The sequence below is a fragment of the Oceanospirillum beijerinckii DSM 7166 genome, assembly GCF_000422425.1.
Taxonomy (GTDB): Bacteria; Pseudomonadota; Gammaproteobacteria; order Pseudomonadales; family Halomonadaceae; genus Oceanospirillum; species Oceanospirillum beijerinckii.
In genome coordinates, this window is the sequence record NZ_AULT01000037.1 from 1 (window position 1) to 57,671 (window position 57,671).

Here is a 57,671-nt window from a genome sequence, read left to right on the forward strand (position 1 = left end):
GACTGGAAAATACTCCGGTGGCATAAGCATAAATGAGTAGGGATAGTAGTAGAGAGGGATGATAGGCTGCACTACCTCTCCCGCGATATGCTCCCTGGATGGCTTGCAAATCCAGACTATCGACAACCTCTACAATAAAGCGAGCTAAATGATCTTCAGGCAGCCAGTCATCAATAGATGGAGGAAGTAGATAAGGCGTTTGACGATCGATGGTACGAAAGCGACTCATGATATATCCTGCTGGAACCTGAAAAGGGCTATTATCCTAGATCTGGATGAAATGGGCTAATAGTCCGACAGGCTGCTAGGCCTTTATAAACGTCCGGGCCTCTATAAACGTCTAAACACCTACAGCTAGGCCACTTTAAAAGCCGGTAAACCCACGGCTCCCAGTACGGCTTGTGAATAAGGCTGATAGGTGCCTAACTTATCGTTACGTACAAATAACGGGTCCTGGCAGGCTTCAGGATCGTAACCCTGGCGCTGCAGATCCACCTTGCGCAGCTTAAACGTGGTGGTCATATCAGCAGCCGCGCTGACCCGGACAAACTGTGGCGCGGCATAACGGGGCACCCGTTCTTCGGTCAGATCATAAAAAGCCTGAGGATCAAACTCATAGCCGTCCTGCATCACAATCGCCGCCATTCCGGCACGACCTTCATGGTCCGGCACCTGCACACCATAGATATTGATCAGTTCTGCCCCGTGATAATCTTCCAGAGCACTGGCCACTTCCTGGGTGGATACGTTTTCACTTTTCCAGCGGAAAGTATCACCCACACGATCAACAAAGAAGAAATAACCTTCTTCGTCATAACGCAGCAGATCACCGGAACGCCAGAAGGCATCACCCTCCTGAAAAACGTCACGTAGGATCTTCTGTTCTGTTGCTTCTGCCGTGGTATAACCCTCAAAACGGCCACCACCAATCTCAGGATGATTGATAATAAAACCCACAGCTTCACCCACTTCACCGGGCTGACACTGAATACAGAAACCGTTTTCATCACGTAGATGTTCGTCGCCTTCCAGGTCATAACGAATCAGGCGCAGATTGGTTTTATCCCAGTTAGGGATACGACCGCAGGAACCGATACGGTTATCCAGATTGATCAGGTTGGTATTGGCCTCGGTAGAGCCCCAACCCTCATAGATATCCATATCACCAAAACGCTCCAACCAGCGCTTCCAGATCTCAGATGACAGACCTGCTCCCATCATACAGCGTAGCTTGTGACCCGAAGAATCCGACGGCTGATTGAGCAGATAACGACAGATTTCGCCAATATACTGACACACGGTCACATCGTTATTGCGCACATCCCGCCAGAACTCACGCACGCTGAACTTACGGCGCATTACAATTGATGCCCCCGCTTTCAGCGCAGTAGAAGTTAGTGAGGTCGCTGCCGCACCGTGATACAGCGGCAGACAGCAGTAGAAGACATCCTCTGCTTTGGCATCAATGGTTACCGCCATAACATCGCCGGAAGACATCCAACGCATATGGCTATATACCGCCGCTTTTGGCAGACCGGTTGTGCCTGAGGTAAAGATCAGCAAGGTGGGTGTTTCTGCCGTAAGACCAGCTCTGAGCGCCTTATTAGGGTTGTCCTGTGAAGCGTTTGCCAGGGTTTGAGCAAAGCTTTGATCCAGCCCCGCTAAGTGCTCTGCCTGGGCAGGATTTTCATGATCCGGTAACAGCCAAAGTGCCGATGCAGAAGCGGTGTCAGAAACTGAACTGACACTATTAATACCTTCAGTCACTGCAAAGTTATGGGCACACTCTTCGCCAACAATCACCGCCTTGGCATTGGCCGTTTTAATGGCATGAACCAGCGGTACACCATTAACCTGAGTATTGATAAAGGCCACAACGACACCCAGCTTGGTCAGTCCAAACCAGGTAAAGAAAAACTCAGGCCGGTTTTCAATAGCAATCGCACAGGTATCGCCGCGTTCCAGACCACGGGCACGTACCGCATGGGCCACCTGATTGGCCTTGGCATTCACTTCGGCATAGCTGAAGCGTTGCTCACCATAGGTCAGAAAGGTTTGGTCACCATATTGCTCTGCCTGTGCTTCCAGACGATCGGCAATAGAGTATTCGTCCAGTGGTTTAATCAGGGCCGACGCTTGAGCACGACGATCCATTTTAGCTTGAGTCACTGCGCGAGGGACGACCTCAACCACAGGCTGCTCAATAGAGATGTTTGAACTCATGCTCACGCAACTCCTTATTGTTATTAAGTGGCCAAACAAAGCACTGACAGTCAATCTGCTATTCAGCAAACCCGCCAAAAACAGTGCTTTTGTTTAGCGATGTAAAAACCAAGCGAATAGAGAAGACCTAGCGCACCCGAATCTTTGGTGCCGGGGTATCACCGCGCATGGTCTGTAAAAAGGTTTCCATCTCAGCGGGAGGCGCGACCTCTGGTAGCTGTTCAGGATCAGGGCGCTGTAACCAAAACGCTTTCCAGGAAGGAAACAGATCATGGAAGGTGCCTTCATAGGGCTCACGACCCGGCCAGCGCATCTTCATATCACCAATAGGCTGTTTGTTTAGATCTGAGGCATACCAGTAACAAGGCAGACGACGACGGAAAAACCAGCGGCCATCAATGCGCTCATAATCATCCCAATACAGCATCTGCATGGTGACCCACTCGGGGCCTGTCTCATGCTCATTTTTCGAATACACCACACCAATGGCGTGATCGGCATCGACAAACTCAATAATGTGCTGACCGATATGGTGTGAGGTACCGGTAAACTGATCGCGCAGGGTATCGTCGACCCAGGCTTTCAGATGTGCACGACCGCTTTTACCACGCCCGACACGAATATCTGGCGCAAACAGCCCCACATGGGCATCCAGATCACGCATATCCAGAGACAGAGAGTATTTACCCGCCAGCTGACGGATCTCTTCAATGGATTCCAAGCGATCGATACGCGCTTCTAACGCTTTAGACATAACGCCTCCTTAACAGGGCCATGGCTGAAAAAGCCTGATTCAGACCGGTGCGCTTTAGCAAAAAGCAGAGCAATCACAGAAAGACCATGCCGCCATTAACGGCAATGTTCTGACCGGTAATAAAAGAAGCCTCTTCGGAGGCGATAAAAGAAGCGACACGGGCGACTTCATCGGGCTCACACATACGACCCAGAGGAATGGCATTGACCATCTGCTCCATCCAATCCTCAGGAATATCCGCCATCATGGGGGTATTGGTCGGTCCAGGTACCAGGGTATTGACGCGAATACCACTGCTGGCCAGCTCACGGGCGATACTGCGGGTCAAACCGATCACACCAGCCTTGGACGCACAGTAGTGACTGGGGCCTTCACCGGACATTACCGCCGAGCTGGAGACATTGATAATGATGCCGGAGCCGTTTTTCTGCATCAGACGCGCGCCTTCACGACAACACAGGAAGGTGCCGGTCAGGTTGACGCCGATAACGCGATTCCAGTTTTCATCCGGGGTATCCACAAAAGCATCCACCGAACCGATACCGGCGTTATTCACCACGATATCCAGACGGCCAAACTGTCTTTCCACTTCCGCCATGGCATCACGTACCGAACTGCTGTCTGAGACATCACAGGCCAGGCCGATCACGCGAGTACCATCAAGACCGGCACCGCAACTATCCGCTACGGCCTGCGCCGCTTGCTGATTAATATCGACGGCAGCAACCAACGCTCCCTCAGCAACAAAACGCTCAACAATGGCCTTACCCATGCCTTGACCGGCACCCGTGACAAAGACAACGCGGTTTTCATGCTTCATATTGTTTCCTCCAGACGCTCCAGATCAGTACTTTTAATCAGCTCATCCCGCAACTCATCCCGCAACAGCGGACAGAAACGGTTATGTCCAACACCGATCTGGCTTTTATTTTTGTGCCTCCATCTTCTGCCACTGCGCAAGAGCCAACATCGTCCAATAAGACTAAACAGATCTGACCATCCGGTTTTGTCCTGCTACTCACATCGCCTTACTCACACTCACACCCGCACTGGTCTAAATGGACGATGCCTGATAACCAAGGGGATAAGAGGATTCATAGCTAACAACAAAAAACCGATACCAAGCTGACAAGCAGGAGAACAACAATGTCTGAACAGGATCTGCCACTTCCTCTGGGTCATTTCGCCCAGCTGAGCAACGGTCTTAAACTGCACTATCTGGATCAGGGTGAAGGCCCTGTGGTGTTGTGGTTACATGGCAGCGGCCCTGGTGCCAGTGGCTTCAGTAACTTTAAGGGCAACTACCCTAAATTCTGTGAAGCGGGTTATCGCAATATCGTGCTGGATCTGCCGGGCTTTGGTCGCTCCGATAAGCCGGATAATGTGGAATACCGTCTGGAGTTCTTTGTTGAGTGTCTGAATCTATTCCTACAGGAAGTGGGCATTCAATGCTGCACCTTGCTGGGTAACTCCCTGGGTGGGGCTATCGCTCTGGGACAGGCACTCGCTTATCCTGATACGGTAGACAAGCTGATTCTGATGGCGCCGGGCGGTGTCGAAGAGCGTGAAACCTACTTCCAGATGGAAGGGATTCAGCGCATGGTCGAGGTCTATAATCAGGGCCCTATGGGTGTCGAGCAGATGCGAGAGGTGATGAGCCTGCAACTGTTTGATGCCAGTCAGCTGACCGATGAAATTCTGTCGGAACGTGCTGCGGTAGCGGTGACTCAACCGGAAAACCTGTTCAGCACCATGCTGGTACCAAATATGACGGAGCAACTGAAAGAGCTGCAATGTCCGGTACTGGGTTTCTGGGGCACCAATGATGTCTTTAACCCCGTAGAAGGCATGCACAAGTTTATGGATAACGTACCAGAAGTGCGCTTTTTAATGGTCAATCGTTGTGGTCACTGGGTACAGGTGGAACATGAAGATCTGTTTAACCGCACCTGTATCGACTTTTTACACAACGGCTAAATCCTAAGCCCAGAAGCACTGAAAGCTAAAAAGCACAGAATTCTGACTTTTAAGAGCCTGCCCCGGCGTTTAATCCGATGCAAAAATACCAGTTAGGATTATGCCGGGCCAATAACAACAACAGTGAGATACGTGATTATGGCTCAGCACCAACATCTGCTCCAACCAGGCAAAATTGGCAGCCTGGAACTGAAAAACCGCATGATTATGGCTCCTATGGGGTCTAACTTCGCCGAAACTGACGGCCACTGTGGCGAACGTATTCAGGCCTTTTATGAAGAACGCGCTAAAGGCGGCGCTGGTCTGCTCACCATGGGCGTCTGCTCCATAGCCTACCCCAACGGCACCGCAGAACCCTATCAGGTAGGTGTCTCCGACGATAAATTCCTACCCGGTTTAACCAAGTTAGTTGAGCGTGTACATGCCCAGGGCGGCAAGATCGCCATGCAGCTGCAACATGCCGGTAAAACTGCGGTGCGTGATATCGCAGAGGGTCGTGAGCTGTGGGTACCTTCCATGCCCCCTGCCCACAAAAGCGATATGATGAAGTCGCTCACCCAGGAAGAGTTAGGTGCTTTTATCCGCTCTGCAGGTGGCGAAGTTAAAATCCACGTCATGGATAAAACCGATATCGAGCAGATGGTGGTATGGTTTGCCGCCGCTGCAGAGCGCGCCAAGCGAGCCGGTTTTGATGGCATCGAACTGCACGCCGCCCACACCTATATTCTCGCCGGTTTTCTATCGGCTTATTACAACAAGCGTGACGACGAATACGGTGGCTCACTGGAGAACCGTGCCCGCTTGCTGATGGAAGTGATCGCGGCAGTACGCGCCCGTGTGGGCGAGGACTACCCGCTCTGGTTACGTATTGATGCCCAGGAACTGCGCACCCCTGGCGGTATCACACTGGACGATGCCATTGCTGTGGCCAAAATGGCGGAACAAGCGGGACTGGATGCAGTGCATGTCTCCGCGTATGCCAACCCAAGCAGTGGTGCAGCGTTTACCGAAGCACCTCTGGTACAGAAAGCGGCTGGTTTTCTCGATTGGGCCGCTGAGATCAAACAGCATGTCAGCATTCCGGTGACCGCAGTGGGTAAACTGGAACCCGACGTTGCGGATAAAGCCATTGCCGACGGTAAATGTGATTTTGTCGCTATGGGCCGTAAGCTACTGGCGGACCCTGAACTACCGAAAAAGCTGACCGAAGGCCGCCCGGAAGATATCCGTCCCTGCATTTACTGCTATGTGTGTGTCAGCCAGATCTTTGTTAATGATCGCGTTAAGTGTGCAGTGAACCCCTTTACCGGCCACGAATCCGAACTAAAACTGATCGCCACTGACCAAGCCAAACACGTGGTCGTTGTCGGCGGTGGCCCTGGCGGTATGGAAGCGGCCCGTGTAGCTGCGCAACGGGGACACAAAGTGACCCTGTCAGAGAAAGGCAAACGCCTCGGTGGCACCCTGTTCTTTGCCTCCCTAGCCTACCAGGAAAATGGTGCCCTGCTGGATTATCTGACCACGCAACTGGAAAAATCCAACGTTGATGTACGCCTGAATACCCTGGCCACGGTCGAGTTGTTAAAAGAGCTGAAAGCCGATGAAGTGATCCTCGCTACCGGTGCTCTGCGTAACGCGCCAAATATCCCAGGGGCAGATCAGAAACACGTTTGGTCCGGTGATGAACTGCGTCGTCTGATGACCGGCGAAGGCGAAGATATCGCTAAACGCAAGCTTAGCGTCACCCAGCGTATGATGATGAAATCCGGCTCTCTGGTCGGCGTCACCAACAGCACAGATGCCATGCAGCACCTCTCTAAACTCTGGATGCCACTGGGTAAAGAGGTCACCATTGTCGGTGGCGGCCTGGTTGGTCTTGAGCTGGCAGAATTTCTGGTTGAACGGGGCCGTAAGGTGACTGTACTGGAACCCACACGGGATCTGGGTAAAGAGCTGGCTATTGTGCGTCGTTGGCGCGTACTGGACAACCTGGAACAACACGACGTTACCGTTAAACAGCTGGCCACAGTGACCAATATCGACAAAAAAGCGGTTCACTACACCGACAAAGAAGGCAACAGCCACTCTATCGCCAGTGAATCCGTCGTACTGGCACTGGGTGCAGAGACCGATACAAGCTTTGCCGATGCGGTCAGTCAGGCGGGCTTTAAAGTCACGAATATCGGTGATAGCGCCGAAGTGGCTTATATCGAAGGAGCTTTGAAAACGGGCCTGATAGCCGGTCTGGAAGTCTAAACGTCACAATTACGGCACACGTAATGTAAATGATGCGCCTTTTTCGAAAGCAGCTTTACTTAGCCACCTCCTGAAACTATCTATTAGTCACAAATATTCTGAGCTATTCAGAATATTTGTGAGCTCAGCATTGTAAGCAGTTATGAACAGCCTCCAGTAGCAATCATCATCGACCTGGATCACACTGCAACAACGACGTATGGTCATCAGCAAATGTGCCTGTTTCATGGAAAATATAATGACTATTACTACTTAACTCTGCTGATATTTGAGGGACTCACCGGTATGCAAAACAGGTCGATATGCGTAAGTCGACCAATGGTCTGGCTTTGCTGGTTGAACAAGAGATGGTGCTTTCACCCTTCGATCCTGCACTGTTTGCCTTCTGCAATCGATAACGGGATAAAATCAAGATTCTCTGTTGAGAGCGAAACGGCTTTATTCTCTGGTATAAATGCTTGGAAAAGCACCTGTCTCATTTGGCAGGAGTTTCATCACTGATTGACCTGCGTACCCCGGCAGCAACAGACTCCGTAGTATTGATCAGAGTGTTCGCCACATCATAACCGTTCGTTTGCTGAGGCAGGCTCAACTTGTCGCAGGGGCCTTATAGCTCAGGCTTACAATTGATCTGTAACGTTTGCTGCTTTACATGCTCATTCATCAGCCCGGTTAAATGAGAAAACACTCAGGTTAAGCAAGCACTCTGCCGCCAGCATAGGATTATCTGACAACCCAGTCTCAAGTAATCGCCTTGCCGGGTTATCCGGTGCATCTCTGCCTTAATCACATCAACGGTCACTTACCTGAACGCACAGTGCAGACAGATCCTGGGAATATCACGGTTAAAGTGCCTAAGGTACATGATTGTCTTCCCCTCAATCAGGGTGACTCTGCTTTCTTTCAGGCAGTTGGGTTTGCTGGCTTCACCGAGCAAACAAAAAAACCCGCCAAATCGGCGGGTAAAGTGCAGAGCTCTCACCCTTGCGGGATCGAGATAAAAACCAGTAAAAACTGGACAAGACCAAATGTAACAACGATTGCTCTTTTGCAAGAGCCAAACACCTCTGAAACGGCTATCAGGCAAAACCCTAACTAAGCCCGATAACCCATCATGCTTATCCAGAAAGGCATAGCTCAATAAGCACGACTCAGAGGATCCCCCAGATTCCTGGCTGAACCAGGTATTGGAGAGAACCTGATTCAGCGCCAGTTTTGCTACCGGGCGGCTTTAACCACCTGATGGTTTATGCCGTCCGATAGGATCATCCCCCTTACGGTTGATGAGTTTGAACAACAGGAATCTGTTGGAGATTCTTGCCACCTTTCGATGGCGATGAAGGCAGATCCGGGAATACCTTTTCTGCTTTCTCATACCGCACTTGGCGATAACCTTTAATATTATCCAAACGCATCAGCGCCTTACGCTGATCATCCGTTTCGTTAGGCACGGTTTCCAGCAGTTCCCGACGGATACGTTGAGCAATCTGATGCTCTTTTTCATGGACTTTCGCCTGAGAGTTACGGAACCAGCGCTGATGACGCATGGCTTTCAGCATCCACTCTTTTGGCGAGAACTCGAAGGCAAAGCGACGATCCATCAGTTCAAATTCCGGGCGGTTGATATGAACAATGCGGAAATCAGTGCCCAGGTGTTTGTAAGCCTGCTCATCACGGGCCTTCTTCAGCGGCGATACCATCAGGTGCGCCACAAAGACCTCATCTTTAATCCAGTGGGTTTTCACCAGTACACGCAGAGCAATACGCTGGTTGTCACCGGCAGGGTACAGTTGAGCCAGTTTCTCAGCGTCTGCCATAAAGGCATCCAGTGCCTTTTTGCGGTCATAAACCACCAGATCGTGCACATAGTTGGCCAGATGTTCCTCTTCAATGGCTGGGAACAGACCTTTTAACCTGGCTAAACCGGTATCAAAGATATGCGCCAACTCGTCGGCACTCTCTTTCATACCTGCAGAGTCACGTACACTGTCACGGAACAGGTTGAACTGACTGGTTTCCTGCTGTGGCAGGAACTGATTACGGAAGGCTTCAACGCCCATCACCACCACGCGACGACCCAGTTCAAACGCTTTCCAGTTATTGTCGTATTCCGCTTTCGGTACGCTGCGACGGAAGGCATCTTTCATATTGTCTTCGGTAAATGGCAGCATCCCCTTCTGATAAGCGATACCTAACAACACCGCAGAGGCATACACGCCTTTACCCAGTTGACGGTGAGAGACCTCTTTCATTGGGCTTAAGAAAACACGATCACCCAGTTTATCGGTCAGCTGTTTGCGCAGTTTTTCAGAGGTCAGTACTTCATTGTCTTCGCCATAATCCAGCAGAATACTCAGCGGGATCTGGAACTCTTCATCCAGTAGGGCTTCACCAAATGGCGCCAGGAAAGGCAGTGCTGCACTACCGTCCAGCAGATCCGGCGATAACACCAGATCCGCGGTGCCTACCGGAGTAATGGCGCTGGCAGACTTGGCGGTACTAAAGATACTCAGGTGACCGGTCACACGACCATTACGCTGAGCCAGACCTTTTTGGTCCATAAACTTAAAATCGAGACCTTCCAGACCATTCATCTCTTCACCGGCTTCCGCCAGTACACGGGAGATCGTGGTGACACCAGTACCACCCACGCCGGTTACTACCACACGCCAATCATTACCCGCCAGAATGTCATCAAAGGACTTCAGACGTACAGGTTCTGGCAGTGCGGAATCATTGTGTACCACAGCACTGTTATCGGCGGCATTCTGATAACGGGTTGGATGGTAGTTAATCACCTCAACCTTCTCAAAACTTGGACACGCCAGAATCTTGGTGCAGTAACCATCAGAAACACAGATCTGGGGATCAATAAAGGTCTTAGGACCGTAAGCATCTTCTGTTTGTGACAGACCTGGGCAACCGGTCATCTCAACGCAGGCGCGACAATCTTCACAGGCTGAGGTGTTGATCTGGAAGAAGGTCTGTACCGGTTTGGTTTCACCCGCGCCAAAGATCTTACGATCCTGAGACTTCTTACGGGCCGCAAAGGTCAAACCACACTCTTTGTTCGATACGATCACCTTGGTGCCAGACTTCTTCACCATATCTTTCAGTACATTCTGATAGAAATAGCGGTCCGATGGATTCACCTCCATCGCTTCGTCTACACCCATACCGCGTACCAGGTTGAGCATATCCTGCTCTGGGCGCTTACGGCCCTCAACGGATTGACCGGTACTTGGTGACATCTGGTGACCGGTCATCGCCGTGAAATCGTTATCCAGTACGATATAAGTAATATTGTGACCCAACTGCACCGAGTTAGAGATCGCACTCAGACCGGAGTGGAAGAAGGTCGAGTCACCCATCAGTACCACGGACGGGTTCTGAGAGAACAGATCCATACCGGCACCAAAGGCTCCACCCTGGCCCATAGCCGAGATATCGTGCATCTCTTTAAAGGGCTCCAGGAAGGACAGGGAGTAACAGCCTACATCACCGTGGGAGATCAGGTTAATCCCCTCTTCCTCTTTAAATACCTTACGCAGCTCTTTCAGTAGGCTCAGGGTTTCACGGTGCGGACAACCCGGACAGAAGGTCGGTAAACGCATCGGCAGGGCCGTATCCAGCTGGATCAACTCAGGCTGTTTATGCTGACAAGGACGCAGACCCAATAGGCCCATCAGGGTATTCAGCTTGTCACGCATAATTTCATAGGAGATACCACCGTCGGCTGGGAAACCTTCTACAACCTGCTCCCCGTCATGCTCTTTATCAACAACAAAGTCCTTACCATAAACACGCACCTTAACGCCATGTTCCTGACACAGGCTGATCAGTTCGTTTTCCAGGAAGCCACGCTTCTCTTCCACAACAACCAGGGTGTCCAGCTTTTGCAACCAAGGCACCAGCAGATCATCCACCAGCGGGTAAGAACAAGCCACCTTGTACAGAGAGAAATCATCCAGATAGTGCTCTTCCTGCATAATCTGCTTCAGGGTTTCGAACACCACACCGGAGGAGATAAAGCCCACCTTGCTCTCCGCATTACCAAACTGACGATCCAATGCCAGTTCCTTCAGGACTTTCTTCACCTTAGGGAAACGCTCGCGAATCATGCGCACGTCAGCTTTAAAGGAGTTTGGCGGCACCATCACCGATTCAGAAAGGTTAAAGGTGCTGGGGTCAAACTCGGTCAGAACATTTGGCACTTCTGACTCTTCGCCCAATTGAACACGACCACCACCTTCAGCAATAAAAGTGGTCACCAGTACACCAGCGTACAGAGAGGAACGCTGAGACAGTTCCAGAGAGTGCGCAATCCAGTCCTTCAGTTCCTGAGGCGTTGATGGCTCCAGAAATGGCATATGCAGGTGTTTAAACAGATAGCGGGAATCCGCTGCTGTGGAAGTAGACATAGACCAAGGATCATCACCGACAACGACAACCACACCGGAGTGAATGGACTCACCGGTTTCAGGATCGATATAAGGCTGACCAGGGTTAGCAAAATTACCAACAGATAAGGCATCAGAAGCCACATGAAGGCCCATGGACTTCATGCCCACCATCACATTACGGCCCGCTTGCTTGGCACCACCGGCCATCGCGGCAGCATTAGCCTCGGTATTACCCAAGGCGACACGAATGCCCTTCTCTTGCAACTCATTCTTACGGGAGTGCAGAATATTAAAGTAATCCGCCAGTGGAGAGCCCGGGTAACCGGTGTACAGTGAAAAGCCCGCTTCCAGACCACCCTGAATAATCAGTTCATTACCGTTCAGAATTTTGTAACTCATGACCCTGCCTTATCGTTGTTGTCGATGGGCATCGGCAGTTAAACCTGATTAAGACACTGGCTATCACGTTGAAGAGCTTTAGCTACCTTCTTGATAACTTATTACCCATATCTCAATAGCCAGAGCGTTGTAGCGTTTCAGGTTTGGCAGGTGCATCAAGCCAGCACACCTTCCGATACTCATCTTGGTCAAAGGGTAGATCGCATCGCCATGTGATGGCCTACCTTTAATTATTGGCTGCTATTGTCGGAAATATGACTGTTCGCTTGCAGAGCTAGTTTTTACTAATTGGACCAGTACAGTTTTAAAAATTGGCTACTGTACTGCTTGATTTAACAGAAACTGTACTGGTCAAAAGCATTACAGATCCGTTAGCATGGGCTAAAATTTTGTAACACCGTAGTTCAGTCGCGGCTTATACCATTACCGAAAGATTTTGTGATAATAGAGTAAGCAGGATAAGCGAAGCACCATCCGACACTGATCTCAAGACCGGTTGTCGGAAGGCACCTGCGGCCTTTCCGACCTACTGCTGTGGTGGTTAATATCCCATTTATAGCGCTAATAAGGCCCATTATCAGCCCCATGACTTCAACACTTTATCAGCAGATTGCCGATGATCTGGCCCGCCAGATTGATGAAGGCAGCTTCCAGGCCGGTGACAAATTGCCCTCGATCCGCAAGCTCAGCCAGCAGAAGCAGGTCAGTATCGCTACCATTCAAAGCGCCTATGAACTGCTGGAGCGCCAGCAGCTGATTGAATCCCGCCCACAGTCTGGCTTTTATGTGCGTGAAGTTATTAAAACAGATCTGCCTGCCGGTGAGATTCAGGATAATCTGCAGTTGCCAACCCGGGTCAGTATTAAGCGAACCGCGACAGAAGTACTTCAGCGTTGCCAGCAACCGGATATGATCAATCTGGGCACCGCGATTCCCTCGCCTGAGTTTCTACCAGTGAAACAGCTACAGCGTATTATGGGCAGTCTGATTCGAAAACGGATGGATGAGGTGGTAGTTTCGGTCTTTCCACCGGGATTACTGGAGCTGAGGATACAGATCGCCAAGCGTATGGCGGAATCAGGTTGTCGTGTCAGTGCCAGTGAAATAGTGATCACCAACGGATGTCAGGAAGCACTTACCTTATGTCTGCGCGCAGTAGCAGAGCCAGGGGATATTATTGCGATCGAAAGCCCTGCCTTTGTCGGTTTGTTGCAAACGATTGAAGCGCTTGGAATGCGGGCAATGGAGATCCCTACCGATCCGCGCAAAGGTATCAGCCTGGATGCGCTGCAACTGGCACTGGAACAGTGGCCGATCAAAGCTGTAGCCCTGGTTCCCACCAATAATAACCCTCTTGGCTTTACCATGCCCGATGAACATCGTCAGCGTTTACTCACTATGCTGGCGAAAAAAGAGATCCCGGTCATTGAGGATGATCTGTTTGGCGATCTCAACTATTCAGGTAGCCGCCCCAAAGCGATTAAAGCTTATGATGAAAATGGGCAGGTACTGTACTGCTCGTCTGTATCCAAATCGATCGCATCGGGTTTGCGGGTAGGCTGGGTTTCAGCCGGACGTTATCAATCCCAAATTGAGTTTTTAAAATCTTTTAGTAGTGTGGGCACCTCGACACTGAGCCAGATGGCCGTGGCTGAGTTTCTGGCTAATGGCGGCTATGACCGCCATCTGCGTCGTATTCAGTCAGCCTACGCAAAACAAGTACAGAAGATGAGTGAAGCGGTACTGAAATACTTCCCGGCAGGCACCAGTGTCAGCTATCCCCAAGGGGGTTATATTCTGTGGGTGGTTTTACCAACCGGTATCGATACCCTGCAGCTGCATTACAAGGCACTGGATGACAATATCGGCATTATGCCGGGGGAGATGTTCTCCGCACGGGATCAGTATCAGAATTCACTGCGTCTGAACTGCGCCATTCCCTGGAGCGATAAGGTGGAGCAAGCGATTAAAAGCCTGGGACAGTTGGCAGTAAGCGGCTAATAGCTGAGAAAAAAAGGAGTGAGAAACAGTACCAGATTAGTAATCAGGTCATGCCTATAATTATCCCATTGAAGGCGAATAGATAAACAACATGCCCCAAAGGTTATTTGGCCGACGGCTGATTGCGATAGGACAGTTTAATGACATCACAGATCAAACAGTTGGTACTGACTCTGTTAATAGGTTTAAGCCTGATGAGCTCCGTTGCACTGGCCAGCTTGGAAGGTCGATGGAGTAACTCCAGTGGTACGTTCCAGTTTTCTACCGATGGACAAGTCACCGTACACTGGGCTAATGGCAATACGATGTCAGGGCAATGGCAGCTTAACGGCCAACAACTTGTTATCAATACACCTCACGGACCAGTACAGTTTCAAGTGCAGCGCCAGGGTGATCAGCTGATTTTGGCGGACCAACAAGGTTACTATCAATTTCAGCGTTTACCCGATCAATCTCAGCAGAATCGAGACAGAAAGAACAGCTCACCTGCTGTGGTTTCATCTGCTTCGGAAAAAGCTTCAGCCAACAACAGTGTTCAGCCTGATCACTCCAACAACAACCTCAATAACAGCCCCTTAACGGATCAGGAATATATTACCTTTTTGCAAAACTACCCTCAGCAGTCGGCAGATTATATTTATCAGCATATGCAGCGTATGAATAAAAAACAGCGACGAAATTTTGATATCTGGTCGGCTTTGGGAGCAGACCTGTATATTCGTTTATGTAAGGGTGGTTACAGCCAGACTTCTTGGCAGGGGTTAATTCAAGGTCCGGCGGATTGTCAGCGGCTATTGCAATGGGAAGCTCAATCACAACAATCCGGTGGATCTCAACTAGGAGAACTCGCACTTAACGGCTCTTCTCTGGGTAACAGCTCACTAGGCAATAGCTCTCTGAATAGCTTTTCCCTTAATAACCTCACAATAGAGGGTACGTTGCTTAGCAGCTCACCACAACATGTTGAATCTCAACGCTTACAAGTGATCAATATGATGAAGTGCTCTACAGGACAAACAGATCGACGTACCTGCCTGGCTTATACTCAAACACTTCAAAACTATCGAATCGACACCAACCAAAACACTGAAGCCATGAACTTAGGTCCTGAACAGCCAACCTGTACAGATCGCTACAACCGGAGTAATGTCTATATCGGTTGCTGGTAGACAATTGTTGCCCAGGGCTCAGCCTCTATCATACCTGTTATATCAGTGGTCACTTGTCTGCCCTATGATATTTGCCCTAAACAGTAAAAAGTCATTAGAATCAACGTATCTACAATCAAGTACCCCGCTCAACAGACAGCAGTGATCGGCTATGACTTCTGATACTAACCATACCAGTAAAGGCGACTTATTAAGCCGCTCCGAGCATGAAAAGCGCATCTTGGAACGCGATGCCGCCAAGCTGTTTATGCGTCGCTTTGAACAGGAGTTTGGTGAGCCCATGCGCCATATCTGGCACAACGAACCGGCTAAGCCTGATATCTCCTGCTATTTTCAGAATGAACGCCTGGATCTTGAGGTTGCACATCTCTACGCGACAGCAGAGGAAGCTCGTCATACCCGTAACGGCGACAAGGAAAGTGATGAGCGTTTATGGGATTACCTGGCGGAACTGGTGACTCTTGATCCCTGCCAACAACTCAAAACCGCATTGTTTCGTCTACTGAACAGCAAATCCCAAAAGCACTATGACTCTGAACGCGTCTGGCTGATCATACGTAATGTCAGCCCCATCTGGGACAGACCGCAAATTGTGGCTACTCTGAAAAATTTCGATATGGCTGAGCATCCCTTTGAACAGATCTGGATTCTGCCCGATTTTGAAGGGCAGGATAATCTGATTCAGGTGGTTTAATGAGTAACTTCAGCGGCTTCAATATCAATGCCTCATGCTCACTATAAAGCGCTTGAATACCACCACTTCAAAAGTACCAGATTCATAATCACTGCATTAAGCCTCTTTACTAAGGACAGCAAATATGTCTTCGAAAATCACTTCTGATCAGTCATGGGCTCAATCATCGTTGACTGAAACCATTCAAACGCCTGGTGCCGTTATACCTCTAGGCGTTTTTGTTGGACAGGTAGAAGAGAAATACGGTCTCCAAACCGCAATCGACAAAAAGCCAGTGAGAGAACGTATTTTTCTGTCAGAAACCGGGCTGGTTGGCGATGAATGTGCTGATGGAAAGCATCATGGGGGTCCTGAAAGGGCTCTGCATCAATACCCTGTTGAGCATTACGCGTATTGGTTGGAGAAGTACGGTCAAGCAGTGAATGAGCATAACCAGGATCACCACTCAGAATCCGATTCTCGTTATTGGGCTGCACCAGGTATGGGCGAAAATATCAGTAGCCAAGGTATGTTGGAAAATAATGTCTGTATCGGTGATCAATATCAATGGGGCAGTGCCATTATTGAGGTCAGCCAGCCTCGGTCACCCTGCTTTAAGCTCAATCGTCGCTGGCAGGTGGAAAACTTCTCGGTAGATATGCAGGGCATAAGCCGCTGCGGTTGGCTCTATCGTGTCATCCAAACCGGATTTATCAACCCGGAAGACAGCCTGACACTGACTCACCGCCCGGATAATGCCATGACCATTGAGCAGGTATGCGCGATCTTTTTTGGCGATCCTCTAAATCCACAGGGCCTGAAGCAACTTCAAGAGCTTAGCGCCTTATCTAATAGCTGGCGTGATAAAGTCGAACAGCGCTTAGCACTTGGACGCGTAGAGAGCTGGAGCTTCCGCCTGTTAGGCCATGCATAGATTCAGGAGAGGAAGGAGGAAATAGGAAGGGAGCCGTACTTACGCCCCCATTCAATAGCAAAGAACCCAGACAGCTCCTTGCTAATACGGCGTTGATCACAGAATAAAAACAGATTAGAAAGAAAGCGCTATAAAGTTAAGAGTAAGACAAGCTAAAACAACGTAACATGCCTCAGATACTTTCCGCCAGCTGTGCCTGTTTATTCTGCACAGACGCACTATCGCTACAAATCTCGCATGCTGTTACTTGAGGACCCGGTTGATACTGCTCATAGATTCTGGACAGTTCATCATGCCAACTGTGCAAAAAACCCTGACCACCATCACGGGGATTAAGCTGGCGTAAACTACAGTAGCATTCATGACTCAACTGCTTGCCCGCCAGATCCGTTTCCAAAAGCAGGCTCAAATCATTTTGATGTTGTAAACACACTTGGTATTCATCGTCGTTCTGCTTCCAATTTAAACGGGTCAACATACGATCATCCAGGGTATATTTTTGCAGCACCGGCGTTACATCCATACCGGCTTGCTTCAATGTGTTTTCCAGCGCTTTTAAATCAGGGAAAATTGTTTCGTTAAATAGTTTTTCAACAACATCTTTTTTCGAGCCTGAGGTGTCCCAGAGCATCTTTTGCCAAGTAAACATAATAGATATTTTCCCTTATATATCAGTCGACTAGACTTATATACATTGACTGCAAGTTTAACAACACCTACTAATATTACACTTTAAGTCTATATTTATGACAGAGAAATTTAGTCGCATTATGTAAACGAGAAAAATAAAAGAAATATCTCCGAAAGACAGCATCCGATTACAAAAGTCGCCAGCGTTAAACCCGCTTGATAGAGCTTAAGCAAGCGACTTTTTTCTTTAAGCTTTGGCGACGTGCATCAATCTCATGCTGAAGAGTTTGTAAGGTATCGAATAGCTCAGAAAGTCTGTCCAGTCCTGCTACAGGAGCAGAGCGAGAGCGATGAGAATTCATAAATACTCCAGGCGTATAATTAATTTTGTCGTTATACGCCCGGCTTAATGCACCGGATCATAAACAACGGCAGCTTAGACTAAAAAATGCCGCCGTTGTTAAGCTTTATCATAAGTATCTATAACATAAATAGCTCTACCCTCTTCGGCCCCACGACCAAAGAAGGCAAGGGTATAAATATCGAAAACCTTCTGTGCCGATATTTACAGCGCAGGAAAGAGGTGAGTCTTCATTATTCAAAAATGGTTATTACGGTGTTTCTCATCCACCATTTTGTCTAACAAGTCCATCACCTGATCACTGGCCTGCTCAGTTCGTTCGACAGCGGACAGAATTTCAGCGCGTAGATCAGCGCTATGCAACCAATCCTGTCCAGCCAGATCCACAGCGAAGTGAGCATTCTGGTGTACTTCGCCATGAGGCCGCTCCAACTGCTTATAGCTTTGCAGATGGTTAAACTGCTCATAACCGATGCCTTCATCGTACCACTTACCTAAGCGGCAATTATGATGGTCCACACTCACAGCCTGCACTTCCGCCTGATGCTGTTCCAGATCCTGAATACTGAGATAAGTACGCTGTTTGTAAACGATATGATCCACTTTAGCCAATACGGTAAAGTTTTTATCACTGGCATGAGCCAGACGTTTATGAGTGTCCCCCGCCGATGCCGCCAGCTTATCAAATGTCTGATGGAAGCCATCAATATCACGATTCAAGGCTGCCGCTTCACTGCCCGCGCGCTCTGATGCACTGCGCATCTGTACCGAACGCTGGGAAAAGGTTTCAATAATACGACTGATATTGTCTGCCGCTTCTTTCGAGCGCCCAGCCAAAGTGCGCACCTCGTCAGCAACAACAGCAAAACCTCTGCCATGCTCACCGGCCCGGGCTGCTTCAATGGACGCATTCAGCGCCAGCAGATTGGTCTGCTCAGAGATATCAGAGATCAGCGCCAAAGCCTCAACGACACGTTTACCATCACTATCCAGCAGCTCAACCAGCTCCTGAATATCACCCAATACCCGGGTAATATTATTCAACTGAGTCAACATACTGTCGATCACAGAGCCACTCTTCTCAACATCCGTACGATTATCTTCCGCCGTTTCCAGCGCAACACGAATCTCTTCGATCACACCGGCTAAATCACTCTGAATAGTACTCAGGTTTGGCACCAGGCGATTGACGTTGATTTTATTAAGTTGAGACATCAGCTCATTTTTTGAGCTCATATGATTCACTTCACGAATCGCATCCAAACCCTTATTCAACTGTTGCAGCGAGTTTTGCGGTAAACCGGATACCCCTGTGGTAATGGCATAGCGGTGCTTTTTACCCTCAATCACATCCTGAAAAGCGCTGTCCGCTTCAATATAGAAACTCTGCATCTGATCCAGCAGTTCGTTCACTTCCCAAGCCACCTGTCCCACCTCACCCAAACCCGCAACATCATTCACCCTATGGTGTAACGCTCCCATTTTGGAACGCTTAACCGTCCGGTGAATACGGTGCAGTACATTAAAGGATTTCTGGGTCAGTTGATGTTGGAAGATCACAAGCGCCAGTACCAACACCGGATAGATCAAGACCCATACCGGCATGTCGTAGACAAAATAGCCCAGGGTCGCGACCAGAGTCGATAAACTCATATGGGCAGCCTGGGCGATCTTTATCTGTGAACGAATAAAAGGCCAGAAGGAGCTTTCCTGAGAAGTTTGCTTGGCGTAGGTGGATTCATAGCGCTGACGGCTACTCTCCGCAGAGGGCTGCGCTTTAAAGTGCGCCTCCAATAAATATTCGCTATAGCTACTATGACCTGCCTGATGTAGCAGGTCTTCAAGGCATTCCAGGCCCGCTTCGTAGCTTTTCCTCTCAGCACTTAATACCTGTGCGTAGATCGGCTCAATCAATTGCACCATCTCCTGAGGTGCAGGATAGTGCACAGAGTAATAACCGATCTTATTACCCGAAGGATCGATATTCGGATAAATTGCAGTAAACAGCCAGACAGAATCCCTATTCGCCGCCCGATTCTTAACCAGGACAAAGGCTTCGTCGCCCCGTTGAATCCGGTCCCATACCCTTTTCCAGACACAGCTGGGCATATCATCGTGACGCACGACATTGTGATTCTGCCCAATAAGCTGGCTTTCAAAGTAACCGGATACCTTCATAAATACCCGGTTTACATAGGTAATTTTACCCTGAAGATCCGTCATGGAGACCATGGTTTCACCCGCTTCAGGGGTCAGAATTTTTTTACTTGCCACAACCGACATGGGCCACTCCAGTGAATATATAAATCCACTTGCAGGAAGGGTAATGCAGTTATGTGACGAATCGATAAAAACCACTTAAAAAGCAATGATTTACCCTTTTACTTGATTAGGGTATTACAATACAGATATTTCTAAAAGAGGGTTTATCTAAATCAAGACAAAGGGATATACCTTATCTGATATCATTTGCTTTTCAGGCAAGATAATCTTCTGTTTCCTCCGCTCTATCACCAGAGAAAACAGATTTTGGTACTTTGATCAAATACGATCACCAAAGAACCTGTTGCCAGCCCCTTTCCTGAGCTAGGCACACCAGTTTGTCGTCTGCATTGACCGCTACGGGATTACATACCTGTTCCAATAAAGGTAGATCATTGTGTAAATCGGTGTAAAACCAGGAACCAGACATCTGCTCAGATTCCTGCTGTAGCCACTGCTCCAGACGAGTCACCTTACCTTCACGATAACTGGGTACACCTTTTACCGTACCGACAATGCGTTCATCCTCCAGATGGATATCGATACCGATGGCATCATCAATTCCCACCTCTTTGGCGATTGGCGTGACCAGAAAAGTCGTAGAAGCCGAGATCACCAGACAGCGATCACCCTCGGCCCGATGCTCAGCGATATTGCTGCGCGCATCAGCACGAACCACTGGACGTATCTTCTGATCGATATAACGCTCAATATGAGGCTGAAGCTCTTCCAGAGTCATGCCAACATTAGGTTTTAACTGCATCGCCACATATTCATTGATATCCAGATTACCCTGACGATATTGCTCCATTAAGCGTTGTTCCTGCGCAAACATCTCCTGAGCATCGGCCATGCCCTGCTCAACCAGATATTCAATCCATAATGTTGAAGCATCCGCGTTCAACAAGGTTTCATCCATGTCATAAATTACTAAAGCCATAAGGACCCCATGATATTTCAGTGTTCTAAACCTAAATTCAGAAAAGGGCTGACCAGCGCCCCTGAAAACCAGGGGCGAAAGGCTCAATACATTGGTGTTTTTCGGTGTTTTCCATGCCTTAACGAAACGCTAAAGCGCAGGTCTGCCTGGCCAGCTTAAAGACGGTTTATCTCGCTGAGATTTACCTTGCCAAGATCGCTCTTGCTAAGATCTGCCTAGCAAAGACAACGCACCGTCAGACGACTAAAGTCAGCTACTCATTGCTTTGAAAGATCGGCTGCGCATGCCATGGGGTTTCTACCCCCAAAATGGCTGCCGCCGTGGGTGCCACCTGATGGTTATAGGCAGTGGGTAAAATCTGTTTGGGTACATCCGGGCCGCTGAAAATACAGAAGCGGAAGTCTTCACGACGTCCCGGACGCATTCCGTGGTTAGATAGATATTTGGATGCGCCGTAGTAACCTTCCGGCGCATCGGCAGGTGCAGCTTCAAAGCTGATATCCGAACCTTTGGGGGTAATAAAGGTGATTACGTCATCGCGCAGTTTTTCTGGCAGATGGTTGTTATCCCACAGCTGGATACCAAACTCGGTCAGTGCCAGAGTCACCTCATGGGCGTGCTGTTTATCCCGTGGTTTCACCATCAGCACGGCACCTTCGCTGGACCAAACCACATCATCACCCAGAATTCGATCCACATATAAGGCATCCGGCATAGGCGCATGGCCGTGATCACTCATAATGGCAAAGTTGTATTCATCCAGCTTGCCTGCCGCTTCCAAACGGGTGATCAAGCTACCAATCTGAGCATCAGCCACACGCATAGACCACTCGGTTAATGAATGATCCGCACCGTATTTATGCAGGAAGTAATCGGTAATCGCGATCTCTAACAGAATCAGATCCGGTGCCTGCTCCGATGTTGCCAGACCAGCAGCGATATCCAACAGTTGGTGATCCGCCAACATACCCAGTTGCAGTTTAAATGCTGGCTTTTGATTCGGTGTGACCGGCGGTTTAGCCAGCCCTTGTTTATACAAGGCTTCGATACGGCCCTCAGAATCAAACGTCTTACCACAATGCTGCCACTGCAGATCAGCGGGGATAGGCTCGGCATCTTTACCACGCATCAGCATCTCATCCGCCCACCAAGGGCCAACATAGATGGTGCAATCTTCAGGGCGTACCATGCCGTAACCGATACAAGCGACATCTTTACCCTGCTGCTTTGCCAACTGAGGTAAGGTCTCTGCTTTAACATCGTAGGGGTTGGCCCAGCGGAACGCTTCACCATCCAAAATAAAGTTACCATATACCTCGTGCTCAGCCGGTGCTGCCGCTGTAATAATCGAGGTACGCCCAGGGCATGAAGTGCCACACATCTCTGGGCTTACCCCTTGAACCTGGGTGCCGTTCTTTGCTAAACGGTTCAATGTAGGTAGCAGGTGACGAGTCTTCTCGAAGTAATCCGCCGAGATACCATCAACCATAATCAGGATTAGTTTGCCCATTTGAGTAATAGCTCTTCTAAACTATGCCGCAATAACTGTACTTCGGCCTTAAAAATTTGAGAGCGCTAAACAGTCAGTTTTTCTTCAAATACTGACACTGCCATTACTGTCGCTCCTATCAACACCCTTGATATAGAACTTGCTGTGATCTGAGTGCGAGGGCCATATTAGAGAGGCTTTGTTGCACCAAGATGAAATAAAAATGCAACAGTTCCGAGAATTTCACGGGCACACCATAGATTTTCTAAGACATGAGAGTTAACTGGATAGTGCAAAGTTCTCGATAGTAGAAGCATAAGTTTGACGCCTCTCAAGCTAGAGCTGATATCCGCTGGCTTTACAACAGTTCACACCCGTACAGCATAACAACCGCTTTATCATACTGGCTGATGGCATCAAGGTACCAAAAGAAGGCCGTAAAATGCCTGCTGTCAAAAAGCTTCACCAGGAATCGGGTAATAACTTTAAGCCCGGCTAGATCTTGGGCCACTCTTTTCAAGCACTTAGGTTATTGGTCTCATCCACAGCGGGCAAGTTCTCTTGTGTACCTTTGTGCAGTAGGGATTCATGAAGGGGTTATCACGACAAATCGAGATAAAAGAACGCTGCTCAATAAATTGGCAGTCATGTTCACAAGCACCACTCAGGACATGGGCGTTCCAGTCATTTTAGTTGCGGATACTTACTATGTCAGCCAGAAATCATTCTGCCGCTACTGAAAAAACGGACACCATCTTATCAGCAGAGTAAGAAGCATTGTACCACCCCAGCGGAAAGCAGGGTGTCATAAGAGGGGAGGCCAAAAATCTATGGTCGAAAAATCCACCTTGAAAACGTCTGGCTTCTTGAAAAGTACTTTGAACCAGCATTGAGCCCTATTTATGAGGAGCACGATGTTAAGGTCTGTTACTTTTCCACGGTATGATGTAGCGCCCTGTAGGCAGAAAAGGGCTTTCCAACAAAGAAGATTTAGGCTGTATATGTGTGGTTCATTGAAACCGGAACTGCGTACTGTTTAGTAAATCCGATATCAAGTTTATTCAGCAATGCTCAAAAATATTGCTTAATATTTACTTGGAACAAAAGATGCAGATTTTACAGTTACAACTAAGCGGGATATTTAGACAGGGAGAAACAAAAGAGATTGAGCACAGCATATATGCTGTGCTCAAAATCAAATCAGATTACAACGATATCTTCAGCCTGTGGGCCTTTCTGACCTTGTGTAACCTTAAACTCAACCTTATCGCCTTCTTTCAGCGTCTTGAAGCCGTCACCAACGATTGCTCTGAAGTGAGCAAATACGTCAGGGCCACCTTGTTGCTCAATAAAGCCAAAACCTTTATCTTCATTGAACCACTTTACAATACCAGTCGTTTTAGACATGTTTTAATTCCCAAAAATAATTTAGACCGTATAAACGGATTAAGTGACTAAGATTTACTGAAAAAATATTATGGGATTACAGAACGAGACTAGCATAGCGGTATCGTGAAGCAGGCATAATTTTTTTGGCTGGAATCTAAGCCGTCATTTAAGAATACATAGCTTTTCAATAAAGAGCAACAAATAAAAATAATTTGTCACTATTCAGCTGTCTGATCAAAAATATCGGGGCGCGCGCACAAAGTAGCAGCATTAAAGCATCACACTCACTGATACAGATTGCTTACGGCACGCTGAGAGATAGCTGCGTTAGACTTTTAGAGGGGCCCATCCATCTTGCTCCCAGGCTCTTTCCAGTTCTCTTAGATGAATAAGCTTTAACACCGGGCCCACACTGAACTGAAGATATGACCCCTTATTTCCCCAATCGCTGACGAAATTTGACCCGTTCCGTACTGTGACAGGGTGTTGTTTGAAAGTGTGTTTCACCACAAAACACCTGGTAGTAAGGGTTCATTTGCCACTGCTCAACAATGGCTTCATCACTCAGGTCATCAAACGAATCGGTTTAGCTTTACGTCCGATGGTGCTGAGATAAAACTCCAGTTCCAGCGCCTGCTGGTCAATAGCACGACTTAAGGCGAGTAAAGGGTGAGCATCATTAAGCTGATTGACGATATCAAAAAAGCTGAATAGGGCAGAATCAGAAGGGCTTTTAGTCAGCATATCGGAGCTATTTTCGACCAGAAACTGAAAACACTGCTTACCGCTTCTGGCCGAAATAATCTATGCTAAAATAGCTAATTTTCTTTAAAAACAGTCTGTTAAGGTTTTTTCAGGACTGACTACCTATACACTCAAAAAAATCTTAACCAAAATAAACATGTAGCTAAATCGGTGTTAATATTAAAAGTAGTCATTAAACTCTTTGGATATAAGGCCTACGGCAAAATATGAGTGATAATCAAGTGCTTTCTGCTGAACTGGAGTTTCAAATTCGTCAGTTGGTAGATGCCAGTATCTCTGAGTTCAGAACAGAACTGATAGCATATATTGACGAGAAGTGTGCTGCTCAACATCCTGCTGAGGAAGAAGAGATAGAGCCATTAACGCTTAATATGGTAATGCTTCAGGTTGCGGCTATTTTCGAGAAATTTGCTCATTACGATGAGATCTATCGCACTTACGGTATCGAGGCTGATGCCTTCCAGGATGAATGTAATGAAAGCATTGACCTGATGAAGTTCAAACTGGAGCAATTTGAAATTCAGTTGAAAGAATTTCAGAACCGCCTGCTGATTGAAGAGAGTGGCGGTGATTCTGCTATCCAGGTGAATGGTGAACTTAGAAAAGATTTTGAGGCTCTTTCCAAGGAGGTTCAGGAGACTTTAAATCAGTTTGATCAATACTTTGATCAGCAGGTGAAAAGCACAGAGGGTATCCCTGAAGAAATTGAGGATATTAAGCGGCAGCTTGCCTCTAAACAGTCTAAGGCAGAAGCTTTAATTGATGCACAAGAAAACAAAAAGCAGTTAATGGTAAAGCTGAAGTTGGCAGTAGATCAGTTGAACAACCAGTTACCTAAGGTTATTGCTAAGCAAATAGCAAAAGGTTAATACGATACCCAGTTTTCTTTCTCCATGTAACAAGATTTTTACTACCTACCAGCGGGGCAATATTTACTGCGTAGGTAGCTATTATCGTAGCAACTGGACAGCGTGAAGTTCTCGATAGTGGATCTCGGCAATCATCTTCCCTAAACCCCACATCAAGGCTGAAGTGCAAACCGTTCTCCATGCCTCAATACCTTTGTATAATACCACTCAGTTGCTCCAGTAATTTAGGGATAGTCTCTCATTACACTTATGAACAGCCAAACCTTTATGGGGTTATTGTCGTGTGAAAGTGTCCACAGTATTGACTCATGTGACCAGCCTCTTTTCTTCCTGAAACTGTCCGAACTATTGACTTAATAATCCCATGCAATTCCGGTATGGGCCGATGGGAAAACGGCATTGGTCAGATATTTTTTTCGCCTTTAGTCTATGCAGCATTAAATCACTGCTAGCAACTTCTTAATCGACATCTCATAGACAGAACCAACTGGAAGCATCATGACGACTGCAACGGCAAGCAAAAACAATAAGAAAACCAAACCTGCAACTGACAAAACTGAAGAGAAGAAATTATCTCCGGTACTGACAACGGCATCAGCAACTCGTACTGAGAAAGATCTTCTGGGCACGGCTCAAGTGCCCGCGAACGCTTACTATGGCATTCAGACTCAGCGTGCGATGGCGAATTTCAATCTGTCAGGTATTCAACTGCGCCACTTCCCCAACCTGATCAAAGCGCTGGCTATGGTCAAAATGGCGGCGGCACAAGCTAACTATCAGCTGAAGCAGTTAGAAAAGGCCCGTTACGAGGCGATCTGTTTTGCTTGTCAGGAGATTATCGACGGCAAATACCACGATCAGTTTGTAGTCGATATGATCCAGGGTGGTGCGGGTACGTCCACCAATATGAACGCCAATGAAGTGATCACTAACATTGGCCTGGAATATATGGGTCATAACAAGGGTGAGTACCAACATCTGCACCCGAACAATGATGTGAATATGGCTCAGTCCACCAATGATGCTTACCCGACCGCGGTGCGTTTAAGTATTCTGTTGGATCATGGCAAGGTGGTGAGTAGCCTGCGTGCACTGAAAAAAGCCTTTAAGATGAAGTCGGTTGAGTTTGCCGATGTGATCAAGATGGGGCGTACTCAGCTGCAGGATGCGGTGCCTATGACACTGGGTCAGGAGTTCCGCAGCTATGCCTCTACCCTGTCCGAGGATATTGACCGTATTGCTGATCTGTCTGATCTGTTTCTGGAGATCAATCTGGGTGGTACGGCGATTGGCACGGGCATCAATACCGATCCTCAGTATGCGCACCTGGCGGTAGAGTGTCTGGCTGATATCAGCAACTTTAGCTTCCGCCCTGCGTCTGACTTAGTTGAGGCCAGCTCCGATATGGGTGCTTTTGTACTCTTCTCCGGTATGCTGAAGCGTCTGGCGGTGAAGCTATCTAAGATCTGTAACGATCTGCGCCTGCTGTCCAGCGGTCCACGTACTGGCTTGAATGAGATCAATCTGCCACCGCAGCAGCCGGGCTCTTCTATTATGCCGGGCAAGGTAAACCCGGTAATTCCTGAGGCGGTTAATCAGGTGGCTTTCCAGATTATCGGTAACGATATGGCGATCACTATGGCCGCTGAAGCCGGTCAGCTGCAGCTGAATGTGATGGAACCGCTGATCGCTTATAACGTGCTGGAGTCTATGCGCCTGCTCTCTCAGGCAATGGAGATGCTGCGCACTCGCTGTATCGAGGGTATCACAGCCAATGTTGAGCACTGCCGCGATCAGGTGAATAACAGTATCGGCATTATCACTGCGCTGAACCCTTACATCGGTTACGACAATGCGACGCGTATTGCCAAGCAAGCCCTGGAAGAGAACTGTTCTGTGCTAGATTTGGTTCGCGCCGAAGGTTTGCTGGATGAGAAAACATTGGAGGAGATTTTACGCCCGGAAAGCATGGTTGCACCAAGCCGCCTGCGTCGCTAAAACCGCCAGCACAGCTTTAGGTTAAGCACTAAAAAGAACCCTCGGAGTAAGGCATTAACAGCATGCCGAGGGTTCTTTTTGTTTCAGGCTGTATTTCCTATAAGTCGATATTTATACCATTCCCGATAAGTTTCTTGATATCAGAGTAGACTGGATAAGCGAAGCCAACACCTTGGCTCTCAAACAGGTCTTGCTCTTTAAGCATCAGCTCTTGGCGATACCAATGCCGGTAGATAGACGATAAAAAGCAGCACTACAGCAACGGGAACCACCGCCTTTTCAATAAAGCCGATGCGCTTGCCTTTATAGTCTGGCGTGGCTCTTTCGGTAAAAAAGGGAATCACCTTACCACCGATAATCAGCATCACCAGGATAACCAGATTCAGTGCACCATAGATGCCCAGATGGGCCATACCCGGTGTAAAAGCACCGCGCAGCTGCATAATCCAAAGCAGCATCAGGACAACGGCAAATAAGCTGCCTAATAGAAAAAAACGGCCTAAAGCCGATGGAGAATAACGCTTGGTAGGAAAAACGAAACTGTGAAAAATAAGTGGACATAGCGCCTCCTTGTAGAGCGCAAACCTAAACCCCAGAGTTTCAAATCCTTATCGGCGTGTAACCGTATTGTATGCTGACTACCGGACTGACAAGGGAACAACTTGGCTTGATACACTGCGGTTTAGTTGCTTAGCGACGCTATTGTACCGAACTTATTCAGCTTGCACCCTTGATAAGCATCAAAATATGAATTTTATTTTCACATTTAAACAACATATTGTTTTTATTGATAATTTATCAATGATGACTGATAAAGATACAGCAATCAACGTACGGAAAAATCTTCTACTGACAAGCAATCCGCCTGTTCAACAATGACCGCATCAACACGGGACAGCGGCGAGCCTTTCCACAACCATTCCATCAGGCTGTCCACCTGACCACTTTCACCCTGTGCATGAACCTGAACAGAGCCATCCTCCATATTCATCGCCCACCCCAGCAAGCCCAGTTTCTGCGCTTGCTGCTGGGTATTTTTTCGAAACCAAACCCCTTGAACCCGACCACTTACCCGAGCGGATTTCGCTACCACATTCATAACTACAACTTCCCCGGATTATTATTCAATCACTGATGGTATTGAATCAGAAATAACTTAATATTTTCCATGACATTCATAGTCACGTTTTATCAACCAACTCATCCTGCTCAAACAAGCAGCTGGCTGGCTGCTGAAATATCTCCCGCCCGATCTGTTCGTACTGCTGTAGCGCTTCAACTGCCGCAGGCCAGAGCACTCCAGAATCATGAGAATCACTTGCGCCAGAATGCTCAACCGAAGGAATCTGCCATGGCAGGATAGCAAAGAGCTGCCACTGCGACAGACCGGACAAATCTCTCGCTAAATGCCAGCCTTTTTTCTCACTACGGATAATCAGGCCACAAACCTGTAATGTATTTAACACCGATTTCTGTTGCGAAAAGCTTAATGGCGACAGGATCACTTTAATATCATCATCAGACACGACCTTTGCCCTGCGCCAGCCTTGATACAAGGTGTTTAACAGATTAAGGGCCACTGTAAACTCTAACTTATTATTACGACTCCAATGGCGCTGATACCGGCCCAGGGCCATCACCAGAGTTGCCCCGAGTAACACCAGGTTCCAGCTGATAAAAATCCAAAAAAGAAATAATGGCACCGCGGCAAAGGCACCATAAACGACCTCGTAAGAGGGAGAGTGACTGATAAATTGTGAGAAAATCAACTTAGCCATCTCAAAACAGAACGCAGTAAAAAAACCTCCAACCAAGGCATGCTGCCACCTTACTTTACAGTTAGGTACAAACAAATACAGCATCATAAAAGCCAGCGACGATGTGCCTATCGGCAGGCTCTGCAATACCAATGTATGAATACCCAAAGTATCCGTCGCACTGAGAAACAGTTTATGGGACAGCACATAAGAGCTGAAACCAAAACCGGCACCGATCAAAATAGGTCCGAGAGTCAGTACCGCCCAGTACAGAAGAAAGCTATTTACCCCCTTTCGGGCACCTTCGACAGACCAGATCTGGTTGAAGGCTTTTTCAATGGCAGACATCATCAACACAGAGGTCACCATCAGGAACAGCCCCCCCACGGCGGTTAATCGCCGGGCCTGCTGGGCAAAATCCTTAAGATAGCCCTGCATCACCTGACCGCTTTCCGGCAGAAAGTTACTAAATACTGATTCCTGAAAAGCCTGTCCCGCCTCCTGCACACTGGGCAGTGCCGACAAAATACCATAGGTAACCGTCATTAATGGCACTATGGCAAAGAGGGTGGTATAGGTCAGTGAGGCTGCTGTTTTCTGGCTGTCATTCTTAATAAATCTTTTGATGACAAAAACAATCAGACCAGGACAATAGTTTTTTACTTGTGCAATGCCGTTTCCAATTGGCACCATATACACATCTCCTGTTTTCCTATAGCGCTCAGATGGTTAGAATAGCACTTATTATACGTTGATCTGAATCAAAGGATAACCGATGACGACTGTCACTCTGCACCATAACCCACGTTGCTCTAAATCCCGCGCCACTCTGGCACTGCTGGAAGAGAAAGGTATTGAACCACAAATTCGTCTTTATCTGGACGAGCCTTTGAGCGAGCAAGAAATTCGCTCTCTGCTGAGCAAGCTGAATGTTAGCCCAATCGATATGATGCGCACCAAAGAAGCCGAGTTTAAAGAGCAGGGGCTGAGCAAAGACAGTGCTGACGAAACACTGATCGCAGCGATGGTAACAACACCTAAGCTGATTGAGCGTCCAATTGCCGAAACTGACAGCGCAGCTGCCATTGGTCGACCACCAGAGAATGTACTGGAAATTCTGGCATGAGTCAGCCTTACATCCTGATTCTTTATTACTCTCGCCATGGTGCTACCCGCACCATGGCGGAGCAGATTGCTGCGGGTGTCGAGTCCGTTGCAGGTATTGAAGCCCGTCTGCGTACAGTGCCAAATCTCTCTTACGAGACGGAAGCGGTCGCTGATGAAATTCCTGAGAGCGGCGATCTGTACTGCAGCAGTGATGATCTGCGCTACTGCTCTGGTTTGATGTTAGGTAGTCCAACCCGCTTTGGCACTATGGCATCACCACTGAAATACTTTTTGGAATCCACCAGTACCCTCTGGATGAATGGAGCCTTGATCGATAAACCTGCAGGTGTGTTTACCTCCACATCCAGTTTACATGGCGGTCAGGAAGCCACTTTACTCTCTATGATGTTACCGTTATTACACCAGGGTATGGTGTTGACTGGCGTGCCTTATAGTGAAACTGAACTGCTCAACACTGAGTCTGGTGGTACACCTTATGGTGCCAGCCATCTGGCTGGTAAAGACAGCCAACGTCCTGTCGATAAAAGTGAGCTGCAAATCTGCTATGCTCAGGGACAACGTATTGCCACCCTGGCAACCACACTGCTGAAAGGCCAAGCGCAGTAATGAAAAAAATGACACAACGGCTTGAAGCCGGAAAAGATATCAATCTACTGGCAGAAAAAAGCCGCCGCTGGGTTCTGTTTAGCTTTATCGCTACCCTACTGTTGATGGCAGCCAACCCGCTGCTGTTTCCTACAGAGGGTGCTCGTCTTTGGGTGATTATGTCGGTACAGATTATGCCGCTGATGCTGTTTGTACCTGGCATCTGGACCCGTCGCCCACGCTCTCACGCCTGGCTGTGTTTCGTTAGCCTGCTTTATTTTATGCGCGGTACGACAGAAGCCTTTATCCCGGGGCGCGAAGCCTTCGGTATCGCTCTGGGTATATTAGCACTGGTACTGTTTAGTTCATGTATGATGTTCTCACGCTGGGAAAGTATGAGAGTTAAAGCGGAGCAGGAAAAACTAAATCCTCAGCCTGTCGCGCCTAAAGCCCCAGAAGGGGAAGAAAAGGAAGCCTAATGCCAAAAAAAACCGCCGGTCTGTTTATTCTGTTATTGAGCTTGGTTGGCCTGTCAGGTTGCAACCTGATCTCACGTCCGGTCTCGCCCGATGTTTCTCTATTCGAGCAGATAAAAGCGGCTGCAGAAAAAGGGGATGTACAGGCTCAATACAATCTGGCTCTGGCTTACGATGAAGGCCGAGGTACTTTGTCTGACCATCAGCAAGCCGCTATCTGGTATCAGAAAGCAGCAGAACAAGGCCATAGCGTAGCCATCTATCATCTGGGTCAGATGTATGACTATGGTGAGGGTGTCGAGCTGAATAGCCAACTAGCGGAAGACTGGTATGTTAAAGCGATAAAGCCCGGAGATGTCGTTGCCAGCTATTATTCCGGTTATATCTATCAGGATCGCCAGAGCGCCAAAAAAAGTAGTCAGGGCTATCCACAGAATATCTTCTGGTACTTAGACGAAGCCAATAGTGGTAATACTACGGCCCAATATAACCTGGGCCTGGCCTACTATTTTGGCGTGGGTATCAACCAGGATAAAAGCCGGGCGGCTTACTGGTATCAGAAGTCCGCAGAGCAGGGGAACCCCTTTGCGCAATACAACCTAGGCCTGATCTATGCCAGTGGCGAAGGCGTAGAGCAAAGCGAAGCTCAAGCCCTGCACTGGTACACCCTATCAGCTCAGCAAGGCTATGTACTGGCACAATATAACCTGGCAACGGTTTACGATAACGGCCAAGGAGTCGAACAAGACCATAGCAAGGCTGTATTCTGGTATAAGAAAGCAGCTCGCCAGGGTGATGTGATGGCTCAGTTTAATCTAGCTGTTGCCAATTACCTGGGCGAAGGCACAGAACAGAACTACGAGCAGGCCGCTTATTGGTATCATCAGGCTGCCGAACAGGGCTACCCGCTGGCCCAATATAATCTAGGTGTACTTTATAGTCAGGGTAGAGGTGTGCATCAGGATCATGGCTTAGCCACCTACTGGTACCAACAGGCAGCGGAAGGCGGCTTAGATAAAGCCCAGCTGGCACTCGCCATTGCCTATTATCAGGGCAAGGGCGTGAAAAAGAATAACAAGCAAACCCTATACTGGTTAGAAAAAGCGGCTCAACAGGGCAATGAACAAGCGATTCAACTGCTGAATCAGCAAAATTCATCAGGTAAAAAATAACCCTGAACAGCAATAACTCAATCTGCCATGAAAGAACAGAAGAGGAGTACAGGAAATATCCTAAGATACCCTTCTGTTCTGATACCTACCGCTCTGGATAGCGGTAGATATGCCAGCCTCCACAGAGATTCAGGTCAGCAAAGATCAATCCTTATTGGATGCCATGCTGGATGTGGGAATCGAACATCCACACAGCTGCAAAACAGGGGCCTGTCGTAGCTGTGCGATCAAGGTTGTTGAGGGTGACGTGGATCATAAAGACCAGTGTTTATCGCCGTCAGAGCGAAAGACTCAGCTTTGCCCCTGCGTATCCCGCAGTCATAGCGATCTGCTGCTCTTAGACCTTTAGAAACGGGATCGTTGAACAGAATGATTTCTCTTTAACACAGAGAGTCTTGAAACCAGACGTGCTTTAAGCCGGATCAGTGACCCCAACTAACTCAGTGACTGTTTTGATGACTTTCTCAGGTGGCACAACGCCATGCTTGCTGACGACAGCACCGCGAGAGGTGCCTTGTGCCACCACACGCTCACCGACTATAAAGGTATGGGTCATACTAAAAAACTTCTCATCCCAATCAACAATTTCCATTTTTACTTCATACTTCTGGAAAGGTTTAAGTGGCTTTTTGTAGGTCATGGTGTGTTCGGCAATTACCGGCTGCCACTTCTTTTTCACCATGGTTTTGGCCAACCCGGTACGAATAAACATATCCACTCGGGACAGATCACAAATGGTCAGGTAACGACCATTATTCATATGGATATTCAGATCCAGATCATTAGGTAATACCCGCATGGTCAGGCTATTGTTGGGTCGAATAATCGGTAATCTGGGCTTAAAAAATGATGCGATCAACAGATACAACATCCTGAAAATTAAACTCATAGCGCAACTCTATTTTCTCGTGGTTTGTGGTTTGTGGTTTGTGGTTTGTGGTTTGCAATCTTTCTTTTTCAGGCCAAATATTTTCAAAGACAGCTATAAAGAACAGACTTGCTACAGCTTGGCAGCCCCATCTGTGCTAAAAGCACCCTGCCAGCGCTAGCTCAATCTAATCGGCTGGAAGCAGGCAGGCAAGATATTGAATTAATTGAACAACCAGATATGAATAAAACGCTGAGCACGCTGAAGAGATTCGGTGATATCTTTTACCAACTCCGTTTTTTGCTCACGGGTGGCGCCTTTGGTAATTTACACATTAACGTATGGCATATAACATCCTAAATTTATTAGCTTTTATCTCAGTTTGTAGAAAGCAAAAATGAAAGACAGTGATTTAATTAATCTGCGCTTGATAATCTCCCAACACTTGTTTTAAACAAGGTAGCAAAGTATCAAAACGAGCAGGCAATTCTCTATGCCCCTTAGTCACTAAATACAGGGGGTCCTGCACCACTTTTTGCACTTGAAAGCTCTCTAATTGATCCTTAAAAGCAAAGCTTGCCACAGCACTTTGCGGCAAAACAGTAAAGCCTAGCCCCTTAGATACGGAAAGTAGAATTTGGCTCAGCTGATTAACGTATCCTGAGATTGGAAATCTCATCGACAGATACGTTTCAAACATAGATTCACCACTTTGAGCCATATAAAGCGCCAGGTAATGCTTAGCATCGGGGTGAGCAATAAGCCCTAGCTTTTTAAGCCTGGCGAGAGCGGTGTCTGGAGGATTCAGTAACTAAAGTCTTACCCCTAAGGCAAAAACTCTGCTATCAGTGAGGCTAACTGATAAAGCGCCACACTCAATAGCACTCCACCTGCGATCCGACTAATCCACAATAACGTTTGCGCGCCCAGTTTATGCCGAATACAGGACACTCCGGCAGCCAGCATTAACCACCAGCAGGCAGAGCCGATAAAAACACCTAACACCATTACAGCTGCAGCGCTATGGCTTTGCCCTGTCAGCTCTGCTGAGCCACTAATAGCCGCAAATACCGCAACAAACGATAAAATAGTGACAGGACTGGACAGAGTTAACGCAAACATAGAAGCAAAGGCTTTTATACCATCGCCACCCTTGATGGAATCAGCCCCGTCACTGGCAATAATCGAACCCAATTCATCACCTGCCGGTTGACTCAAGATCATCTTAAAACCTAACCAGGCCAGAAAACTGGCTCCAAACAGGGTTAATGGCGTGGTGGCTTCAATAAACAACTGCGTCACTGCGGTTAAGCCAAAGGCGCCTATCGCACCATAAACCGCATCAGCACTGGCCGCCCCTAATCCGCTGATAAAACCCAAACGGGGTCCAGATACCAGAGTACGCTGAATGCATAATAAGCCGATAGGGCCAACCGGAGCTGCAATGGACAACCCTACCAAGGCCGCCTTCAAGAAAAGAAAAAGCTCTATACTGAACATGATCCCTTTACCTTTATTCAATGTTGATCCGTTTTCAGCACCACTAGCGGCCTAAAAACCACATAATACAGATGTAAAAAAGAGAGCAATAGTGTGGCAAAGTGGATGAAAACGCTGAATGGATAAGTTACGGAATAAAACCTAAGATACCTTTATCTTTTAAGCTATTTCGCTTTTGGGTTTATTTTATGAAAGTCGATCGTCTTTCCTGGAAAATTTTGACTGCGGTTCAACAAGATGGTCGCATGTCACTGAAGTCATTAGCAGCTGAGGTAGGTCTATCTCTGCCAGCCGTATCGGAACGCCTGAAACGACTTGAAGAAGCCGGGATTATCTCAGGCTATCGTGCCATCGTTGATGCGAACGCTTTGGGTTACGGCATTATGGCCATTATCGGTATGACTACATTAAAACCTGATAAAAAGCAGCTGATTGATAATCTGGAGAGAATGCCAGAGGTACTGGAGTGCCTGCACGTGACCGGGCAAGACTCTTATCTTATTCGGGTTCTAACCCGGGATATTCAGCATTTGGAAGAGTTTGTCGGCTCAATCAACCAGTTTGGCGAGACCCGTACTTCAATTGTGATGTCACACCCAATCCAGATGAGAGCCATTGAATCTCTCAATAAGGGATAAAAAAGTACGTCCTTCCAACCAAGTGTTAACAATGAACAAACTGCAACAGAAGGGCTGACTGCTGATGAGCTGCTGAGTATCGTAAGTGATCGATATAACTTAACTCATACCCCTTAAGGGCTATAGCGATGACATTATACAACTGATAATTTAATCAACCACAGCCACCTTAATAACGGCTCCCGGAAAACAATACGCGCAACAGCGCACTTCTCACACGGCAACCTGATCTGTCCTCATAGTAACAGCGACTAAAGTTCTACTATGAACTAAGTAAACATTGGCAGAAATAGATTTTCCCATCAGACAAAGGTCTTACAGTTAGTCCTCTGGTCAATAACCATAAAAGCCTCTTATCCCAAGGCAGTATTTTGCTGTTATTGATGCCAGTGCGATATGCAGATCCCGGATATTTAACACCTAACCTGGTTAAAAGCTCAGATATGGTGATAAATGCCAGGCATGGAAACCCTGTTTTTTCAGTCATCCCCGATAAACAGTGTGAAAGTGCCTGTTATGGATTCCGGGTCTTTGCGGGCAATACATAATTAAAAAAACCCGGAGCTAAACATGACCTTCCACCTTTCTCTCAAGCACAAGCTAATCCTGATAGTGCTGGTATGCATTATCGGCTTTGGCCTGATGGGGCTGTACAGCATCAGCCAACTGAATAACATGAGCCAGGCATCCACTCAGCAGGGACATATCAATAATGCTGCCAATACCGTAAACCAGCTACAGATCAAACTGCTCAGCCTGGAAAAGCTGCGTGAAAACAACAGCAGCCAATCACAAGCCCAGGCAGCACTCAGTAATTTACAGAGCCAACAGCTGCAAACGCTCGTACGGGTCACCCAACAGCAGCAGAACTCAACAGCAAAACAGCTGCTACAGCAGATTCAAAAGCCCCTGCCCGCTTACCTGGAACAACTCTCACAAGCTCTGGATTTATCCAATCAATTGGGCTCCGACAATAGCGGTGCGCTGCAACAACTGAACGCCAGCGCAGCTCACTTAACTGAAAAGCTGGCAATTATGAATGGTTTTGCCAGCCGTTTTAAAGAGATTCAAACCGCTGAAAAAGAGTTTCTGATCAACCCGGATCAGGTCCATAACGATAAGCTACTGAGCTTACTAGTACAGTTACGGGAGCGCATGCGTGAACTGAGCTTTGAAGACTTTTTCACCGATGATCTGGCTCAATACGAACAAAGCTTGCAGCAAGTACTAAGGCTCAAGCTGCAGCAGGCCAACGTAAATCAGACGTTGAATAAACACCGTGAACAGTTAGCTCAACTGATCGAGCAAGCTAATCAGATACTGAACCAACAGCTGGCCCAACAAGCTCAAACAGCAGTTGAACAAGCCCAAAGCCGGGCTAAACAAGCCATTATCATGGGCAGTATTCTGCTGGCGCTAATCGCCAGCGCCATTGTCGCTTCCGTATCTCTGTCTATTGCCCGTAATATCAAGCAGACCCTGGCCGTCTTGAATCAGATCGCCCAGGGTAATCTGACACAACGTATGACCCTATCAGGCAACGACAGGGATGAGTTTTACCAGCTGGGTCAGGCCACTAATCATATGGCCGATGGCATCAAACAGCTGGTCCAGCATATTCAGACCAGTGTCTCCAGTCTTAAATCGATGTCAGATCAGATGGGCCAGGTACAGCAGAATATCCAACACAGTAGCGAACGCATTAGTGATCAAAGCAGCTCCATGGTAACAGCCACGGAACAGATCAGTGTTACGGCGGAGCAAGTTTCCCAGAGCACACAACAGGTGAGTTCAGCCACAGAAACCGCCTTCCAAACCGCTAAACAGGGCGCATCGGTTATCTCCCAAGCTTTGGAGTCACTGCGAAGTGTTGCCAAAGCCGTAGCCAGCTCCAGCCAATCCGTTGAACAACTGGGTCAGGCTTCCGGCGAAATTGATAGTGTTATTGAACTCATCGAAGGGGTTGCGGAACAGACCAATCTGTTAGCACTGAATGCAGCAATCGAAGCGGCACGGGCAGGAGAAGCCGGTCGCGGTTTTGCCGTTGTCGCAGATGAAGTACGGGCCTTAGCGGAGCAAACGGTCAAAGCTACCGGCAGCATCACCGAAAAGATTGATCTGATTCAGCAGGGTACGCAAAAAGTGATTCAGGTGATGGTTGAGAATCAGGCTCAGGTGGAACAGGGTCGTGCCTTAGGGGAACAGGCAGAGCAGGCTATTCGCCATATTGAACAGCAGACCTCTGATGCCGCAGAGCAAACCAAAACCATTGAGCTTGCGATTCAGGAAGTCGCTCTGACCACAGGACAGATGGCACAAAATATGGACGGCATCGCCGGAGAGATCAATAACAACCATAGGTCTAACCGAGAGATTGGCCAACATACTCAGGCTATTTATGAAAAAGCACAGGAATTGGAAGGATTGATTAGTCGCTTTAGTGTTTAAGCTATCTTCATTCTTGATGATGGGTCAATATCCTCTCCGGCCACTGGCCAGAGAGGATCTGATGATTGCCGGAAGGTGCCTTGCGGCTTTATCCGGCTTACAACAGCTTACCTGGTTTGGTATTAAACTCACAGGTACATTGCGGGAGGTTCGAATTTGGTGGTATCGCCAATACTATCAATCCCGAACGACCAATCCCGATAGGATGATCGTTGTTAAATCAAAAAAGCTATTGGTAATGGTATTAACTTTTAAGTGTTAACCATTAAACCATGGTTGGATCAGGTTCCATGCCCATCAGAGAGCGGCCCAGAATCTGCTTACATACGTCGTAGTCGGTGTAAGCGTGTGCTGCTGTCATGTTCACATCACGCCACAGACGCTGAATTTCGTTGTCGTGAATCCAGCTGGTACCACCGGATACTTCAAACAGGCGGTTAACGGCTTCGACACACATTTTCACGGCATAAGCCTGGTTAGTACGCCAGAATGCCAGCTCATCGTCAGTTGGGTAACGTTTCTGCTCACCGAATGCTTTGTGCTCGTCCCAGGTTTTTTCCAGGAAGGCCCGTGCCGCGTGAACCTGATGGGTAGACTCCGCCAGACGCATCAGTGGTGGAATCTCTTTGCCACTGTTGGCCAGAGTGTAGGCTCGGGTACGGTTCTTGGTCATCTCTTTGTAAACCACCAACATACGCTCAGCGATACCCAGCGCCATCGCTGCGAAGCCACAGGCGAAGTATGGACGGTATGGGGTGTAGTAGATTTTGCTATCTGGATACAGACCGAAACCTTTGGATGCACCTGTCATCATCGCTTTCGCTTTCTCGATGCGGTGCTCAGGAATAAAGGTATCTGGCTTGATGCGCAGGGTCTTAGTACCAGAAGGCTTCATTGCTGCTGAGTACCAATCATCAATGATGTCATAATCAGAGCTAGGTACTACACCGAAGCAGTAATCTTTTTCGCCGGTCTCAGGGTTATCACGCAGGAAGCCCAGAATCGCCCATTCAGCGTGGTCACAGCCAGAGCTCCACTTCATATCGCCATTGAACAGAACGCCGCCTTCTGTTTCGGTCGCTTTACCGAACGGCGCAATACTACTACTGGCTACTGCATCAGGGTTCTCGCCCCAGAACTCGTCCTGAGCTTCTTTGGAAAACATCGCCATCTGGTGATTGTGGGTGATCAGCAGGCTGAATGCCCAAGCGGTACCACCGCACGCGCCAGCCAGTGCCGCAATACAGTCAGTCACTTCAGGCAGAGAAGCTTCCATACCACCGTAAGCTTTAGGTTGCAGAGCACGGTGCAGCTTGATGGATTTCAGCAGACGGATGTTTTCGTCGGGTACTTTGCGCTCTTGCTCAGCTTGCACTGCGTTAGCTGCGATCGTTGGCAGGACTTCTTGCAATTTATCAAGTAACGGATTTGGACGGTTCATCTGTTCTTCACCTTTGTCTAACTGTTTTTTTTGTAATAACTGTTTCTTGCAGGGGAAGTGCTATCACAAGGCCTGTTGTTGCCTGGTTGATTGTCTCTGCCTGCTCTGTGAAATCATTATCTAGTCAGTTAGGGTCGTTGAGAATGGATCTTTCACAGGCTTTATTGTACTTTTCATAGAAATTGATTAGCTAAATATATCTGTTTAATCATAGAGATTGGACTTCGTATTTCTATTAACCAGTTGATATTAAAGAAATAAATATTTATCGATCAGCTTGCACTGCTTTTGGGCTTGTCTTTTTCTTGCGAAATTGTACAAAGGCGACAAAATAATGTGCAATAGTTTCACTTTGTTAAAAGTGCGCCTTATCTTGATAACAGTGGGAGTGATGAATGGATGAAATAGTGGGAGTGATGAATGGATGAAATAGTACCTATGGCGGTTGTGCCCCAAGGCGATGATATTCCGAATATCAATATTGGTCAGTCCTATGATCAGCACTATACGGATGCTGAGATCCATTATGAGAATCTGGAAAAGCTGGCAGCGTTTTTTGGTCGCAACATGCCGGTACACTATCATGATCGCTTTTATCAACTGCATGTGATCTTAAACGGTACAGTGCGTGTGCACTTGGATGAGCAGAGTTATACGGTGAAAGGGCCGATGTTCTTCCTGACACCGCCTGCGGTACCTCACGCTTTTGTGACCGATAATGCCGCTAAGGGCCATGTGTTGACCATTAAACAGCAGCAGGTGTGGGAGCTGTTGGGTGGTATGGAGAAAAGCCTCTGGAGCAGTAATAGTGCCATCAGAACACCTTTATGTGTGGCTCTATCGCCCGGTGAAGATGCCACCGCTGCCAGAATGTTGCATCTATTGGATCTGATTGGCGAAGAATTTGATCAGCAAGAGCAGCAGCGTGGCCGTGCATTACAGGCATTGCTACAACTCATTTTGATTGATGTTTCCCGTTTAGCAGATCAGGGCCAGCCCCAGCAGAATACCCGCAAAGAAGATGTGCGGATTTTCCATACTTTTAACAGCTTAATTGAGCAGCACTACAAAGAGCATCTGACACTGGATCAGTATGCTGAGCAGATCGGTGTTACAGAAGCACGGTTAAATGAGATTTGCCGCAGATTGGCGGGCTTGCCCTCTAAGCGCTTGATTATGGATAGAATTATGCAAGAGGCGCGAAGACTGTTAATGTTCACCACCTCGCCTGTAACTGAGATCAGTTATCAGTTGGGTTTTAAAGATCCGGCCTATTTTGCACGCTTTTTTCGCCGACATGCGGGAATGACGGCAAGTCAGTATAGACAGTCGCAAATACAGGAATAAAATAGGCCGTAAATTTAAGGTGTTTTATCCCTTTCAAATCAATAAATTATCAGCATGAAAAGATAGACTCTATTTCTTTCTTGCTATGAAAAGTACAATTGAAGCGATGGAAAAGGTATTTTTCGTTGTTCAGTCACTCCTTATACTGCTGCCAAAGTGCTATTCTTTTTGGTAATAAGAAGGGACATGAAAAGTGAAATAAGCACTAAGCATCGAAATAAAAGCATCTCAGTCAGTAATCTGGCCGCTCTTGGCCTCTACTGAGAATATCGACCTGCTTTTGTTTGGGTGTGTATACACTGAATTAGAGAGACTCTGGTTTCCTAAAATAATAACGACATACAAGTAGATAAAGGTGAAGAAATGGCTGACACAGGTTTTGATGCAAAAGATTTCCGTCGAGCACTATCTCAGTTCCCGACCGGCGTAACCGTAATTACCACTCTGGATGCAGAAGGCAATCCAGTGGGTGTAACCGCCAGCAGCTTTAACTCGGTTTCTATCGAGCCTGCACTGGTTCTGTGGAGCATCGACAAGGGCGCTCACAGTCTCGAAGCGTTCGAGAAAGCAGAATACTTTGCAGTGAACGTACTGGGTCGTGAACAAGTAGCTACCTCTAACCGCTTTGCCAGCCGTGGTGAAGACAAGTTTAAAGATGTCGCTTACAAAAGCGGTCTGGGTAACGCTCCGATTCTGGATGACTACGCCGCTCAGTTTGAGTGTAAAACCTGGGCCGTTTATGAAGGTGGCGATCACCTGATTCTGGTGGGTGAAGTTAAAGGCTACCGTTATAACGATGCCACTTCTCCGCTGGTATTTGCCCGTGGTAGTTACGCGGTATCGGTTCAACACCCAGAGATGGTTAAAGCGCCTCTGATGGATGAGGCCGGAGACTTCGTGGGTGATTACCTGCTGTATCTGCTACGCGAAACTTATAGCCGCCACAGTGCCAAGCTATATCCTAAACTGCAGGAGCAATGTGACGTAAACCCGGAAGAGTGGCGCATCATGGTTCGCCTGGCGGATAAAGGCAATCTGTCTATTGCTGACCTGTCTGCTATGGTGATGCAGCCAGAGGTGGCTTTGCGTCAGACAGCCGATTGGCTGGTAGAAAAAGGCTATGTGGCTTATGCGGATAACGCGACTCTGACCATTACTGAACATGGTAAAGAGATTGGTCAGAAACTGCAGGCGATTGCTCATGCTGAAGAGGCAGAGCTGCTGAGTGCGCTGCCAGAAGAGCAGTCCCGCCAGCTGAAAGACAACCTGAAAGCACTGCTGGAGAAGATGGCTTAGTTGCTATTCTTAAAGGTTCAAGCTCTGTAAAAGTTTGGCTCATGAGGCTGCTTTTAAAGAGTGCTTTCAAAGCCCTCGGCGATTTAATCCGTTGCTGGGGGCTTTTTATGTCTAATAAAGCAGGGTTAATCAGCGATTGTGGCTTTATCTGAAAGTGAAAGATTAGCCGCAGTTGCAGTTATCACCACAGCCTTCAGTATTATCCTCATCTGTGTCATCTGCAACCAAAGCCACGGTTTCGGTTTCGATGTTGATATCCACCATATTGCTGGCACCGGGGCGCAGCACAATCACACCGTATTCGGTCAGAGCATCATCTTCATCTTCTGCGCTACCGACTTCCAGGCTCAGTGCCTGACCTTGCAGGTGTTCAGGGGCGATCAATAGACTGGCTGGAAGACCTTCATCCCACTCCATCTGAATCTCTACCAGATCCGGCAACTCAATCTCTTCACCGTTAGCGGTAATGCCTTTCAGGCGAGGGCGTTTTTGTGGGTTATCGGACATGATATGCCTCCTGAGCCAGTTCGTTATGAAATTGCACAGGAGGATACCAGATTTATGCCGGTTTTATAGCTTTTGCTGAGATGTTCTTCAGGTCAAGCGAGCAGCTCCTCACGGTTGGCAAACTGATTCAGAGCTTCAGGGTTGGCAAGAGCATGAGTATTTTTTACCGGACGTTGATGGACTACCTCCCGTACCGCCAGCTCAACAATCTTACCGGATTTAGTGCGTGGAATATCCGTAACCTGCAGTACTTTGGCGGGCACATGACGTGGCGTGCAGTTACTGCGGATAGTCTTCTGAATCGTTTTGATCAGTACTTCATCCAGCTGCACGCCCTCTTTCAGGCGGACAAACAACACGACACGGACATCATTATCCCACTCCTGACCTATCACCAGGCTCTCAACGACTTCATCTAATTGTTCGACGTAACGGTAGATTTCTGCGGTGCCTATACGTACTCCACCCGGGTTTAAGGTGGCATCAGAGCGACCATAAATCACAATACCCTGTTGCTCCGTCAGTTCGATCCAATCGCCGTGACACCAGATATTATCGAAACGGGCAAAGTAGGCGTTATGGTACTTTTCACCGGTTTCATCGCCCCAGAAATTAGCCGGTTGGTTTGGAAAACTATTACGACACACCAGTTCACCTTTTTCCTGGCTGATGGCTTGAGCGTCGTCATTAAAAACCTGTACATCCATACCCAGGCCGCGGCATTGGGACTGGCCTCGGTACACGGGGCTAATCGGGTTACCCAGAACAAAGCAGGAGCAGATATCGGTACCGCCAGAGATAGAGGCCAGCAATAGATTCTGTTTGATATGTTGGTAGACGTAATCATAGCTCTCTGGTGCCAGGACGGAACCGGTTGAGCATAGGGTATTAAGCGCCGAAAGGTTATGGCTTTGTGCTGGCGACAGGCCCTGTTTCTTCAGCGCATCAATATACTTGGCCGAGGTGCCAAACAGGGTGCAGCTCTCTTGCGCAGCATAATCCCACAACACGTTACCATCGGGATAAAAAGGCGAACCCTCGTACAGCATCAGGGTAGCTTCACTGGCCAGTGCCGATACCAGCCAGTTCCACATCATCCAACCACAGGTGGTGAAATAGAATACTTTGTCACCGGGCTTGATATTGCTATGCAGCTGGTGCTCTTTCAGGTGCTGAATCAGAATACCGCCCACACGATGGGTAATACATTTGGGTTTGCCTGTCGTACCGGAAGAATAAAGAATGAAGAGTGGCTCATTAAAGCCGATACGCTGATATTCCACGGCTTTGACAGGATACTGTGCCATCAGGAGGTCAATATTCTGCTCTGCACTGACCTCAATCTCATCGATCAGAGGCACAATCAAGGTGTGCTCAATAGATGAAATCTGACTGGATATCGCCTGGATTTTACCCATTACACTATGGATTTTACCGTTATAGCGATAACCGTTAGCTGCAATCAGAACTTTAGGCGTGGTTTGTCCAAAGCGCTCAACCACACTGGCTTCACCAAAGTCTGGTGAAGTAGAGGTCCAGATAGCACCCAGAGAGGTTGCAGCCAGCATGGCCACAACAGTGGCAGGAATATTGGGCATAAAGCCCGCGACTCGATCTCCCTGGCTAACGCCCAGCGCTTGCAGATGCTGCTGCAGTTGAGAAACCTGCTCATTCAGTTCGCGCCAGCTGATTCGTTGGCGTGGACCATTTTCCATCTGAAAAATAATGGCATCGTCATCACTGTTTTTTCGCAGCAGGTTTTCTGCGTAGTTAACCCGACTGTCCGCAAACCAGCGCGCTTGCTCCAGTTGATCGGCTTGTTCAACGATCACTTCACCCAAGTCACCTTTAATATTGGTGAACTGCCAAATTTCAGTCCAGAACTGGGCGTTATTATCAACAGACCATTGCCACAGCTGTTCAAAGTTGGAGATCTGCTGTTGGTATTTTTCGTTGATGGTGTTGATAAAAGCTTGGGTTAAGCTTTGTTCAATCTGTTGAACTGAAGGTTGCCACAGTGGCGCTGTGCCTATCATGGTGCCTGTCATATCCATCTCTACTCTTTATTGTTTTTTGCCGTTCTGTGCGGGCTGTTTTATTTTTGCTTTTTTATCAGCGGCTTATTCACTCCAGATACAGGATTAACCTGCATCTGGCTGGTTTTCCGGGCGGGCATCTTTAAAAGCATCTAATGCTTCAAAAGCCTGATGGATCGCCATAATGCGTGGGAAAGGTGTTAGATCTACATTAAAACGCTGGGCGTTAAAGATCTGAGGAGCCAGGCAGATATCAGCCAAAGTCGGGCTGTCACCGTGGCAGAAGGTTCCGGTTTCGTTCTCTGATAGCCGGGTTTCTAGGGCTTTAAAACCTTCTTCGATCCAGTGTTGATACCAACGGGTCTTCTGCTCTTCACTGACACCCAATTCGCCGGTCAGGTATTTCAGAACGCGCAGATTATCAACCGGGTGGATATCGCAGGCGATCAGTTGCGCTAAGGCTCTGACACGGGCACGACCTATGGCATCTTGTGGTAGTAGTGCAACCGCTGGATAAACCTCTTCCAGATACTCGATAATCGCCAGAGACTGAGTCAGTATTTCTCCTGAGTCCAGCGCTAATGCGGGTACAAAACCTTGTGGATTTCGAGTGAGATGCTCTTCGCCTTTATGTTCGCCTTTCAGCAGGTTAACGCCGACTTGCTCGCAGTCCAGGCCTTTGAGGTTTAGTGCGATACGCACTCGATAAGATGCTGAGGAGCGGAAATAGTCAAACAGTTGCATAATGGTTGTCCTGATTTAGGATTTAGTGGCTGTCCTGATTTAGTACTGATTTAGTAGTAGTGCTGATTTAGTAGTGCTGAGCGGTGACCAGATAACACAAACCCGCCACGGGGCGGGTTTGTTGAGTTAAGTAATCAAGCGGCTGGGATATGCTTAAGGCTTATTCCACGCCTTGATACTGTTCAACCGTCTGCTCAATCGCGCCAAAGATACTATTGCCTTCATCGTCTTTCATTTCGATACGTACAGTATCGCCGAACTTCATAAATGGCGTACTTGGTGTGCCGGTATTAATTGTTTCGATCATGCGTACTTCTGCCAGGCAGGAGTAGCCTACGCCGCCATCTTTGATCGCTGAACCAAACTCAGTGTCCTGCTTATTGGATACCGTGCCTGAACCCACGATAGCGCCAGCACACATTGCGCGGGTTTTAGTAACGTGAGCCACCAGCTGAGGGAAGTTGAAGTGCATATCAACGCCTGCATTGGCTTTACCAAAAGCTTCGCCGTTCAGGGTTACCAGCAGAGGCAGGTGAACGCGGCCATCCTGCCACTTATCACCCAGCTCATCTGGCGTAATAGCCACTGGAGAGAACGCGCTGGACGGCTTGGATTGGAAGAAACCAAAGCCTTTCGCCAGTTCACCCGGAATCAGGCCGCGCAAAGACACATCGTTCACCAGCATGATCAGACGAATCTTGTCTGCGGCTTGTTCTGGGGTTGAGCCCATAGGCACATCATCGGTAATGACCGCAATCTCGCCTTCGAAGTCGATACCCCGGGTGGCATCGTCTGCCATCTTGATATTTTCCTGTGGTGCCAGGAAGGTATCGGAGCCGCCCTGGTACATTAGCGGATCAGTCCAGAAGGTTTCTGGTAGTTCAGCATTACGTGCCTTACGCACCAGCTCAACGTGATTGACGTAAGCGCTACCGTCTGCCCATTGGTATGCACGAGGTAGTGGAGACGCTACGGTTTTCTGATCAAAAGGAATAGTGTTGTCCAGCTCACCCTGATTCAACTGTGTAGATACGGCTTGCAGTTTAGGTTCAACTTCTGCCCAGTTATCCAGAGCGGCCTGCAGAGTTGGAGCGATATCCGCTACAACTACCGCCTGGCTCAGGTCACGGGATACCACAACTAATTGGCCGTCGCGGCCTTGATTCAATGTAGCCAGTTTCATCTTTTTCTATCCTTTTCAGGTTTGATTCGTTTGTTCTTGTCTTGTTTCAGGATTGCATTAGGAAGTGACTTCCGACCCGGAGCAACCTATACAATCTTATCGTGCAAATATTGTTTCATTTGAAACAATCATAGAGCTTGATTTTTCTTGGTGCAAGTCAATTTTTCTCCAAATTATCCTTAATTACATTGGATATGACGGAGATTCCCTTGGAAAAATATTTACAACCATTGGTTTTAAGTGAAACTAAATACCTTGTAATAAAGGGGGGAGATGGGGTATTTTGACGTGAATAAAGACAGTTTTTTACTCATATAGCGTGCAATTAGTCTGCATGAGCCTTTAATTTAGATCCGTAGATCTTTCCATGATAGACACAAATGAAACTAGGTTCTGATCTATCGACATACAGTGACCCAATGAAGAAAAACAGATGAATGATAAGGTCAACGCTTCTTTGAAGCTGGAACAGTTTTTACCCTACCGCTTTAATCAGTTGGCGGAGCGGATCAGTGATTCTCTGTCAACAATTTATTCTGCTGAGTTTGGCATCACTATCTCCGAGTGGCGTATTCTGGCCATGCTCGGCACACAACCCACAATGACCTCGTCGGATATTGCTCAGAAAACCCGTATGGATAAGGCCAAGGTTTCCCGCGCGGTGCAGAAGCTGGAAAAGCTGGGTTATCTGCTAAGGGAAAAAGATCAGCAAGATCATAGAATCAGCCATTTGAGCCTTACAGAGGAGGGCATAGCGCTATATAACGCTATTGTGCCCAAGGCGTTGGATTGGGAAGGGCATTTTGTCAGCACGTTGACTGCACAGGAATACCGTAATTTACATAATTTGCTGAATAAACTGGATCAGCAGATTGGACAATGTGATCAGAAAACCATGAGCAAGATCAACATAGAGCGATGAGCTCTCCCCCCTGGATTATCATCAGGACTGCCCGCTCTTAACAACACGTCCAGGCAAACACGACAAGGCATTGCTATTTCGTTTCTTAGCGATGCCCAAGTTAATCAGTCGAACAGATATTTCTTTCATCAAGGCGCTGTATGCTCCAGTGATAAAACTGAAGAATGTCTGAATACATGCTTGAAATATGCAACCTTCTTCCCATTCCCTGTTTTTATTTTTTAATAGGCGACAGGATAACATCCTGATTCTGATCTGCTTTTTCCAACTAAAGAAAGATAAATATTTTACTCTGTACTTTGCTTGAATCAGTGTAACCTTGTTGATATAAGCTGTGCTGCCAGTACCTTTATGGTGGCCGTAAGGCTATAATTTTGCACCGCTTATGCTTTGCAGTCTTGCATTTGTGGCTATGCCCTGAAACACTCAATGCAGTTTTACCTTTTGGATCGATAAAGTTAGGGAATCCATGATAACTAGTGCCCTTCGAAACCTGGCATCGGGTGTGATGTTAGGTCTTATCAGTACAGTCCTGTCACTTGCCTTTGCTTCCATGATATTTGGTACAGGCAGCTTCTCCGCTTTCCAGTCCGGCATAACAGTTATGTTACTGACCGCGATTATTGCGACTCTGGTCATCGGTTGGTTCAGCTCCAAAAGCGGTATAGCGGCGATTCCTCTACCGAGCGCAGTGGCAATGACCGCTGCTTTGATTGCCGAGCAGTCTGTCGCACAGGATGATATTCGCTTATTGATGGTGTTCGGCTCTCTGCTTGCGGCATCAATTATGATGGCGATAGGGCAGGCACGGTTAGGTCGGGCAATTCGTTATCTGCCCTTACCAGTGCTAACGGGCTTTCTTGCCGGGGTTGGCTGGCTGTTTTTCAGTGGTGGTTTAAAGCTGGTTGAGCCTCAGTTGTTATCGGTCAAAGCAATGACCAGTCCGTCGTTATGGCTCGTGTTTGGCTTCGGTGCACTATTATTCCTGGCACAGAAAAAACTTGGAGGGGCTCTGATCCTACCAACCGGTTTTTTGATTCTGGTCTTTTTCTTTAACTTGCTGGGTGCAGGTATGCCGGAGTGGTCTGGTGACTGGTTTATGAGCGGCCGCTCCCAGGGCTTCTTTGATATGAAGTGGCTACCCGACTACACTGGATATAGTGTGGATAGCTTTATTAACTTGCCCTGGAGTGGAATGCTGACGGTAGCGCTGGTCAGTGTTTTTGCAATGCTGCTGCAAGGCAGTGCACTGGAGTCTTCAGGTGAAGACATCTCTCTGGACCATGAGCTTAAAGCTTCCGCAGGCGCAAACTTATTGACCGGGATGCTGGGCGGTACGGTTGCCTCTTTATCCTTAAGTCAAACGGCTATTAATAAGAAACTGGGTGGAGAAGGCAAAGCCCCTATTATTATCGCGGCGGTGATTCTGTTGCTGATCTGTTTAGCAGGCGGCAGTTTTTGGAGTTATCTGCCTCTGCCTGCTGTAGGTGCTGTCTTGGTCTACCAAGGCATGGTGTTTATGGATGAGTGGCTGGTTGAATCCCGTAAGCGTTTTAATCAGCTGGATTATCAGATCATCGCTGTAATCTTTGCGGTTATCCTGATCAATGGCTTCCTGACGGCGGTACTGCCGGGCACCTTGATCACTATCCTGATGTTCGTGCGTCAACACAGCAAGCTACGTGCTATTTATCTGAATACAGATATTCGTACTTTACACAGCCAGGTGGAACGCCCGCTGCGTCATCAAAAAGCTCTGGAAAAATACGGCGATCGTGTTCGTGTAGTGAGATTGAAAGGCTCCCTATTGTTTGGCGGCGCTTATGGTTTGTTGGAAGAGTTAGAAAGCAGTTTGCAACCTCCATGCGTATTTTTGATCCTGGATTTTGACAAGGTTTCCGATTGCGACTCCTCTACCGCCAGTGCTTTGATGCGCCTGCATACGGCTTGTCAACAGAACAAAGTCTTATTATTACTGACCGCTGTACCGCTGGATTTGAAGGAAGTATTAGTTGGCTCTGGAATGAGTATTCTGGATGACAGTGACGATCAAGTCAGACTGAATACCAAGGTGCTGATGAAAAATGCGGGTCAATTTATCGATTGGGATCGCGCGGTGGAATGGTGCGAAGGTGAATTGTTGAACCGCCTGCCTTCCAATGAATCCGGTGAATATCCATTGGAATCGATTCTACGTGAGCGTTTGGATCTGATGCCTTATGAAGTGGTGCATCTGATACGTTATTTTGAGCCCGTGACCGTAAAAGCGGGTGAGTACTTTATCAAGCAGGGTGACAATGCCAACTCCATGTATTTGATTACCAAAGGTAAGGTAGAGATTCAACAGGAGCTGGGTGAAGGTGCTCATAAGCGGGTCAAAACCATGATGCCAGGTACCATTATTGGCGAGATGGGGGTTTATACAAGCTCCACCCGTACGACTTCGGCAATTGCCATGGAAGATACCCAGCTGATGAAGCTAACTGAACGCTCTCTGCTGGATATGGAAGCCAATAGTCAGTTGATGGCAATCCGGGTACACCGTTTTGTAGTTATGCTATTGGCAGATCGTTTAGATTCTTCCAGGAAGGTTGCTCAGGAGCTGCTCTAATCAACACATTTCTTGAGATCGCCTTGTGATTTGATTGGATGAAAAAACACCCTGTAGCCTTCAGTTATGGGGTGTTTTTCTATAGGACTCAGTGAGCATAAGAGCGTTTTGTAGTAGAGGGCAAAGTTGTGACGGGTAAAGCGGTAGAGGGTAAAGCGGTAGGCAACGTGTCGTTGTGCTTAAGAGCGATGAAGGTCAAAAAGGTGATACTGTCCGAGTTCTGCTACAATATGACTCCCTATAAAAACCGAGATAACTCAGTTTCGGTTAAACAAACATCGCTGTTATTGTACGGAGCTTAGTTTTGACCCAGTTTCGCCCATGTATTGACCTGCACCAGGGGCAGGTAAAACAGATTGTTGGTGGTAGCCTGAATGACGAAGGTGCGAAGACCAACTATGTCAGTCCCTACGATGCAGCTTATTACGCCGAGCTGTACAAAAAACACAATCTGACCGGTGGTCATGTGATCGCTTTAGGCCCTGGCAACAAAGAAGAAGCGTTAAAAGCGTTATCGACCTGGCAGGGTGGCCTGCAGTTTGGTGGCAGTGTGAATGATGAGAACGCTGCTGAGTTCCTGCAAGCGGGTGCCTCCCATGTAATTGTCACCTCCTACCTGTTTGAAGGTGGCCAGTTTAGCTGGCAGCGCCTGGAAAAGATCAAGCAGGAAACCGGAACAGAGCGCCTGATTCTGGATTTGAGCTGTCGCCGTACCGAGCAGGGCTGGAATATCGCCACTAATCGCTGGCAAACTGTAACCGAGCTGGCCGTTAATAAAGAAACATTGGCTGAGTTAGCGCAACACTGTTCCGAGTTTCTGATTCATGCAGCGGATGTCGAAGGCTTGCAGGGTGGTATTGATCAGGACCTGGTTAAACTACTGGGCGAAGCCTGTACGATTCCTGTGACCTATGCCGGTGGTGCTCGCTCTCTGGATGATCTGAAACAAGTACATCAACTATCCAATGGCAAGGTTGACCTAACCATTGGCAGTGCACTGGATATCTTCGGTGGAAAAGGTGTAACACTGGAAGAGTGTATCGCCTGGAATCAGCAGAATAAATAAGAGAGCTTAAGGTTAGCATCTGATATTTTGTCTTGAAATTGACTCCTTAAAGCATAAAAAAATCCCCGTTTAATTTTGCAACTGAACGGGGATTTTTGTACCAGCCTGATTATGGCTATAATCGCTTAGCTATTACGTGCTGGTAGCACATCACGCAGCTTGTCAGCCATATCCAGTAAAGTCTTCTCGGTGGTATTCCAATCGATACAGGCATCCGTAATAGACACACCATATTGCATGTCATCTTTATTAGCCGAAATGCTCTGATTACCCCAGCCGATGTTACTTTCAATCATCAGACTCACAATCGACTTGTTACCGTCGATAATCTGGTTCGTTACGTTTTCCATCACCAGGGGTTGCAACGCAGGATCTTTATTGGAGTTTGCGTGGCTGCAGTCGATCATAATATTCTTCGGCAGATTCGCTTTTTCCAGATCTTTCTCACACAGCGCAACGCTCACGGAATCATAGTTAGGCTTGCCATTACCACCACGCAGTACTACGTGACCGTAGGTGTTGCCCTTGGTGCGAATAACGGATACCTGACCCGCCTGATTGATACCCAGGAAGCTGTGCGGATGAGAAGCAGACTCCAGTGCGTTAGTCGCGACAGCCAGACCACCGTCGGTACCGTTCTTAAATCCAATTGGCATAGACAGACCACTGGTCATCTCACGGTGAGTCTGAGATTCTGTAGTACGCGCGCCAATAGCAGACCAGGCAATAGTATCCTGCAGATACTGAGGCGAGATAGGATCCAGTGCTTCAGTTGCCAATGGCAGGCCCATTTCCGCCAGATCAACCAGCAGTTGGCGGCCGATATGAAGGCCTTCTTCCAACTCAAAGGTATCGTCCAGGTGTGGATCGTTAATCAGCCCTTTCCAGCCGACTGTCGTACGTGGTTTCTCAAAATAAACACGCATAACGATATATAGGGTGTCGCTGACCTTTTCCGACAGGGCTTTCAGACGTTGGGCATAATCTTTCGCCGCTTCAACATCATGAATAGAGCAAGGGCCCACTACCACAAACAGGCGGTTATCTTTACGGTCCAGAATATTCTTGATCGTTTCACGACCTTCAATAACGGACTCACGCGCCAGTTCGGTTAACGGGATCTCTTTTTTCAGTTGTTCAGGTGTAATCAGGATATCCTGCGACACCACATTAACATTGGTCAGACGTGTTTCAGGCATTCTAAGAATCCTTTGTTAGCTGTATTTGGTCTAAATTATAATTTTATTGAGCTCTCCATGAGCTCTTTAACTGCTTGTTATTGTTAGGGTATTGTTTTTTTACCCAGAGCGATAGTGCTAAACACTATACTTTGGGCGTTATGACGATTCCGTTACAAGCAGTTGGTGGGCTTGGGCAAGCCGGCGATCTTGCTGGCCATCTTGGCCGGACTGTCACCAAACAGCTGCATCAGGTAGATGCTACGGGCTTGCTCTTTACCCAGATGGAGGCCGATATACTTCACCAGAGGCCGCATAGCCGGTGACAGTTCGAACTCCTCATAAAAGCGTCTTAACAGATGGATAATCTGCCAATGGGCTTCCGTTAGCTGCATGCCTTCACTTTGGGCGATCTGCTCAGCGACGTTTTCATTCCAATCGCTCAGGTTTTCCAGGTAACCCTCACTGTCGGTCGCAGGTATCTCTTGGCTATGCTCCTGACTCTTCTGCTTTTTCTCAAGCGCTGTATCAGAAGCCTGATTATTCGTTACGCTTTCAGTGTCTTGTTTATGATCTGCCATGGCGTTTTCCATCTTAAAGCCTGTCGTCCGCCTTAGAACCAGCTGCACACTGACTTATATTGTTCGGTCAGCTCAACAAAACCGGCGTAGTCGACGACGGTAATACCCTCACGGCACTGACCTTCAGACAACCCTCTGGCCAGCAGATCTTCCTTTAACACATACCAGGAAACTTCATGAATCTCCGTGGGATGGGCTGTTTCTAGCGCACCATAGACACCGTCTTCAAGCAAGAGCACGCCATCATTACGAGCGGTGGTCAGCAGGCACTCATTGAGTGTATTGCAGTTAAAAACAGACTTATTAACGGTATGTAAAATCATATTAAAAATTAAAAACCTGTTTATGTTGCTGCAGAAGGCCCGGTAACGCTTTGGACGTGATCGGCTGACAGTCTATATTCAATTGATCCGCTGCCATACCACGAGTATCCAGGCTGTCATTATGCACGTAGATATCATCAATATCGTACATCGACAGCGCCTGCATCATAGCTTGAGTGCCTTTCTGGCCAACGGCATCCGGTTGTTGATTCTGGGCCAGCTGGAATACACCATCACCCATAAACAACAAACTCACCTTTTGACCAAAAGCCGCACCTACTAATGCCAGATCCAGTGCTTCACGGGCCCATGAAGTGCCCACAGGGGGCTTACGAAAAATAATTAAAATATCTGACATTTTTATGGCCCAAAGCTGACTAAACGATCACATTCCAATCCGGCATCCACCAACTGACCTAAACCAGACAGCTGATAACCCTGCTCCAGGTTGGAACCTGGCTTGCTGTAGCGCTTAGCCTCATTCTCATCCAGCAGGCCACGACGTACTGCTGCAGCGATGCAGACAACCAGTTCAACGCCGTTCTTTTCTGCCAGTTGCTGCCATTGTTGCGGCAGATTGGCTTCATCCTGCGGCGGTGCTACCAGAGCCGAGCCGTTATAGATGCCGTCGTGGTAGAAAAACACCCGTTGGATCTCATGGCCCTTGTCCAGAACCGCCTGGGCAAAGTGAAACGCCGTATGGGTTGCCTGATGGCTGTAAGGGCCACCGTAAACTGCAATGCTGTATTTCATAGTGTCGTCTTATCCCGCCCTGGTTCTTTTACCGCCATTATTACAACCGTATTACATCCGTAAATAAAAACGCCCCGCCGGGTTAGGGCAGGGCGCTTAGTATATCTAAATCGACTGTATCAGTCGTCGCCCAGTACCCCAAATAGCTGAAGCAAGCTTAGGAAGAGGTTATATAAGGACAAATACAAGCTCACGGTTGCCGCGATATAGTTCTGCTGACCACCATTTACGATAGCGCTGGTCTCATACAGAATCGCCGCACAGGCAAACAGCGCAAAACCGGCAGAAATTGCCAGCTGCAGGCCAGGGATTTCAGTAAACAGGCCAACAACCACAGCCCCCATCAGCACGATACCGCCTGCAAACAGGAAGCCGCTCAGGAAGCTGAAATCTTTTTTCGATGCCAGCGCATAGCCAGACAGCGCCAGGAAGATCACCGCAGTACTACCCAGAGCATTAGCAACGGTTTGACCGCCACCCGGCAAACTCATATAAGCAGACACCACAGGGCCAATAGATAGCCCCATAAAACCAGTGAAGGCAAAAGCCAGTACCAAACCCAGCGCGCTGTTCTGGAACTTATTTACCAGGAACATCAGGCCAAAGGCACCGATAAAGAACACAAAAATATTCATCCGCTCAAGGCCCATCATCATGGACAATACAGCGGTACAAGCACTGAAAGCCAAGGTCAGGCTTAGCAGCATAAAGGTATTACGCACAACTTTGTTAACCGGAACAGCTTGAGTCTGCTGTTGCGCGGCCATATCGTATTGTTCGAAAGCCATTTCTTTCTCTCCAGACAGAAAACACAACTCTGTAGACCTATTGTCACTGAATCAGTTCCAAAGTCAAAGAAATCATATCAGGAGAAAAAACAATAAATTATGGTTGACGAAAAAAAACAGGCTGGTAATATACGCCCCCGTTGGAGGGATGGCTGAGCGGCTGAAAGCACCGGTCTTGAAAACCGGCAAGGGTTAATAGCCCTTCCAGGGTTCAAATCCCTGTCCCTCCGCCATTATTTAAAACCCCGCTAGTTCGCTAGCGGGGTTTTTTATTGCCTGAAGAAAAGTGATGAAAATAGATTACTGGGACCAGGCCAGGATTTCGTCTAGTGGTCCGTGTGATTAGTTCGAAGACATTCCTTAATAATAATTTCGCACTAAACCAGTAAGCTACGTATATAAAAGTGATCTTTTATTAGGATTGCACCCTGAGTGGTTGGAGTTTGGCACTGACAGCCCTCACAAACAATCGAACAACCAGACCGAGCTGGCAGGTTTTATTAAACCTTGGGATAGTGGCACTCCCTTGGATGATGAAGTAGAGCTGCCCTTTTTCACGGAGGTTGAGTTGTCTGCAGGTAATGGATCTACCCAGGTAGTTGAAAGCCATGGACCAAAATTAAGGTTTGCCAAAAGTACTTTGCGCCGAGTGGGGGGGTTCAGCCTCAGCAAGCTGCTTGCATGACTGTAACAGGTGATTCAATGGCCTCTATGTTGAATGATGGTGTCGTAGTAGGGGTTAATCTCGGTGAGACCAAGATAAAAGATAGCTCTATCTACGCACTGGATCAGGAAGGGATGCTTAAGGTGAAAATTCTGCATCGCTTGCCAGGCGGAGGCCTGAGAATTCGCAGCCTGAATCGGGACGATTATCCAGATGAAGATTATGACGCCTCTTACTTTATTGAACATGTAAAAATTATTGAACATGTAAAAATTCTGGGCAAGATTTTCTGGTACTCCGGTTTGATTTACTAACTACTGTTTTTCCTTTTGCTGTGCTCGAACTATCAGATTTAACTGAGACTTCGAGCCTTATTGATTCTTCGCCCCTCCTTTCTCGCACTTTGGCCTTATGCTGCCTTAAATCGTTTACTTATTGATGAATATCTATGCTGTCTTGCAGTTTAAGGGCAGGTGAAGTGCTGATGCCAAAAAAACTTAACTCTTTGCCTGGAGCAAAGTGCCATACCTAATGCTATTGAGTCATCAGCAACAAGCGGCATAAACGCTTTCGCAGTAAAACATGAGCCTTCCCTTTGCTATGGATAATCTCTGTTCTAATGAGAGATACACTGAATTACTTTTATTTCACTCTATATGTATATTTCTGTTTTAGTTGAATAATAGACGCACAAAAAACGTCGCGTCAGCAGGTCACTTTATTCCTCTGTCATTGATCGAACAATGTCGATAAATTTTCTTTGTCAATGAATAAGCCTTCTTGTTAGAGGCTGCTTGTTAAGAATACATATAAATCAAAAGAACATTTAAGTTACATGCTAAAAATTTGTAAATTGACACTTACTTTTTAATTTTCCTGGTGATTTAACGAAAAACTCAGGGTTATACCTAGTATGCGCAGCCGGATAACTCGTTTAGAATTATGATCAATTAAATAATCCCTCAATTATTTCTTTAAGCAATTATTATTGCCAACTGAAATAAATCAAAGGAGTGTATTATGCAGCAAGGTGAGCAGCAACCTCTCCCTCTTTGGGTAAAAGTCATTTGGACTATCTGTACTTTAGCTCTTGCATATCGAATGTTTATGGCTTCCGAGTGGTTCTGACTGGGTCCCAAATCACGGTCCGACCATAAACAGTCGGAGCAGGCTTACATTTTATATCCAAAAAATACTGTATGAATGAACAAAAGGGTTTCTTTTGTTGCCTAAAGCAGATAAGTTATAGGGAATTTTATTGGTTTTTTAGAGTAAGTCATTGAAATATGGCTGATTTCGAATCATCACAGCTTTCTTTAAGTATAGGTCTGAGAGACGATGCGACCTTCGCAAATTTTCTGTCAGCAGATAATGCTCCTGTTATAGCGGCGCTTCAGTCTCAGATAAGAGGATGTGGCGAGAGTTTTCAGTACCTGTATGGTGGTGGAGATTCCGGGAAAAGTCATTTGTTGCAGGCAGTTTGTCACTTGTCCGATGAACTCGGCTTAAGATCTGTTTATCTTCCGCTGGAAGAGCTGGCGCTACTATCGCCGGATCTTTTGGACGGCATGGAAGATTTAGACCTGGTATGCGTCGATGACCTTCACCTGGTCGCGGGCCGCAAGAAGTGGGAAACGGCGTTATTCCATTTCTTTAACCGTATGCGGGATGCAGGGCGCTACCTGATTATCTCTGCAGATGCTGCACCTGGGCAGCTAGGGATTAAATTACCTGATTTAGCCTCCCGTTTGGCCTGGGGGGTTACCTTATCGCTACAAAGCCTGACAGATGAGCAGAAAAATGAGGCGCTGAAGCTCAGAGCTAAAGAGCGTGGGCTAGAATTAACAGATGAAGTTGCACGTTATATTCTACATCGTGGGCCAAGAACTCTGAGAGAGTTGTTTGATATGCTGGCTAGATTGGATCATGCATCTTTGATGGCTAAAAGAAAATTGACAATACCTTTTGTACGGGAAACGTTGCAGTGGTAAGTTAAAGCATGTATTCCTTGTAAATTTTTCCCTTGGATGTATGGGTGTTAGATAAAAGGAGGGTACTATGAGCGCAGTATCCGATCATTTGATTGGTGCGGTGATGGCTCAGTCTAAAGAGCTGTTGCTGCTGTTGGACCCTGAAAGTCTTAAGTTTATCTATAGTAACTCTGCTG

54 protein-coding genes, 1 tRNA gene and 2 pseudogenes (1 of these 57 running past the window's edge) are annotated in these 57,671 nt (G+C 47.6%); 27 read left to right on the forward strand and 30 right to left on the reverse strand.

What is annotated here, in order from left to right:
* From H579_RS25435 to H579_RS0112110, 4 genes are all read right to left on the reverse strand, one after another.
* A partial coding sequence (locus H579_RS25435) for a transposase (protein WP_036566205.1) occupies positions 1 to 229 on the reverse strand: 229 nt, incomplete at its 3' end.
* Between the two features lie 125 nt (positions 230 to 354).
* A complete protein-coding gene (locus H579_RS0112095) occupies positions 355 to 2,223 on the reverse strand; it encodes a long-chain-acyl-CoA synthetase (RefSeq protein WP_028300898.1) in 1,869 nt (622 codons plus the stop codon).
* A gap of 127 nt (positions 2,224 to 2,350) precedes the next feature.
* Positions 2,351 to 2,977, reverse strand: coding sequence for a nuclear transport factor 2 family protein (locus H579_RS0112105; RefSeq protein WP_028300899.1), 627 nt, complete (start codon positions 2,975 to 2,977; stop codon positions 2,351 to 2,353).
* 73 nt (positions 2,978 to 3,050) lie between these two features.
* Positions 3,051 to 3,797 (reverse strand): SDR family NAD(P)-dependent oxidoreductase, encoded by a 747-nt coding sequence (locus H579_RS0112110; protein ID WP_028300900.1) that lies wholly within the window; start codon positions 3,795 to 3,797, stop codon positions 3,051 to 3,053.
* A 326-nt stretch (positions 3,798 to 4,123) separates the two neighbouring features.
* On the opposite strand from H579_RS0112110, the gene H579_RS0112120 reads away from it, so the two are divergent.
* The 5 genes and pseudogenes from H579_RS0112120 to H579_RS29140 all read left to right on the forward strand — a co-directional run bounded on the left by H579_RS0112120 (position 4,124) and on the right by H579_RS29140 (position 8,309).
* Positions 4,124 to 4,954 (forward strand): alpha/beta fold hydrolase, encoded by an 831-nt coding sequence (locus H579_RS0112120; RefSeq protein WP_028300901.1) that lies wholly within the window; start codon positions 4,124 to 4,126, stop codon positions 4,952 to 4,954.
* A 138-nt stretch (positions 4,955 to 5,092) separates the two neighbouring features.
* Positions 5,093 to 7,210, forward strand: a complete 2,118-nt coding sequence (locus tag H579_RS0112125; RefSeq protein ID WP_028300902.1) for an oxidoreductase — start codon at positions 5,093 to 5,095, stop codon at positions 7,208 to 7,210.
* A 129-nt stretch (positions 7,211 to 7,339) separates the two neighbouring features.
* Positions 7,340 to 7,486 (forward strand): annotated as a pseudogene (locus H579_RS30100) (transposase); the annotation flags it as partial.
* 20 nt (positions 7,487 to 7,506) lie between these two features.
* A pseudogene (gene tnpB / locus H579_RS28590) lies at positions 7,507 to 7,608 on the forward strand (IS66 family insertion sequence element accessory protein TnpB); the annotation flags it as partial.
* 356 nt (positions 7,609 to 7,964) lie between these two features.
* Positions 7,965 to 8,309, forward strand: a complete 345-nt coding sequence (locus tag H579_RS29140; RefSeq protein WP_157834614.1) for a hypothetical protein — start codon at positions 7,965 to 7,967, stop codon at positions 8,307 to 8,309.
* 175 nt (positions 8,310 to 8,484) lie between these two features.
* Here H579_RS29140 and H579_RS25440 read toward each other — a convergent pair whose 3' ends face one another.
* Positions 8,485 to 12,012: a thiamine pyrophosphate-dependent enzyme gene (locus H579_RS25440; protein WP_084624091.1), complete on the reverse strand. Its 3,528-nt coding sequence runs from the start codon at positions 12,010 to 12,012 to the stop codon at positions 8,485 to 8,487.
* A 585-nt stretch (positions 12,013 to 12,597) separates the two neighbouring features.
* Between H579_RS25440 and H579_RS0112150 the strand changes: the two genes are divergently transcribed.
* From H579_RS0112150 to H579_RS0112165, 4 genes are all read left to right on the forward strand, one after another.
* The gene (locus H579_RS0112150) at positions 12,598 to 14,013 is read left to right on the forward strand and encodes an aminotransferase-like domain-containing protein (protein ID WP_036566207.1); all 1,416 of its coding nucleotides are present in this window, start codon (positions 12,598 to 12,600) and stop codon (positions 14,011 to 14,013) included.
* Between the two features lie 140 nt (positions 14,014 to 14,153).
* Positions 14,154 to 15,182 carry a hypothetical protein gene (locus H579_RS0112155; protein ID WP_028300905.1) on the forward strand — a complete coding sequence of 343 codons (1,029 nt, stop codon included), beginning with the start codon at positions 14,154 to 14,156 and terminating at the stop codon, positions 15,180 to 15,182.
* Between the two features lie 151 nt (positions 15,183 to 15,333).
* Positions 15,334 to 15,876, forward strand: a complete 543-nt coding sequence (locus tag H579_RS0112160; protein ID WP_051227570.1) for a hypothetical protein — start codon at positions 15,334 to 15,336, stop codon at positions 15,874 to 15,876.
* A gap of 124 nt (positions 15,877 to 16,000) precedes the next feature.
* Positions 16,001 to 16,789 carry an MOSC domain-containing protein gene (locus H579_RS0112165; protein ID WP_084624092.1) on the forward strand — a complete coding sequence of 263 codons (789 nt, stop codon included), beginning with the start codon at positions 16,001 to 16,003 and terminating at the stop codon, positions 16,787 to 16,789.
* Between the two features lie 172 nt (positions 16,790 to 16,961).
* Here H579_RS0112165 and H579_RS0112170 read toward each other — a convergent pair whose 3' ends face one another.
* From H579_RS0112170 to H579_RS0112195, 8 genes are all read right to left on the reverse strand, one after another.
* Complete coding sequence (locus tag H579_RS0112170; protein ID WP_028300908.1) at positions 16,962 to 17,438, reverse strand: hypothetical protein; 477 nt, start codon at positions 17,436 to 17,438, stop codon at positions 16,962 to 16,964.
* Positions 17,439 to 17,625: 187 nt separating this feature from the next.
* A complete protein-coding gene (locus H579_RS29145; protein ID WP_157834615.1) occupies positions 17,626 to 17,781 on the reverse strand; it encodes a hypothetical protein in 156 nt (51 codons plus the stop codon).
* A gap of 236 nt (positions 17,782 to 18,017) precedes the next feature.
* The gene (locus H579_RS0112175; RefSeq protein ID WP_028300909.1) at positions 18,018 to 20,063 is read right to left on the reverse strand and encodes a methyl-accepting chemotaxis protein; all 2,046 of its coding nucleotides are present in this window, start codon (positions 20,061 to 20,063) and stop codon (positions 18,018 to 18,020) included.
* A gap of 268 nt (positions 20,064 to 20,331) precedes the next feature.
* Positions 20,332 to 20,982, reverse strand: coding sequence for an HAD family hydrolase (locus H579_RS0112180; protein ID WP_028300910.1), 651 nt, complete (start codon positions 20,980 to 20,982; stop codon positions 20,332 to 20,334).
* Between the two features lie 253 nt (positions 20,983 to 21,235).
* Positions 21,236 to 22,492: an alkaline phosphatase family protein gene (locus H579_RS0112185; RefSeq protein ID WP_028300911.1), complete on the reverse strand. Its 1,257-nt coding sequence runs from the start codon at positions 22,490 to 22,492 to the stop codon at positions 21,236 to 21,238.
* Between the two features lie 1,179 nt (positions 22,493 to 23,671).
* Entirely contained in the window at positions 23,672 to 23,878 is a 207-nt protein-coding gene (locus tag H579_RS0112190) for a cold-shock protein (RefSeq protein ID WP_028300912.1), read from the reverse strand.
* Positions 23,879 to 24,293: 415 nt separating this feature from the next.
* Positions 24,294 to 24,395: a hypothetical protein gene (locus tag H579_RS30105; RefSeq protein WP_084624093.1), complete on the reverse strand. Its 102-nt coding sequence runs from the start codon at positions 24,393 to 24,395 to the stop codon at positions 24,294 to 24,296.
* A gap of 29 nt (positions 24,396 to 24,424) precedes the next feature.
* Entirely contained in the window at positions 24,425 to 24,604 is a 180-nt protein-coding gene (locus H579_RS0112195; RefSeq protein ID WP_028300913.1) for a hypothetical protein, read from the reverse strand.
* Between the two features lie 227 nt (positions 24,605 to 24,831).
* On the opposite strand from H579_RS0112195, the gene H579_RS0112200 reads away from it, so the two are divergent.
* Together H579_RS0112200 and aspA are read left to right on the forward strand one after the other, a co-directional pair.
* Positions 24,832 to 25,494 carry a hypothetical protein gene (locus tag H579_RS0112200; protein ID WP_028300914.1) on the forward strand — a complete coding sequence of 221 codons (663 nt, stop codon included), beginning with the start codon at positions 24,832 to 24,834 and terminating at the stop codon, positions 25,492 to 25,494.
* 498 nt (positions 25,495 to 25,992) lie between these two features.
* Positions 25,993 to 27,492, forward strand: a complete 1,500-nt coding sequence (gene aspA, locus H579_RS0112205; RefSeq protein ID WP_084624094.1) for an aspartate ammonia-lyase — start codon at positions 25,993 to 25,995, stop codon at positions 27,490 to 27,492.
* Between the two features lie 197 nt (positions 27,493 to 27,689).
* Here the strand turns inward: aspA and H579_RS0112215 are convergent, their stop codons facing one another.
* From H579_RS0112215 to H579_RS25450, 3 genes are all read right to left on the reverse strand, one after another.
* Positions 27,690 to 27,950, reverse strand: coding sequence for an NnrS family protein (locus H579_RS0112215; RefSeq protein ID WP_028300916.1), 261 nt, complete (start codon positions 27,948 to 27,950; stop codon positions 27,690 to 27,692).
* A gap of 368 nt (positions 27,951 to 28,318) precedes the next feature.
* The gene (locus tag H579_RS0112220; protein ID WP_028300917.1) at positions 28,319 to 28,591 is read right to left on the reverse strand and encodes an acylphosphatase; all 273 of its coding nucleotides are present in this window, start codon (positions 28,589 to 28,591) and stop codon (positions 28,319 to 28,321) included.
* An 82-nt stretch (positions 28,592 to 28,673) separates the two neighbouring features.
* Positions 28,674 to 29,942 (reverse strand): YihY family inner membrane protein, encoded by a 1,269-nt coding sequence (locus H579_RS25450; RefSeq protein ID WP_051227571.1) that lies wholly within the window; start codon positions 29,940 to 29,942, stop codon positions 28,674 to 28,676.
* An 82-nt stretch (positions 29,943 to 30,024) separates the two neighbouring features.
* Between H579_RS25450 and arsC the strand changes: the two genes are divergently transcribed.
* From arsC to H579_RS0112250, 5 genes are all read left to right on the forward strand, one after another.
* A complete protein-coding gene (gene arsC, locus H579_RS0112230) occupies positions 30,025 to 30,375 on the forward strand; it encodes an arsenate reductase (glutaredoxin) (protein ID WP_028300918.1) in 351 nt (116 codons plus the stop codon).
* A complete protein-coding gene (gene wrbA / locus H579_RS0112235; RefSeq protein WP_028300919.1) occupies positions 30,372 to 30,983 on the forward strand; it encodes an NAD(P)H:quinone oxidoreductase in 612 nt (203 codons plus the stop codon). Before arsC ends, wrbA begins: the two co-directional genes overlap by 4 nt.
* Positions 30,983 to 31,441 (forward strand): DUF2069 domain-containing protein, encoded by a 459-nt coding sequence (locus H579_RS25455; RefSeq protein WP_051227572.1) that lies wholly within the window; start codon positions 30,983 to 30,985, stop codon positions 31,439 to 31,441. Before wrbA ends, H579_RS25455 begins: the two co-directional genes overlap by 1 nt.
* Positions 31,441 to 32,610 carry an SEL1-like repeat protein gene (locus H579_RS25460; protein ID WP_051227573.1) on the forward strand — a complete coding sequence of 390 codons (1,170 nt, stop codon included), beginning with the start codon at positions 31,441 to 31,443 and terminating at the stop codon, positions 32,608 to 32,610. The genes H579_RS25455 and H579_RS25460 overlap by 1 nt, the downstream gene beginning before the upstream one ends.
* A gap of 109 nt (positions 32,611 to 32,719) precedes the next feature.
* Positions 32,720 to 32,959 (forward strand): 2Fe-2S iron-sulfur cluster-binding protein, encoded by a 240-nt coding sequence (locus H579_RS0112250; RefSeq protein WP_028300920.1) that lies wholly within the window; start codon positions 32,720 to 32,722, stop codon positions 32,957 to 32,959.
* Between the two features lie 63 nt (positions 32,960 to 33,022).
* On the opposite strand, the gene H579_RS0112255 is transcribed toward H579_RS0112250, so the two are convergent.
* The 3 genes from H579_RS0112255 to H579_RS0112270 all read right to left on the reverse strand — a co-directional run bounded on the left by H579_RS0112255 (position 33,023) and on the right by H579_RS0112270 (position 34,978).
* A complete protein-coding gene (locus H579_RS0112255) occupies positions 33,023 to 33,499 on the reverse strand; it encodes an acyl-CoA thioesterase (protein WP_028300921.1) in 477 nt (158 codons plus the stop codon).
* 391 nt (positions 33,500 to 33,890) lie between these two features.
* A complete protein-coding gene (locus H579_RS25465) occupies positions 33,891 to 34,199 on the reverse strand; it encodes a LysR substrate-binding domain-containing protein (RefSeq protein ID WP_028300923.1) in 309 nt (102 codons plus the stop codon).
* Positions 34,200 to 34,303: 104 nt separating this feature from the next.
* A complete protein-coding gene (locus tag H579_RS0112270) occupies positions 34,304 to 34,978 on the reverse strand; it encodes a LysE family translocator (RefSeq protein WP_245583257.1) in 675 nt (224 codons plus the stop codon).
* Positions 34,979 to 35,166: 188 nt separating this feature from the next.
* Here H579_RS0112270 and H579_RS0112275 point away from each other — a divergent pair, with 188 nt between their 5' ends.
* Both H579_RS0112275 and H579_RS0112280 read left to right on the forward strand, forming a co-directional pair.
* Complete coding sequence (locus tag H579_RS0112275) at positions 35,167 to 35,616, forward strand: Lrp/AsnC family transcriptional regulator (RefSeq protein ID WP_028300925.1); 450 nt, start codon at positions 35,167 to 35,169, stop codon at positions 35,614 to 35,616.
* A gap of 570 nt (positions 35,617 to 36,186) precedes the next feature.
* Positions 36,187 to 38,064 carry a methyl-accepting chemotaxis protein gene (locus H579_RS0112280; protein ID WP_028300926.1) on the forward strand — a complete coding sequence of 626 codons (1,878 nt, stop codon included), beginning with the start codon at positions 36,187 to 36,189 and terminating at the stop codon, positions 38,062 to 38,064.
* A gap of 265 nt (positions 38,065 to 38,329) precedes the next feature.
* Here H579_RS0112280 and H579_RS0112290 read toward each other — a convergent pair whose 3' ends face one another.
* A complete protein-coding gene (locus tag H579_RS0112290; RefSeq protein ID WP_028300928.1) occupies positions 38,330 to 39,505 on the reverse strand; it encodes a p-hydroxyphenylacetate 3-hydroxylase oxygenase component in 1,176 nt (391 codons plus the stop codon).
* 420 nt (positions 39,506 to 39,925) lie between these two features.
* On the opposite strand from H579_RS0112290, the gene hpaA reads away from it, so the two are divergent.
* Together hpaA and H579_RS0112300 are read left to right on the forward strand one after the other, a co-directional pair.
* Complete coding sequence (gene hpaA, locus H579_RS0112295) at positions 39,926 to 40,852, forward strand: 4-hydroxyphenylacetate catabolism regulatory protein HpaA (protein ID WP_051227575.1); 927 nt, start codon at positions 39,926 to 39,928, stop codon at positions 40,850 to 40,852.
* A 363-nt stretch (positions 40,853 to 41,215) separates the two neighbouring features.
* On the forward strand, positions 41,216 to 42,148 hold the full coding sequence (locus H579_RS0112300; protein WP_028300930.1) for a flavin reductase: 933 nt from the start codon (positions 41,216 to 41,218) through the stop codon (positions 42,146 to 42,148).
* Between the two features lie 162 nt (positions 42,149 to 42,310).
* On the opposite strand, the gene H579_RS0112305 is transcribed toward H579_RS0112300, so the two are convergent.
* The 4 genes from H579_RS0112305 to H579_RS0112320 form a co-directional block, all read right to left on the reverse strand.
* Positions 42,311 to 42,655, reverse strand: a complete 345-nt coding sequence (locus H579_RS0112305) for a hypothetical protein (RefSeq protein ID WP_028300931.1) — start codon at positions 42,653 to 42,655, stop codon at positions 42,311 to 42,313.
* A gap of 92 nt (positions 42,656 to 42,747) precedes the next feature.
* A complete protein-coding gene (locus H579_RS0112310; protein WP_245583258.1) occupies positions 42,748 to 44,709 on the reverse strand; it encodes an acetoacetate--CoA ligase in 1,962 nt (653 codons plus the stop codon).
* Between the two features lie 87 nt (positions 44,710 to 44,796).
* On the reverse strand, positions 44,797 to 45,438 hold the full coding sequence (maiA, locus tag H579_RS0112315) for a maleylacetoacetate isomerase (RefSeq protein WP_102049345.1): 642 nt from the start codon (positions 45,436 to 45,438) through the stop codon (positions 44,797 to 44,799).
* Positions 45,439 to 45,595: 157 nt separating this feature from the next.
* Complete coding sequence (locus H579_RS0112320; RefSeq protein WP_028300934.1) at positions 45,596 to 46,618, reverse strand: fumarylacetoacetate hydrolase family protein; 1,023 nt, start codon at positions 46,616 to 46,618, stop codon at positions 45,596 to 45,598.
* 433 nt (positions 46,619 to 47,051) lie between these two features.
* Here H579_RS0112320 and H579_RS0112325 point away from each other — a divergent pair, with 433 nt between their 5' ends.
* The 3 genes from H579_RS0112325 to hisA all read left to right on the forward strand — a co-directional run bounded on the left by H579_RS0112325 (position 47,052) and on the right by hisA (position 51,217).
* A complete protein-coding gene (locus H579_RS0112325) occupies positions 47,052 to 47,540 on the forward strand; it encodes a MarR family winged helix-turn-helix transcriptional regulator (protein ID WP_028300935.1) in 489 nt (162 codons plus the stop codon).
* A 469-nt stretch (positions 47,541 to 48,009) separates the two neighbouring features.
* Positions 48,010 to 50,151 carry an SLC26A/SulP transporter family protein gene (locus H579_RS0112330; protein WP_084624095.1) on the forward strand — a complete coding sequence of 714 codons (2,142 nt, stop codon included), beginning with the start codon at positions 48,010 to 48,012 and terminating at the stop codon, positions 50,149 to 50,151.
* Positions 50,152 to 50,455: 304 nt separating this feature from the next.
* Positions 50,456 to 51,217, forward strand: coding sequence for a phosphoribosylformimino-5-aminoimidazole carboxamide ribotide isomerase (gene hisA, locus H579_RS0112335; RefSeq protein ID WP_028300937.1), 762 nt, complete (start codon positions 50,456 to 50,458; stop codon positions 51,215 to 51,217).
* A gap of 125 nt (positions 51,218 to 51,342) precedes the next feature.
* On the opposite strand, the gene H579_RS0112340 is transcribed toward hisA, so the two are convergent.
* The 6 genes from H579_RS0112340 to H579_RS0112365 all read right to left on the reverse strand — a co-directional run bounded on the left by H579_RS0112340 (position 51,343) and on the right by H579_RS0112365 (position 54,840).
* Positions 51,343 to 52,416, reverse strand: a complete 1,074-nt coding sequence (locus H579_RS0112340; protein ID WP_028300938.1) for a 3-deoxy-7-phosphoheptulonate synthase — start codon at positions 52,414 to 52,416, stop codon at positions 51,343 to 51,345.
* A 152-nt stretch (positions 52,417 to 52,568) separates the two neighbouring features.
* Positions 52,569 to 52,976 (reverse strand): TusE/DsrC/DsvC family sulfur relay protein, encoded by a 408-nt coding sequence (locus H579_RS0112345; protein WP_084624097.1) that lies wholly within the window; start codon positions 52,974 to 52,976, stop codon positions 52,569 to 52,571.
* A 32-nt stretch (positions 52,977 to 53,008) separates the two neighbouring features.
* Positions 53,009 to 53,299 carry a sulfurtransferase complex subunit TusB gene (tusB, locus tag H579_RS0112350; RefSeq protein ID WP_051227576.1) on the reverse strand — a complete coding sequence of 97 codons (291 nt, stop codon included), beginning with the start codon at positions 53,297 to 53,299 and terminating at the stop codon, positions 53,009 to 53,011.
* Between the two features lies 1 nt (position 53,300).
* Positions 53,301 to 53,657 (reverse strand): sulfurtransferase complex subunit TusC, encoded by a 357-nt coding sequence (gene tusC / locus H579_RS0112355; RefSeq protein ID WP_028300941.1) that lies wholly within the window; start codon positions 53,655 to 53,657, stop codon positions 53,301 to 53,303.
* Positions 53,658 to 53,659: 2 nt separating this feature from the next.
* Positions 53,660 to 54,052: a sulfurtransferase complex subunit TusD gene (gene tusD / locus H579_RS0112360; protein WP_028300942.1), complete on the reverse strand. Its 393-nt coding sequence runs from the start codon at positions 54,050 to 54,052 to the stop codon at positions 53,660 to 53,662.
* 119 nt (positions 54,053 to 54,171) lie between these two features.
* A complete protein-coding gene (locus H579_RS0112365; RefSeq protein ID WP_028300943.1) occupies positions 54,172 to 54,840 on the reverse strand; it encodes a Bax inhibitor-1/YccA family protein in 669 nt (222 codons plus the stop codon).
* A 142-nt stretch (positions 54,841 to 54,982) separates the two neighbouring features.
* On the opposite strand from H579_RS0112365, the gene H579_RS0112370 reads away from it, so the two are divergent.
* From H579_RS0112370 to H579_RS0112390, 4 genes are all read left to right on the forward strand, one after another.
* Positions 54,983 to 55,073: transfer RNA gene (locus H579_RS0112370), tRNA-Ser, on the forward strand.
* A gap of 385 nt (positions 55,074 to 55,458) precedes the next feature.
* Positions 55,459 to 55,818, forward strand: coding sequence for a S24 family peptidase (locus H579_RS27910; RefSeq protein WP_281167051.1), 360 nt, complete (start codon positions 55,459 to 55,461; stop codon positions 55,816 to 55,818).
* A 972-nt stretch (positions 55,819 to 56,790) separates the two neighbouring features.
* Positions 56,791 to 57,495, forward strand: coding sequence for a DnaA regulatory inactivator Hda (gene hda / locus H579_RS0112385; protein ID WP_028300944.1), 705 nt, complete (start codon positions 56,791 to 56,793; stop codon positions 57,493 to 57,495).
* A 67-nt stretch (positions 57,496 to 57,562) separates the two neighbouring features.
* On the forward strand, positions 57,563 to 57,671 hold the start of the coding sequence (locus H579_RS0112390) for a sensor domain-containing diguanylate cyclase (protein ID WP_028300945.1). It continues 848 nt past the right edge of the window; only the first 109 of its 957 coding nucleotides appear in the window; it begins with the start codon at positions 57,563 to 57,565; its stop codon lies off the right edge, out of view.

Excerpts from the sequence above, each read along its gene's own strand:
- tusB (WP_051227576.1), bottom strand. The coding sequence starts at position 53,299 with ATGATTTTACATACCGTTAATAAGTCTGTTTTTAACTGCAATACACTC.
- H579_RS0112340 (WP_028300938.1), bottom strand. The coding sequence starts at position 52,416 with ATGCCTGAAACACGTCTGACCAATGTTAATGTGGTGTCGCAGGATATC.
- H579_RS0112150 (WP_036566207.1), top strand. The coding sequence starts at position 12,598 with ATGACTTCAACACTTTATCAGCAGATTGCCGATGATCTGGCCCGCCAG.
- hda (WP_028300944.1), top strand. The coding sequence starts at position 56,791 with ATGGCTGATTTCGAATCATCACAGCTTTCTTTAAGTATAGGTCTGAGA.
- H579_RS0112170 (WP_028300908.1), bottom strand. The coding sequence starts at position 17,438 with ATGTTTACTTGGCAAAAGATGCTCTGGGACACCTCAGGCTCGAAAAAA.
- H579_RS0112200 (WP_028300914.1), top strand. The coding sequence starts at position 24,832 with ATGAGTGATAATCAAGTGCTTTCTGCTGAACTGGAGTTTCAAATTCGT.
- H579_RS25440 (WP_084624091.1), bottom strand. The coding sequence starts at position 12,012 with ATGAGTTACAAAATTCTGAACGGTAATGAACTGATTATTCAGGGTGGT.
- H579_RS0112255 (WP_028300921.1), bottom strand. The coding sequence starts at position 33,499 with ATGAGTTTAATTTTCAGGATGTTGTATCTGTTGATCGCATCATTTTTT.
- H579_RS0112155 (WP_028300905.1), top strand. The coding sequence starts at position 14,154 with ATGACATCACAGATCAAACAGTTGGTACTGACTCTGTTAATAGGTTTA.
- H579_RS0112305 (WP_028300931.1), bottom strand. The coding sequence starts at position 42,655 with ATGTCCGATAACCCACAAAAACGCCCTCGCCTGAAAGGCATTACCGCT.
- arsC (WP_028300918.1), top strand. The coding sequence starts at position 30,025 with ATGACGACTGTCACTCTGCACCATAACCCACGTTGCTCTAAATCCCGC.
- H579_RS0112195 (WP_028300913.1), bottom strand. The coding sequence starts at position 24,604 with ATGCTGACTAAAAGCCCTTCTGATTCTGCCCTATTCAGCTTTTTTGAT.
- H579_RS0112330 (WP_084624095.1), top strand. The coding sequence starts at position 48,010 with ATGATAACTAGTGCCCTTCGAAACCTGGCATCGGGTGTGATGTTAGGT.
- H579_RS0112345 (WP_084624097.1), bottom strand. The coding sequence starts at position 52,976 with ATGGCAGATCATAAACAAGACACTGAAAGCGTAACGAATAATCAGGCT.
- H579_RS0112270 (WP_245583257.1), bottom strand. The coding sequence starts at position 34,978 with ATGTTCAGTATAGAGCTTTTTCTTTTCTTGAAGGCGGCCTTGGTAGGG.
- H579_RS0112290 (WP_028300928.1), bottom strand. The coding sequence starts at position 39,505 with ATGAACCGTCCAAATCCGTTACTTGATAAATTGCAAGAAGTCCTGCCA.
- H579_RS25450 (WP_051227571.1), bottom strand. The coding sequence starts at position 29,942 with ATGGTGCCAATTGGAAACGGCATTGCACAAGTAAAAAACTATTGTCCT.
- tusD (WP_028300942.1), bottom strand. The coding sequence starts at position 54,052 with ATGAAATACAGCATTGCAGTTTACGGTGGCCCTTACAGCCATCAGGCA.
- H579_RS0112250 (WP_028300920.1), top strand. The coding sequence starts at position 32,720 with ATGCCAGCCTCCACAGAGATTCAGGTCAGCAAAGATCAATCCTTATTG.
- H579_RS25465 (WP_028300923.1), bottom strand. The coding sequence starts at position 34,199 with ATGGCTCAAAGTGGTGAATCTATGTTTGAAACGTATCTGTCGATGAGA.
- H579_RS0112175 (WP_028300909.1), bottom strand. The coding sequence starts at position 20,063 with ATGTCGGTTGTGGCAAGTAAAAAAATTCTGACCCCTGAAGCGGGTGAA.
- H579_RS0112160 (WP_051227570.1), top strand. The coding sequence starts at position 15,334 with ATGACTTCTGATACTAACCATACCAGTAAAGGCGACTTATTAAGCCGC.
- H579_RS0112275 (WP_028300925.1), top strand. The coding sequence starts at position 35,167 with ATGAAAGTCGATCGTCTTTCCTGGAAAATTTTGACTGCGGTTCAACAA.
- H579_RS0112215 (WP_028300916.1), bottom strand. The coding sequence starts at position 27,950 with ATGCTGCTTTGGATTATGCAGCTGCGCGGTGCTTTTACACCGGGTATG.
- H579_RS0112125 (WP_028300902.1), top strand. The coding sequence starts at position 5,093 with ATGGCTCAGCACCAACATCTGCTCCAACCAGGCAAAATTGGCAGCCTG.
- H579_RS0112110 (WP_028300900.1), bottom strand. The coding sequence starts at position 3,797 with ATGAAGCATGAAAACCGCGTTGTCTTTGTCACGGGTGCCGGTCAAGGC.
- H579_RS0112320 (WP_028300934.1), bottom strand. The coding sequence starts at position 46,618 with ATGAAACTGGCTACATTGAATCAAGGCCGCGACGGCCAATTAGTTGTG.
- tusC (WP_028300941.1), bottom strand. The coding sequence starts at position 53,657 with ATGTCAGATATTTTAATTATTTTTCGTAAGCCCCCTGTGGGCACTTCA.
- H579_RS0112325 (WP_028300935.1), top strand. The coding sequence starts at position 47,052 with ATGAATGATAAGGTCAACGCTTCTTTGAAGCTGGAACAGTTTTTACCC.
- H579_RS0112190 (WP_028300912.1), bottom strand. The coding sequence starts at position 23,878 with ATGTCTAAAACGACTGGTATTGTAAAGTGGTTCAATGAAGATAAAGGT.
- wrbA (WP_028300919.1), top strand. The coding sequence starts at position 30,372 with ATGAGTCAGCCTTACATCCTGATTCTTTATTACTCTCGCCATGGTGCT.
- H579_RS25455 (WP_051227572.1), top strand. The coding sequence starts at position 30,983 with ATGAAAAAAATGACACAACGGCTTGAAGCCGGAAAAGATATCAATCTA.
- aspA (WP_084624094.1), top strand. The coding sequence starts at position 25,993 with ATGACGACTGCAACGGCAAGCAAAAACAATAAGAAAACCAAACCTGCA.
- H579_RS0112310 (WP_245583258.1), bottom strand. The coding sequence starts at position 44,709 with ATGGATATGACAGGCACCATGATAGGCACAGCGCCACTGTGGCAACCT.
- H579_RS30105 (WP_084624093.1), bottom strand. The coding sequence starts at position 24,395 with ATGAACCCTTACTACCAGGTGTTTTGTGGTGAAACACACTTTCAAACA.
- hpaA (WP_051227575.1), top strand. The coding sequence starts at position 39,926 with ATGGATGAAATAGTACCTATGGCGGTTGTGCCCCAAGGCGATGATATT.
- H579_RS0112095 (WP_028300898.1), bottom strand. The coding sequence starts at position 2,223 with ATGAGTTCAAACATCTCTATTGAGCAGCCTGTGGTTGAGGTCGTCCCT.
- H579_RS0112105 (WP_028300899.1), bottom strand. The coding sequence starts at position 2,977 with ATGTCTAAAGCGTTAGAAGCGCGTATCGATCGCTTGGAATCCATTGAA.
- H579_RS0112185 (WP_028300911.1), bottom strand. The coding sequence starts at position 22,492 with ATGGGCAAACTAATCCTGATTATGGTTGATGGTATCTCGGCGGATTAC.
- H579_RS0112280 (WP_028300926.1), top strand. The coding sequence starts at position 36,187 with ATGACCTTCCACCTTTCTCTCAAGCACAAGCTAATCCTGATAGTGCTG.
- H579_RS0112120 (WP_028300901.1), top strand. The coding sequence starts at position 4,124 with ATGTCTGAACAGGATCTGCCACTTCCTCTGGGTCATTTCGCCCAGCTG.
- H579_RS0112180 (WP_028300910.1), bottom strand. The coding sequence starts at position 20,982 with ATGGCTTTAGTAATTTATGACATGGATGAAACCTTGTTGAACGCGGAT.
- H579_RS29145 (WP_157834615.1), bottom strand. The coding sequence starts at position 17,781 with ATGAATTCTCATCGCTCTCGCTCTGCTCCTGTAGCAGGACTGGACAGA.
- H579_RS0112300 (WP_028300930.1), top strand. The coding sequence starts at position 41,216 with ATGGCTGACACAGGTTTTGATGCAAAAGATTTCCGTCGAGCACTATCT.
- H579_RS0112365 (WP_028300943.1), bottom strand. The coding sequence starts at position 54,840 with ATGGCTTTCGAACAATACGATATGGCCGCGCAACAGCAGACTCAAGCT.
- H579_RS0112220 (WP_028300917.1), bottom strand. The coding sequence starts at position 28,591 with ATGAATGTGGTAGCGAAATCCGCTCGGGTAAGTGGTCGGGTTCAAGGG.
- H579_RS25460 (WP_051227573.1), top strand. The coding sequence starts at position 31,441 with ATGCCAAAAAAAACCGCCGGTCTGTTTATTCTGTTATTGAGCTTGGTT.
- H579_RS0112165 (WP_084624092.1), top strand. The coding sequence starts at position 16,001 with ATGTCTTCGAAAATCACTTCTGATCAGTCATGGGCTCAATCATCGTTG.